This is a genomic window from Rhodococcus sp. HM1 (genome assembly GCF_023218075.1).
Classification (GTDB): domain Bacteria; phylum Actinomycetota; class Actinomycetes; order Mycobacteriales; family Mycobacteriaceae; genus Rhodococcus.
Genome location: NZ_JALPTB010000004.1, coordinates 57,289 through 114,260, shown reverse-complemented (window position 1 = coordinate 114,260; position 56,972 = coordinate 57,289). Strand labels below are relative to the sequence as shown.

At 69.1% G+C, this 56,972-nt stretch carries 54 protein-coding genes and 3 tRNA genes (2 of these 57 only partly in view); 43 read left to right on the top strand and 14 right to left on the bottom strand.

The window, feature by feature from the left end:
• Positions 1-195: the 3' end of a GNAT family N-acetyltransferase gene (locus M1M07_RS03835; protein WP_197257373.1), read on the top strand. The gene continues 294 nt to the left of window position 1, outside the view; the window shows 195 of its 489 coding nt (coding positions 295-489); its start codon lies beyond the left edge, outside the window; the stop codon is at positions 193-195.
• A gap of 16 nt (positions 196-211) precedes the next feature.
• On the opposite strand, the gene M1M07_RS03830 is transcribed toward M1M07_RS03835, so the two are convergent.
• Positions 212-862, bottom strand: a complete 651-nt coding sequence (locus M1M07_RS03830; protein WP_248673340.1) for an amino acid-binding protein — start codon at positions 860-862, stop codon at positions 212-214.
• Positions 863-1,175: 313 nt separating this feature from the next.
• On the opposite strand from M1M07_RS03830, the gene gatC reads away from it, so the two are divergent.
• From gatC to M1M07_RS03815, 3 genes are all read left to right on the top strand, one after another.
• On the top strand, positions 1,176-1,475 hold the full coding sequence (gene gatC, locus M1M07_RS03825; RefSeq protein WP_197257371.1) for an Asp-tRNA(Asn)/Glu-tRNA(Gln) amidotransferase subunit GatC: 300 nt from the start codon (positions 1,176-1,178) through the stop codon (positions 1,473-1,475).
• Complete coding sequence (gatA, locus tag M1M07_RS03820) at positions 1,472-2,947, top strand: Asp-tRNA(Asn)/Glu-tRNA(Gln) amidotransferase subunit GatA (protein ID WP_197257368.1); 1,476 nt, start codon at positions 1,472-1,474, stop codon at positions 2,945-2,947. Before gatC ends, gatA begins: the two co-directional genes overlap by 4 nt.
• A gap of 114 nt (positions 2,948-3,061) precedes the next feature.
• Positions 3,062-3,901, top strand: coding sequence for an alpha/beta hydrolase (locus M1M07_RS03815; RefSeq protein WP_248673339.1), 840 nt, complete (start codon positions 3,062-3,064; stop codon positions 3,899-3,901).
• On the opposite strand, the gene M1M07_RS03810 is transcribed toward M1M07_RS03815, so the two are convergent.
• Both M1M07_RS03810 and M1M07_RS03805 read right to left on the bottom strand, forming a co-directional pair.
• Positions 3,898-5,238: an alpha/beta-hydrolase family protein gene (locus M1M07_RS03810; protein ID WP_248673338.1), complete on the bottom strand. Its 1,341-nt coding sequence runs from the start codon at positions 5,236-5,238 to the stop codon at positions 3,898-3,900. The genes M1M07_RS03815 and M1M07_RS03810 overlap by 4 nt on opposite strands.
• Positions 5,235-5,852 (bottom strand): hypothetical protein, encoded by a 618-nt coding sequence (locus M1M07_RS03805; RefSeq protein ID WP_197257364.1) that lies wholly within the window; start codon positions 5,850-5,852, stop codon positions 5,235-5,237. The genes M1M07_RS03810 and M1M07_RS03805 overlap by 4 nt, the downstream gene beginning before the upstream one ends.
• A gap of 153 nt (positions 5,853-6,005) precedes the next feature.
• Between M1M07_RS03805 and M1M07_RS03800 the strand changes: the two genes are divergently transcribed.
• Together M1M07_RS03800 and M1M07_RS03795 are read left to right on the top strand one after the other, a co-directional pair.
• On the top strand, positions 6,006-7,199 hold the full coding sequence (locus M1M07_RS03800; protein ID WP_248673374.1) for a sensor histidine kinase: 1,194 nt from the start codon (positions 6,006-6,008) through the stop codon (positions 7,197-7,199).
• Positions 7,200-7,209: 10 nt separating this feature from the next.
• Positions 7,210-7,881, top strand: coding sequence for a response regulator transcription factor (locus M1M07_RS03795; protein WP_248673337.1), 672 nt, complete (start codon positions 7,210-7,212; stop codon positions 7,879-7,881).
• Positions 7,882-7,959: 78 nt separating this feature from the next.
• Here the strand turns inward: M1M07_RS03795 and M1M07_RS03790 are convergent, their stop codons facing one another.
• On the bottom strand, positions 7,960-8,811 hold the full coding sequence (locus tag M1M07_RS03790; RefSeq protein ID WP_197257360.1) for a formate/nitrite transporter family protein: 852 nt from the start codon (positions 8,809-8,811) through the stop codon (positions 7,960-7,962).
• Positions 8,812-9,022: 211 nt separating this feature from the next.
• Between M1M07_RS03790 and M1M07_RS03785 the strand changes: the two genes are divergently transcribed.
• From M1M07_RS03785 to M1M07_RS03775, 3 genes are read left to right on the top strand one after another with little or no spacing between them, the layout of a single operon-like run.
• Positions 9,023-10,054, top strand: a complete 1,032-nt coding sequence (locus M1M07_RS03785; RefSeq protein ID WP_197257358.1) for a 6-phosphofructokinase — start codon at positions 9,023-9,025, stop codon at positions 10,052-10,054.
• A 43-nt stretch (positions 10,055-10,097) separates the two neighbouring features.
• Positions 10,098-11,606, top strand: coding sequence for an Asp-tRNA(Asn)/Glu-tRNA(Gln) amidotransferase subunit GatB (gene gatB, locus M1M07_RS03780; protein WP_197257356.1), 1,509 nt, complete (start codon positions 10,098-10,100; stop codon positions 11,604-11,606).
• A gap of 25 nt (positions 11,607-11,631) precedes the next feature.
• The gene (locus M1M07_RS03775) at positions 11,632-12,837 is read left to right on the top strand and encodes a cation:proton antiporter (protein ID WP_248673336.1); all 1,206 of its coding nucleotides are present in this window, start codon (positions 11,632-11,634) and stop codon (positions 12,835-12,837) included.
• Positions 12,838-12,979: 142 nt separating this feature from the next.
• On the opposite strand, the gene M1M07_RS03770 is transcribed toward M1M07_RS03775, so the two are convergent.
• Positions 12,980-14,131, bottom strand: a complete 1,152-nt coding sequence (locus M1M07_RS03770; RefSeq protein ID WP_197257352.1) for a sorbosone dehydrogenase family protein — start codon at positions 14,129-14,131, stop codon at positions 12,980-12,982.
• Between the two features lie 77 nt (positions 14,132-14,208).
• Here M1M07_RS03770 and M1M07_RS03765 point away from each other — a divergent pair, with 77 nt between their 5' ends.
• Positions 14,209-14,961, top strand: a complete 753-nt coding sequence (locus tag M1M07_RS03765) for a DoxX family protein (protein ID WP_248673335.1) — start codon at positions 14,209-14,211, stop codon at positions 14,959-14,961.
• 56 nt (positions 14,962-15,017) lie between these two features.
• On the opposite strand, the gene ilvD is transcribed toward M1M07_RS03765, so the two are convergent.
• Together ilvD and M1M07_RS03755 are read right to left on the bottom strand one after the other, a co-directional pair.
• A complete protein-coding gene (ilvD, locus tag M1M07_RS03760) occupies positions 15,018-16,859 on the bottom strand; it encodes a dihydroxy-acid dehydratase (protein WP_248673334.1) in 1,842 nt (613 codons plus the stop codon).
• A 105-nt stretch (positions 16,860-16,964) separates the two neighbouring features.
• Complete coding sequence (locus tag M1M07_RS03755) at positions 16,965-17,456, bottom strand: PH domain-containing protein (RefSeq protein WP_197257375.1); 492 nt, start codon at positions 17,454-17,456, stop codon at positions 16,965-16,967.
• Between the two features lie 264 nt (positions 17,457-17,720).
• Between M1M07_RS03755 and M1M07_RS03750 the strand changes: the two genes are divergently transcribed.
• The 6 genes from M1M07_RS03750 to M1M07_RS03725 all read left to right on the top strand — a co-directional run bounded on the left by M1M07_RS03750 (position 17,721) and on the right by M1M07_RS03725 (position 26,043).
• Positions 17,721-19,658: an acetolactate synthase large subunit gene (locus M1M07_RS03750; protein ID WP_248673333.1), complete on the top strand. Its 1,938-nt coding sequence runs from the start codon at positions 17,721-17,723 to the stop codon at positions 19,656-19,658.
• The gene (ilvN, locus tag M1M07_RS03745; protein ID WP_197257348.1) at positions 19,655-20,158 is read left to right on the top strand and encodes an acetolactate synthase small subunit; all 504 of its coding nucleotides are present in this window, start codon (positions 19,655-19,657) and stop codon (positions 20,156-20,158) included. The genes M1M07_RS03750 and ilvN overlap by 4 nt, the downstream gene beginning before the upstream one ends.
• Positions 20,159-20,195: 37 nt before the next feature.
• A complete protein-coding gene (gene ilvC / locus M1M07_RS03740; protein WP_197257346.1) occupies positions 20,196-21,209 on the top strand; it encodes a ketol-acid reductoisomerase in 1,014 nt (337 codons plus the stop codon).
• Positions 21,210-21,306: 97 nt separating this feature from the next.
• A complete protein-coding gene (locus M1M07_RS03735) occupies positions 21,307-23,031 on the top strand; it encodes a SulP family inorganic anion transporter (RefSeq protein WP_248673332.1) in 1,725 nt (574 codons plus the stop codon).
• 326 nt (positions 23,032-23,357) lie between these two features.
• Positions 23,358-24,950, top strand: a complete 1,593-nt coding sequence (gene serA / locus M1M07_RS03730; RefSeq protein WP_197257345.1) for a phosphoglycerate dehydrogenase — start codon at positions 23,358-23,360, stop codon at positions 24,948-24,950.
• Positions 24,951-25,032: 82 nt separating this feature from the next.
• Positions 25,033-26,043 carry a 3-isopropylmalate dehydrogenase gene (locus M1M07_RS03725; protein WP_197257344.1) on the top strand — a complete coding sequence of 337 codons (1,011 nt, stop codon included), beginning with the start codon at positions 25,033-25,035 and terminating at the stop codon, positions 26,041-26,043.
• Positions 26,044-26,131: 88 nt separating this feature from the next.
• On the opposite strand, the gene M1M07_RS03720 is transcribed toward M1M07_RS03725, so the two are convergent.
• Complete coding sequence (locus M1M07_RS03720) at positions 26,132-27,310, bottom strand: MFS transporter (protein WP_197257343.1); 1,179 nt, start codon at positions 27,308-27,310, stop codon at positions 26,132-26,134.
• A gap of 111 nt (positions 27,311-27,421) precedes the next feature.
• Between M1M07_RS03720 and M1M07_RS03715 the strand changes: the two genes are divergently transcribed.
• The 5 genes from M1M07_RS03715 (at position 27,422) to M1M07_RS03695 (ending at position 30,333) form a co-directional block, all read left to right on the top strand.
• The gene (locus tag M1M07_RS03715; RefSeq protein ID WP_197257342.1) at positions 27,422-28,198 is read left to right on the top strand and encodes a fumarylacetoacetate hydrolase family protein; all 777 of its coding nucleotides are present in this window, start codon (positions 27,422-27,424) and stop codon (positions 28,196-28,198) included.
• 79 nt (positions 28,199-28,277) lie between these two features.
• Positions 28,278-29,750, top strand: a complete 1,473-nt coding sequence (gene gltX, locus M1M07_RS03710; protein WP_197257341.1) for a glutamate--tRNA ligase — start codon at positions 28,278-28,280, stop codon at positions 29,748-29,750.
• A gap of 212 nt (positions 29,751-29,962) precedes the next feature.
• Positions 29,963-30,034: transfer RNA gene (locus tag M1M07_RS03705), tRNA-Gln, on the top strand.
• 87 nt (positions 30,035-30,121) lie between these two features.
• Positions 30,122-30,197 (top strand) — tRNA-Glu (locus tag M1M07_RS03700).
• A gap of 63 nt (positions 30,198-30,260) precedes the next feature.
• Positions 30,261-30,333: transfer RNA gene (locus tag M1M07_RS03695), tRNA-Glu, on the top strand.
• A 54-nt stretch (positions 30,334-30,387) separates the two neighbouring features.
• Here the strand turns inward: M1M07_RS03695 and M1M07_RS03690 are convergent.
• The 3 genes from M1M07_RS03690 to M1M07_RS03680 form a co-directional block, all read right to left on the bottom strand.
• Positions 30,388-30,555 carry a DUF5302 domain-containing protein gene (locus M1M07_RS03690; protein WP_197257340.1) on the bottom strand — a complete coding sequence of 56 codons (168 nt, stop codon included), beginning with the start codon at positions 30,553-30,555 and terminating at the stop codon, positions 30,388-30,390.
• An 81-nt stretch (positions 30,556-30,636) separates the two neighbouring features.
• The gene (locus tag M1M07_RS03685; protein ID WP_197257339.1) at positions 30,637-31,134 is read right to left on the bottom strand and encodes a pyridoxamine 5'-phosphate oxidase family protein; all 498 of its coding nucleotides are present in this window, start codon (positions 31,132-31,134) and stop codon (positions 30,637-30,639) included.
• 61 nt (positions 31,135-31,195) lie between these two features.
• A complete protein-coding gene (locus M1M07_RS03680) occupies positions 31,196-31,897 on the bottom strand; it encodes an IclR family transcriptional regulator (RefSeq protein ID WP_197257338.1) in 702 nt (233 codons plus the stop codon).
• Positions 31,898-32,029: 132 nt separating this feature from the next.
• Here M1M07_RS03680 and leuC point away from each other — a divergent pair, with 132 nt between their 5' ends.
• The 3 genes from leuC (at position 32,030) to M1M07_RS03665 (ending at position 34,945) form a co-directional block, all read left to right on the top strand.
• Positions 32,030-33,448 carry a 3-isopropylmalate dehydratase large subunit gene (gene leuC / locus M1M07_RS03675; RefSeq protein ID WP_197257337.1) on the top strand — a complete coding sequence of 473 codons (1,419 nt, stop codon included), beginning with the start codon at positions 32,030-32,032 and terminating at the stop codon, positions 33,446-33,448.
• A 26-nt stretch (positions 33,449-33,474) separates the two neighbouring features.
• Positions 33,475-34,071, top strand: coding sequence for a 3-isopropylmalate dehydratase small subunit (gene leuD / locus M1M07_RS03670; RefSeq protein ID WP_248673331.1), 597 nt, complete (start codon positions 33,475-33,477; stop codon positions 34,069-34,071).
• 172 nt (positions 34,072-34,243) lie between these two features.
• Positions 34,244-34,945, top strand: a complete 702-nt coding sequence (locus tag M1M07_RS03665; RefSeq protein WP_248673330.1) for an HU family DNA-binding protein — start codon at positions 34,244-34,246, stop codon at positions 34,943-34,945.
• A gap of 117 nt (positions 34,946-35,062) precedes the next feature.
• Here the strand turns inward: M1M07_RS03665 and M1M07_RS03660 are convergent, their stop codons facing one another.
• From M1M07_RS03660 to cofC, 3 genes are read right to left on the bottom strand one after another with little or no spacing between them, the layout of a single operon-like run.
• A complete protein-coding gene (locus tag M1M07_RS03660) occupies positions 35,063-36,010 on the bottom strand; it encodes a bifunctional NUDIX hydrolase/histidine phosphatase family protein (protein WP_248673329.1) in 948 nt (315 codons plus the stop codon).
• Positions 36,011-36,027: 17 nt separating this feature from the next.
• Positions 36,028-38,253 (bottom strand): RNA degradosome polyphosphate kinase, encoded by a 2,226-nt coding sequence (locus tag M1M07_RS03655; RefSeq protein WP_248673328.1) that lies wholly within the window; start codon positions 38,251-38,253, stop codon positions 36,028-36,030.
• A gap of 23 nt (positions 38,254-38,276) precedes the next feature.
• Positions 38,277-38,933, bottom strand: a complete 657-nt coding sequence (gene cofC / locus M1M07_RS03650; RefSeq protein WP_197252214.1) for a 2-phospho-L-lactate guanylyltransferase — start codon at positions 38,931-38,933, stop codon at positions 38,277-38,279.
• A 164-nt stretch (positions 38,934-39,097) separates the two neighbouring features.
• Here cofC and M1M07_RS03645 point away from each other — a divergent pair, with 164 nt between their 5' ends.
• From M1M07_RS03645 to M1M07_RS03555, 19 genes are all read left to right on the top strand, one after another.
• Positions 39,098-40,096: an NAD(P)H-dependent glycerol-3-phosphate dehydrogenase gene (locus M1M07_RS03645; RefSeq protein ID WP_197252213.1), complete on the top strand. Its 999-nt coding sequence runs from the start codon at positions 39,098-39,100 to the stop codon at positions 40,094-40,096.
• 7 nt (positions 40,097-40,103) lie between these two features.
• Positions 40,104-41,246: a cystathionine gamma-lyase gene (locus M1M07_RS03640; RefSeq protein ID WP_197252212.1), complete on the top strand. Its 1,143-nt coding sequence runs from the start codon at positions 40,104-40,106 to the stop codon at positions 41,244-41,246.
• 73 nt (positions 41,247-41,319) lie between these two features.
• A complete protein-coding gene (locus M1M07_RS03635; protein ID WP_248673326.1) occupies positions 41,320-42,426 on the top strand; it encodes a D-alanine--D-alanine ligase family protein in 1,107 nt (368 codons plus the stop codon).
• A 35-nt stretch (positions 42,427-42,461) separates the two neighbouring features.
• Positions 42,462-43,757 carry a glutamate-5-semialdehyde dehydrogenase gene (locus tag M1M07_RS03630; protein ID WP_248673325.1) on the top strand — a complete coding sequence of 432 codons (1,296 nt, stop codon included), beginning with the start codon at positions 42,462-42,464 and terminating at the stop codon, positions 43,755-43,757.
• 15 nt (positions 43,758-43,772) lie between these two features.
• Positions 43,773-44,675 (top strand): MoxR family ATPase, encoded by a 903-nt coding sequence (locus tag M1M07_RS03625; protein ID WP_248673324.1) that lies wholly within the window; start codon positions 43,773-43,775, stop codon positions 44,673-44,675.
• A gap of 1 nt (position 44,676) precedes the next feature.
• Complete coding sequence (locus M1M07_RS03620; RefSeq protein WP_248673323.1) at positions 44,677-46,128, top strand: VWA domain-containing protein; 1,452 nt, start codon at positions 44,677-44,679, stop codon at positions 46,126-46,128.
• A gap of 77 nt (positions 46,129-46,205) precedes the next feature.
• On the top strand, positions 46,206-46,934 hold the full coding sequence (nadD, locus tag M1M07_RS03615) for a nicotinate-nucleotide adenylyltransferase (RefSeq protein ID WP_269437605.1): 729 nt from the start codon (positions 46,206-46,208) through the stop codon (positions 46,932-46,934).
• Positions 46,931-47,356, top strand: a complete 426-nt coding sequence (rsfS, locus tag M1M07_RS03610) for a ribosome silencing factor (RefSeq protein ID WP_197252208.1) — start codon at positions 46,931-46,933, stop codon at positions 47,354-47,356. The genes nadD and rsfS overlap by 4 nt, the downstream gene beginning before the upstream one ends.
• The gene (locus tag M1M07_RS03605; protein ID WP_308200764.1) at positions 47,353-48,000 is read left to right on the top strand and encodes a histidine phosphatase family protein; all 648 of its coding nucleotides are present in this window, start codon (positions 47,353-47,355) and stop codon (positions 47,998-48,000) included. The genes rsfS and M1M07_RS03605 overlap by 4 nt, the downstream gene beginning before the upstream one ends.
• Complete coding sequence (octT, locus tag M1M07_RS03600; protein ID WP_197252206.1) at positions 47,987-48,772, top strand: diglucosylglycerate octanoyltransferase; 786 nt, start codon at positions 47,987-47,989, stop codon at positions 48,770-48,772. The genes M1M07_RS03605 and octT overlap by 14 nt, the downstream gene beginning before the upstream one ends.
• Before the next feature lie 5 nt (positions 48,773-48,777).
• On the top strand, positions 48,778-49,647 hold the full coding sequence (locus M1M07_RS03595; RefSeq protein WP_197252205.1) for a DegV family protein: 870 nt from the start codon (positions 48,778-48,780) through the stop codon (positions 49,645-49,647).
• Between the two features lie 66 nt (positions 49,648-49,713).
• On the top strand, positions 49,714-50,118 hold the full coding sequence (locus M1M07_RS03590) for a hypothetical protein (RefSeq protein WP_197252204.1): 405 nt from the start codon (positions 49,714-49,716) through the stop codon (positions 50,116-50,118).
• 260 nt (positions 50,119-50,378) lie between these two features.
• A complete protein-coding gene (locus M1M07_RS03585; protein WP_248673322.1) occupies positions 50,379-50,738 on the top strand; it encodes an NADH-quinone oxidoreductase subunit A in 360 nt (119 codons plus the stop codon).
• 81 nt (positions 50,739-50,819) lie between these two features.
• Entirely contained in the window at positions 50,820-51,374 is a 555-nt protein-coding gene (locus M1M07_RS03580; protein ID WP_197252203.1) for an NADH-quinone oxidoreductase subunit B family protein, read from the top strand.
• Positions 51,371-52,069 carry an NADH-quinone oxidoreductase subunit C gene (locus M1M07_RS03575; RefSeq protein ID WP_197252202.1) on the top strand — a complete coding sequence of 233 codons (699 nt, stop codon included), beginning with the start codon at positions 51,371-51,373 and terminating at the stop codon, positions 52,067-52,069. The genes M1M07_RS03580 and M1M07_RS03575 overlap by 4 nt, the downstream gene beginning before the upstream one ends.
• The gene (gene nuoD, locus M1M07_RS03570; protein WP_197252201.1) at positions 52,069-53,409 is read left to right on the top strand and encodes an NADH dehydrogenase (quinone) subunit D; all 1,341 of its coding nucleotides are present in this window, start codon (positions 52,069-52,071) and stop codon (positions 53,407-53,409) included. The genes M1M07_RS03575 and nuoD overlap by 1 nt, the downstream gene beginning before the upstream one ends.
• Positions 53,406-54,212 (top strand): NADH-quinone oxidoreductase subunit NuoE, encoded by an 807-nt coding sequence (gene nuoE, locus M1M07_RS03565; RefSeq protein ID WP_248673321.1) that lies wholly within the window; start codon positions 53,406-53,408, stop codon positions 54,210-54,212. The genes nuoD and nuoE overlap by 4 nt, the downstream gene beginning before the upstream one ends.
• A gap of 1 nt (position 54,213) precedes the next feature.
• Entirely contained in the window at positions 54,214-55,527 is a 1,314-nt protein-coding gene (gene nuoF, locus M1M07_RS03560) for an NADH-quinone oxidoreductase subunit NuoF (protein ID WP_197252199.1), read from the top strand.
• On the top strand, positions 55,524-56,972 hold the 5' portion of the coding sequence (locus tag M1M07_RS03555; protein WP_248673320.1) for an NADH-quinone oxidoreductase subunit G. The gene runs 966 nt beyond the window's last position; 1,449 of the gene's 2,415 nt are visible here — the first part of the coding sequence; its start codon is at positions 55,524-55,526; its stop codon lies off the right edge, out of view. Before nuoF ends, M1M07_RS03555 begins: the two co-directional genes overlap by 4 nt.

The following is a 56,972-nucleotide window of genomic DNA, read 5'->3' as shown; positions in this document are numbered from 1 at the left end:
GGATCGGCCCTCGTCCGGCACGCCCTCGACACCGCGTACGAGCGCGGGGACCGCGCCGTGGTGATCTCGACCGAACCGGCCATGGTCGACGCCCGCCGCATCTACGACCGCAACGGATTCGTCCCGGTCGCCGAGCGCAACTGGGTGCCGGTGCCCGGCGTCGAACTGACCGCGATGGTGCGCGAACTGGTCTGACCCGGTTCGCCCGGCGTCACCCCAGAACGGTGCCGATGATGCCGGCGAGGTAGCCGAGCCGGGCCACCTCGGAGGGCCGGAACTCCGGTCCACCCGGCCGTCCGAGCATGAGCACCCGGGTGGGGGAGCCGAGCGGTGCGGCGGCGAGTGTCGTGTCCATCTGCCGCCACACCGCGGGAACCCACGCGGCTTCGTGGTCGAGCAGCTGCGGCTTCTCGAGCGGCATCCAGGGCAGGCCCAGTGCGTGGGTCTCCGGGGCGCCGGGACTGCCCGCGACCCGGTAGGGGCCCTTCGGGCCGACGGCGATCACCGTGGCCCAGCCGACGCGCAGCACGCGCGGGGCACCGTCGGCGAGGATCTGGAGCCGGCCGTCGCGCGCGGTGGCGACCTGGTCGATCAGCTCGAGTTCGCGGTGGGTGTCGAGCATGCCCGCGTATGGACGGATGGAGTCGACGGTGACGCCGTCGAGCGCTTCGGCGGCGGTGATCAGCGTGTCGGGAAGTTTGCCGGGCTCGACGTCGACGACGAGATCGTCGATGGCGAAGTCGGCGCCGCGTTCGACGACATCGAGCGACAGGATGTCCGCGCCGACCGATCCGAGGGCTACGGCGAGCGCGCCGAGGCTACCGGGTCGATCGGGTAGCTGGACACGCAGCAGGTACGACACGTGCGTCCTTTCACCTATGGGCCGATTCGAGGGCACGCCGATGGCCGGCGCGCTGCATGGTGAGGCCGCACAGGCGACCCCCGACTGCGACCATCCTGTCACCTTCGAGGCCTGTTCGGTGCACAGATTCCGGGCGAAACGGGCGGCGTCATTGCAAATCCGCCGGTCGCGGGCGGGCGTGAAACACGATTGATACGCGCGTTTCGCGTCCCCGAAACGAATCGGCCGCGTCCCGGGGTCGCACAGGAGGCCGAACCGGGCACGCACTACGCTGGATGCGACGTTCGTTCTCCCATGAAAGGGGTCACCGAAGGTGCCTGCCATCTCCCGTGACGAGGTCGCACACCTCGCCCGGTTGTCCCGGCTCGCGCTGTCCGACGCCGAACTCGACGAGTTCGCCGGCCAGCTGGATTCGATCCTCAGCCACGTCAAGGCGGTGTCGGAAGTGGCCGCGGACGACGTGGCGCCGATGGCCAACCCGAACGCGGTGACCAACGTGACCCGACCCGACGTCGTGGTGCCGGGCCTCACCCCGGAGGAAGCGCTCTCGGGTGCACCGGTCGTCGAGGAGGGCCGTTTCTCGGTTCCCCAGATCCTGGGAGAGGGCGAATGAGCAGCGAACTGACCCGCCTGTCCGCCGCCGACCTGGCGTCGCGGATCCACGCCGGCAAGGTGTCCTCCGTCGAGGTCACCCAGGCCCACCTCGACCGCATCGGTGAGGTCGACGGCGAGTACCACGCGTTCCTGCACGTCGCCGGTGAGCAGGCGCTCGCCGCGGCCGCCGAGGTCGACCGCGCGGTCGCCGCCGGCGAGGCTCCGGCCTCCCCGCTCGCGGGTGTGCCGCTCGCCCTCAAGGACGTGTTCACCACCACCGACATGCCCACGACGTGCGCGTCGAAGATCCTCGAGGGCTGGGTCGCGCCCTACGACGCGACGCTGACCACCAAGCTGCGGCAGGCCGGGATCCCGATCCTCGGCAAGACCAACATGGACGAGTTCGCGATGGGCTCGTCCACCGAGAACTCCGCGTACGGCCCGACCCGCAATCCGTGGGACACCAACCGCATCCCGGGCGGATCCGGCGGTGGCTCGGCCGCGGCGCTCGCGTCGTACCAGGCCCCGCTCGCGATCGGCACCGACACCGGCGGCTCGATCCGTCAGCCTGCCGCCGTCACCGCGACCGTCGGCACCAAGCCCACCTACGGCACCGTGTCCCGCTACGGGCTGGTCGCGTGCGCGTCGTCGCTGGACCAGGGCGGCCCGTGCGGCCGTACCGTCCTCGACACCGCGCTGCTGCACGAGGTCATCGCCGGGCACGATCCGCGCGACTCCACCTCCGTCGACGCACCGGTCCGCCCGGTCGTGGAGGCCGCCCGCCAGGGCGCTGCCGGCGACCTGAAGGGCCTGCGCGTCGGTGTGGTCAAGGAACTGCACTCGGAAAGCTACCAGCCCGGCGTCATCGCCTCGTTCGACGCTGCGGTCGAGACCCTGACCAAGCTCGGCGCCGAGGTCGTGGAGGTGTCCTGCCCGCACTTCGAGTACGCGCTGGCGTCCTACTACCTGATCCTGCCCTCCGAGGTCTCCTCGAACCTCGCGCGTTTCGACGCGATGCGGTACGGCCTGCGTGTCGACGACGGCACCATGAGCGCCGAGCAGGTCATGGCCGCTACCCGCGCCGCCGGTTTCGGCAAGGAAGTCAAGCGGCGCATCATGATCGGCACCTACGCGCTGTCGTCGGGCTACTACGACGCCTACTACGGCCAGGCCCTCAAGGTCCGCACGCTCATCGCACAGGACTTCGACAAGGCCTACGAGCAGGTCGACGTCCTGGTGTCGCCGACGAGCCCGTTCACCCCGTGGAAGATCGGGGAGAAGGTCGACGATCCGCTGGCGATGTACCTGTCCGACCTGTGCACGCTGCCGACCAACCTGGCCGGCCACTGCGCGATGTCGGTGCCGTCCGGCCTGTCCGCCGACGACGGTCTGCCCGTCGGCCTGCAGATCATGGCCCCGGCACTCGCCGACGAGCGTCTCTACCGCGTCGGCGCGGCCTTCGAGGCTGCGCGCGGCCCGGTCCTCGTCTGACCCGATCGCACCGACGGGCCCGGAATCGTAAGGTTCCGGGCCCGTCGTGTATCCGCCTGCGTGACAACGTCATCTCTGCCACTATGGGACGCATTGTCCGCGAAGGGGGATCGCGTGAACCAGGTGGAACTTTCGGCGGGGACCATCGAATACGAGGACACCGGTGGCGACGGCCCGGTGCTGGTGTTCATCCACGGGCTGCTCATGGACGGGTCCGGATGGCGGCACGTCGTCGAGGAATTGCGGGGAAGATACCGGTGCATCGTGCCGACCTGGCCGCTCGGTTCGCACCGGACACCGATGCACCCGGACGCGGACCTGACGCTCATCGGAATGGGCCACCTGATCGGGGAATTCCTCGACGCCCTAGACCTGCGCGAGGTCACTTTGGTCCAGAACGACTGGGGCGGCGCCCAGATCTTCCTCGCCGTCGCGAATCCCGAGCGCGTGTCCCGGCTCGTGCTCACCGCCTGCGAGGCGTTCGACAACTATCCACCCGGACCCGTCAAGCTGCTGCTCCCGCTGGTTCGTCTGCCCGGCGGATTCCGCGTGCTGATGACGGTGCTGGGCACCAAGCTGGGACGGCGCGGTCCCGGCACGTGGGGATGGATGAGCAAACGACCTGTGCCCGACGAGATCTACGACGCCTGGTTCGGGCCGGCCGCGGTCGATCGCGACGTGCGGCGCGATCTCGCGAAATACGCGTTGTCCGCGCCGCCGAAGCAAGAACTGCTCGACCTCGCCGCGAAGTCCGCGGAGTTCACCGGGCCGGTGCTGATCGTGTGGGCGACCGAGGACCGGATGATGCCCCGCGACCACGGACGCCGTCTCGCCGAGCTCTTCCCGGACTCCCGCCTCGTCGAGATCGACGACAGTTACACATTGCTGGCCGAGGACCAGCCGGAGAAGCTCACCGAGGCGATCGGGGACTTCCTGGCGGCGACCGGCACCTAGGGAGCGCATCGGGCTTGGTCCGGCCCGTAGCGGTGCCCGTGACCCGGTGCCGCATCCAGCGCGAACAGCAGATCCACCGTCGTCTGCAGGAAGCCGATCACCGGCAGCCAGGCGGGCAGCGGGGCGTCGACGCGGGCGCGGGACAGGTCCGGCGGGGACCACAGCAGCGACGGCCGCCACCGGATCACCGGGTCCGAGGAGTTCGCCAGCACGGTCCCGCCGTCCGGCCGCACCGAGCCCGCAGGCGGTCCGGTCCACAAGGCCTCGCAGGCTCCCGGCGCGGCGGGTCCGTCGAACGCGGCACCGGCACCGACCGCTCCGAGGCTCTGCCCGTACACGTGCAGCTGCGGCCGATCCGCCGGATCGAGTGTGTCCAGGCGCGAACGGACCGCATCCACCAGCGCCGTGGCCGCGTCGATCGCGGCGTCGCGTTCGAGCACGAACGTCACCCAGCTCGGTGCCGACGAGTACTGCACCGCGACGAACGCCACGTCGTCGCCGTAGGCGGATTCGAAGCCGGCCACCGCGTTCGCGTCGATCCACCCGGAACCGGTCGGCACCGCAACCACCAGGTGCCCGCGATCGAATCCGCCGGCCCGGTCGAGTTCCCGCACCGCGAGCGCGGCCCGTGCCGGCGGATCCGGGGCCGAATCCACACCGACGTAGGTGCGAATCGCCTGGCCGGCGTTGTCGAGAGCGACGAAGCGGCGGCCCTGCTCGCCGAGGGTGTCCCACGGCACCAGCGACTGCGGTGCGCCCGACACTCCGGCCGGGAGCCGCGACGGCGGGAGGGAGGCTGCGGCCGTCGGTGCGAATCCGGTTGCGGCGGTGTATCCGGCGAGGGCGATGATGCCGACCGCCGCCAGTGCCCGCGCCGGCACGATGCGACGAATCCGTGCGGTGACACCGAGAGTGAGAGCCACGATCAGCACGGCGGTGGTCACGACGACCACCCAGTGTGAGGCGCCGACGGGAGGGACGCCCATCGCGTCCCGCAGCCCGTTCTGCCAGCGGTCCGCGGCGAGGGTCGCCGCGCCGCACAGTCCGGTCGCCGCACCGACCGCACCCCACCGGACCGGGACCGACGCGACGGCCGGGGCAGGCCGGAATCTCGTCCGTAGCGCCCGGGCCACCGCGAGCAGCCCGAGGCCGCACAGCACGGACACGGCGGTGACGGCGGCCTGGACGACCGCGGGCCTCGGCAGCAGCGACGGGGCCAGCGAGATGCAGACTGCGACGGTCGTCGCCGTCGTCGTCGCGACGCGCGGGCAGATCGCTATCGATGCGTACGTCGAAAGATGATGGGGCCGTTGGATTTCGAGAACCGCTGCGCTCATGACCGCACCCGCAATCCTGCGGCTCCGGCCGTAGCGGCCGTGCCCAGCCCGAGCAGGATCGGCAGCGGCGATTCCGGACTCGGTGCCCGATACTGCTGCCGCCACGAATTGATCCGCACCGCAACGGATGCGACCTCCGCGGCGATCACGCAGCCCGGTGCGGCGTCCGGCTCCGTCGCGCAGGCCTCGCGCAGGTCCCGCGTCAGGTTACGGTCCAGCGCGCGGCGCGCATCCGGCCCGAGTTCGCCGCCGGAGTCGCGGGCGAACCGCAGCAGGTCGTATCCGAGATCGTGGGTACGGCAGGCCGGTTCGAACAGCGCCGGCAGCGGCACCGGCGACGAGCACGAACCCTGTGGATCGCTGAGTCGCTCGCCCGAGACTCCGGGTTCGCGAATCGGGCTGTACCGCATCGCCGTCTCGAAGTCGGGCGGGAACGCGGCGCTCGCGGTGTCGGTGTCACCCGATCCGAGCGCGAGCACGGTGGCCGCAGCGGCGGGATGCTCGGCGGTGGACCGGTCCTGCGCTCCCGGCGACCCGGCGGCACCCACCCAGACGTATGCGGCGAGAACACCGACGGTCGTGGCGGCTCGGGCTCTCGCGGATCCGATGATCATGAACGCCGACGCTAGGAACGCGGTACCGATGTCCGGATCACACGACGGACCGGTTCGCCGCGGACCACCCGATACCGGGGTAGCAGCGAGATCTCACTCCACGGTATGAGGACAGAGGAGGCTGCGGTACCTAGCGTGGGAACCGTGAATTCGTTGGTGCGTGAAGGTGTACATCACGGCGTGGACCTGTCGGTCCGGTACGGTCGCGGACGCTGGTGGAACATCGCGATCGTCGTGACCACCCTGATCCTCTACGCGATCGCGTGGCCGACGCTCCAGCTCACGCACGACGTTCCGGCGCCGCTCATGCCGATCATCTCCGGGCTGGCGGTGTTCCCGTTCCTGCTGATCCGGGCGCAGCCGGCGCTCGGGTGGGCGATCTCCGCGGTCGCGGCGATGATCGTTCCGTGGGCGTTCGACCGGGTCCCGAACTACGGCTATCCCTGGCAGGTCGTCCACATCCTGGTGCTCCTCGCCCTGCTCGTCGCGGTCTGTCTGCGCGAGGAGATCCGGATCGTGCTCGTCGTCTGGCTCGCGACCGTCGTGTTGTTCTTCGTCTACCTGCCGGGCAACGACGGGTGGGGCTGGGCGATCGGGCTCGCCGCGATCGCGGCGTTCGCGCTGCTCGTGCGCTGGCTGGTGCTGTCCCGGCGGCAACTGGCCCGTGAGGAGGAGATCAGCGAACTCGAACGTGCCCGTCGCGCGGCGCTCGAGGAGAAGGCGCGCATCGCCCGCGACCTGCACGACATCGTCGCCCACCACATGTCTCTCGTCGTGGTGCAGGCGCAGAGCGCCCCGTACCGGCTGCCGGACGTCTCCGACGAGGTGCGCGCCGAATTCGAATCGATCGGCGTTCACGCGCGGGAGGCGCTCAACGAGGTCCGCGGCATGCTCGGTGTGTTGCGAAGCGACGGCATGCTGCCCGAGAACGCTCCGCAGCCCGGGCTGAGCCGGATCGACGAACTGTTCGACGCGTCCCGCCGCGCCGGGGTGCACCTCACCGCACGGATCGACGGGGACACCGGGTCGGTGTCCGACAGCGCGGGACTCGCGGTGTACCGGATCCTGCAGGAGTCGCTCGCCAACGCGGCCCGGCACGCGCCGGGCTCGGAGGTGTCCGTGCAGGTGGTGTGCGGTCCGGATCGGGTGGACCTGACGGTGCGCAACGGCGCCTCGGAGGCCGGTCGCGGGGACCGTCCCGTGGACCGGCCGGACCTCGGCGGCGGCAACGGTATCCGCGGCATGGCCGATCGGGCGGCGTCGGTCGGGGGACGGTTGTACGCGCACCCGCGACCCGACGGAGGATTCGAGGTGTCGGCGGTGCTGCCCCGCGTCCCCGCCGCCTAGGGTGGGGGTGATGACCGAGCCGCACGCACCCATCACCGTGTTCATCGCCGACGACCAGGCCATGGTCCGCCAGGGCTTCGGCGCGCTGCTCGCCGCGCAACCCGACATCAGTGTCGTCGGGGACGCCCCGGACGGGAAGGTCGCGGTGAGCGAGGTCGCGAGGTTGCGGCCCGACGTCGTGCTCATGGACGTGCGCATGCCGGAGATGAACGGACTCGATGCCGCTCGGCACATCCTCGCCGACCGACGCGAGCCGCGCTCGAAAGTGTTGATGCTCACCACATTCGACCTCGACGACTATGTGTACGAGGCGCTGGGGATGGGTGCGAGCGGGTTTCTGCTCAAGGACGCGCCGGCGGACGAACTCGTCCGGGCCGTACGGGTCGTCGCCGACGGGCAGGCGTTGCTGGCGCCGACGGTCACCCGCCGGCTCATCGCCGACGTGACCCGCCGGCGCGCGCCCCGTCGCAGCACCGCGCTCGACGTGCTGACCCCGCGCGAGACGGAAGTGCTCGAGCTGATCGCGCACGGCCTGTCGAACCAGGAGATCGCGCAACGGTTGTTCGTCGCCGAACAGACGGTCAAGACGCACGTCGGCAAGGTGCTCGGCAAGTTGCATCTGCGGGACCGCGCGCAGGCGGTCGTGGTGGCCTACGAGTCGGGGCTGGTCGTGCCCGGGTGACGGTCGGATCGGAACCGCGAAGGGGCCGGGCGTCCCGACCACGCCCGGCCCCTTCGTTATCCGCGGAAGTGTTCGCGATCAGACCGTTTCGGTCTCCCGCTCCGGTGCGGGCGCGATCTCGACGGTGGCCCGCTTCGGCTGGGTGCGGACGTGGGTCGTGTAGATGGCCAGGCCGACGAAGACCAGTCCGCCCACGAGATTGCCGAGCACCGTCGGGATCTCGTTCCACACGAGGTAGTCGACGAGGGTGAAGTCGGCGCCGAGGAGCAGGCCGGACGGGAACAGGAACATGTTGACCACGGAGTGCTCGAATCCCATGTAGAAGAACAGCATGATCGGCAGCCACATGCCGAGAACCTTGCCGGTCACGTTCTTCGACATCATCGCGGCGACCACACCGGTCGAGACCATCCAGTTGCACAGCACGCCGCGCAGGAACAGCGTCGCCATGCCCGCGGCGCCGTGTTCGGCATAGCCGACGGTGCGTGACTCGCCGATGGTCATCAGCTTCTCGGCCACCTCGTTCGGCGGAATCGAATATCCGTAGGTGAGCACGAACGTGATGATCACAGCGACCATGAACGCCCCGGCGAAGTTGCCGACGAACACCAGTCCCCAGTTGCGCAGGACGCCGCCGATCGTCACGCCCGGACGGCGGTCCAGGTACGCGACCGGCGCGAGCGTGAACACCCCGGTGAGCAGGTCGAAACCGAGCAGGTAGAGCAGGCAGAAACCGACCGGGAACAGGGCCGCTCCGAGCAGGGCGTTACCGGTCTGGACGGTCACGGTGACCGCGAAGGCCGCGGCGAGGGTGAGCAGCGCACCGCCCATGAACGCGCGGATCAGCGTGTCGCGGGTGGACGTGAGGACTTTGCTATGGCCGGCGTCGACCATTGCACGGGCCAGCTCGGCCGGTGGGACATAGGACACGGCAAACCTCCTGTGGGATCGGAGAAAGTGTCGAGGGCCGCGGTGACCGGTGTGTTGCCTCGCCGTAAGTGCGCGTTGCGTTCCGCTCAGCGTGATCGCGGGCTCTCTGTGAGACTTTGCAGCGGGGCAACGTGGCCGATCGAGATGACGCTCACGCCGCTTGCGGGCAGGATGACAGGAGCGACACGGATCCTCTGCAACGGAGGCGTACATGACGAAGGTCGGGATTCTCACCAGCGGCGGCGACTGCCCCGGACTCAACGCGGTGATCCGCGGCGCGGTTCTGAAGGGGGAGACCGTGTACGGCCAGGAGTTCGTCGGATTCCTGGACGGATGGCGCGGACTCGTCGAGGGCGATGCGATGCCGCTCGACCGCAGTTCGGTGCGGGGCCTGTCGAACCAGGGCGGCACGATCCTCGGCACCAGCCGATTCGGGCCGTATCAGGGACCGCAGGGCGGCGCGCAGAACATCGCCCGCACCCTCGAGAAACTCGGTGTCGACGCGGTGGTGGCGATCGGCGGAGAAGGCACCGCGGCGGCGTCGAAACGACTGTTCGAGGAAGGAATCCCGATCGTCGGGGTTCCCAAGACGATCGACAACGACCTCGGCCGCACCGACTACACGTTCGGATTCGACACGGCCGTCGAGATCGCCACCGTCGCCATCGACCGCTTGCGCACCACCGGTAACTCGCACAAACGCTGCATGGTGCTCGAAGTGATGGGGCGGCACGCCGGGTGGATCGCCCTGCACTCGGGTACCGCGGGCGGCGCGCACGCGATCCTCATTCCCGAGCACCCGGAGAGCATCGACCAGATCTGCGCGTGGACGACGAGTGTGCGCGACCGCGGTCGTGCCCCGATGGTCGTCGTCGCCGAGGGCTTCACGCTGCCGGACATGACCGAGGCCCACTCGCACAAGGGTCTCGACGGATTCGATCGTCCGCGCCTCGGTGGTATCGCCGAGATCCTGGCCCCGATGATCGAGGAACGCACCGGCATCGAGACCCGTGCGACGGTGCTCGGCCACATCCAGCGCGGGGGAGTGCCCACCGCGTTCGACCGGGTCCTGGCGACACGGCTCGGTATGGCCGTCACCGATCTCGTCGCCGACGAGGACTGGGGTCACATGGTGGCGCTGCACGGCACCCGCATCGTCCGCGTCGGGTTCGACGAGGCGCTCGCGCACCACAAGTTGGTGCCGGAAGAGCGATACCAGGAGATGCGGGTTCTGTTCGGCTGAGTGGTGGTGAGTGGGTCGGGTGGCGGCGTCTAAAATCGACCGCATGACTGCCGCCATGTCCGATGATCTGCTCGCCTACGACGACGTGCTCGCGAAGTTCGAGCCCGTGATGGGCATGGAGGTGCATGTCGAACTGCACACCGCCACCAAGATGTTCTGCGGCTGCCCGACCACGTTCGGTGCCGAGCCCAACACGCAGGTGTGCCCGGTGTGCCTGGGCCTGCCCGGATCGCTGCCCGTCGTCAACCAGGCTGCCGTCGAATCCGCCATCCGCATCGGCCTGGCGCTGAACTGCGAGATCACCCCGTGGGGCCGGTTCGCGCGCAAGAACTACTTCTACCCGGATCAGCCGAAGAACTACCAGATCTCGCAGTACGACGAGCCGATCGCGACGAACGGCTACCTCGACGTCGTGCTCGACGACGGCACCACGTGGCGGGTCGAGATCGAACGCGCCCACATGGAGGAGGACACCGGCAAGTCGCTGCACGTCGGCGGCGCGACCGGACGCATCCACGGTGCGAGCCACTCGCTGCTGGACTACAACCGGGCCGGCGTGCCGCTCGTCGAGATCGTCACCAAGCCGATCGTCGGCGCCGGTGAGCGTGCCCCCGAGGTTGCCCGCGCCTACGTCACCGCGCTGCGCGATCTGCTGAAGGCCCTCGACGTGTCGGACGTGCGCATGGACCAGGGCTCGATGCGCTGCGACGCCAACGTCTCGCTCAACCCGATCGGCGCGGACGAGTTCGGTACCCGCACCGAGACCAAGAACGTGAACTCGCTCAAGTCCGTCGAGGTCGCGGTCCGCTACGAAATGCGCCGCCAGGCGGCGGTGCTCGTGGCCGGTGGCACGGTGGTCCAGGAGACCCGCCACTTCCAGGAGGCCGACGGCACGACCTCGCCCGGTCGCCGCAAGGAAACCGCAGAGGACTACCGCTACTTCCCGGAGCCGGATCTCGAGCCGGTCGCTCCGAGCGCCGAGTGGATCGAGGAACTGCGCGGCACCCTGCCGGAGCTGCCGTGGCTGCGCCGCGCCCGCATCCAGAAGGAATGGGGTGTCTCCGACGAGGAGATGCGCGACCTGGTGAACGCCGGTGCTCTCGACCTGGTGATCGCGACGACCGAGGCCGGGGCGCCCGCGTCCGAGGCCCGGTCCTGGTGGGTCGCCTACCTGACGCAGCAGGCCAACGCCCGCGAGGTCGAACTCGCGGATCTGCCGATCACCCCGAAGCAGGTCGCGAAGGTCATCGCGCTGGTCGCCGACGGCAAGCTCACCAACAAGCTCGCGCGGCAGGTCGTCGACGGTGTCCTCGCCGGCGAGGGCGAACCCGAGGAGGTCGTGGCCGCTCGCGGACTCGAGGTCGTGCGCGACGACTCGGCACTGCAGGCCGCGGTCGACGAGGCGCTCGCCGCGAACCCCGACATCGCCGACAAGATCCGCTCCGGCAAGGTCCAGGCGGCCGGCAAGATCGTCGGCGACGTCATGAAGGCCACCCGCGGCCAGGCCGACCCGGCGCGCGTCAAGGAACTCGTCATCGCCGCGTGCAGTTGATCTTGAGCCGCTAACGTAGCGGTTCATGGATGCCGCAGTCGCCACTTCACTGTTCTGGATCGTCGTGGCGGCCGTGGTCGCGCCGCTCGTCGCGGGAGCCGTGCCTCGCCGGCTCGTGCCGGAAGTGGTGCTGCTGCTCGTCGCGGGGGTCGTCATCGGCCCCAACGCGCTCGGCTTCGCCGAGGTCGACGGCGGGATCGAGATGCTCCGCGAACTCGGTCTGGGGCTGCTGTTCCTGCTCGCCGGCTACGAGATCGATCCCGCCGAGCTGCGCGGTCGCGGTGGTCGCCGCGCGCTGATCACGTGGTGCGTGTGCATGACACTGGCCCTGGCGACCGTCGCAGTGCTCGGCGCGGCCGGTCTCGTGAATGCCGAGGTCGCCGTCGCGATCGCGTTGACGTCGACCGCGCTGGGCACTCTGCTGCCGATCCTCGCGGACCGCGGGCTCGTCGACACCCCGCTCGGGCGGTCGGTGCTCAACCACGGAGCGGTCGGCGAGCTGTTGCCGGTGATCGCGATGGCGACGCTGCTGGGCGCGCGCGGTGCGCTCGGATCCCTGCTGGTCCTCGCGGCGTTCGCGGTGGTCGCCGTGATCGTGGCACTGCTGCCGCCGCGGATCCTGCGGGAAGGATCGCAGTTCCTGGCATTCGTGCGACGCACCTCGATGACCACCGCCCAGACGTCGGTCCGGTTGACGATGCTGCTGCTCGTCGGGCTCATCACCCTCGCGGTCGTGTTCGACCTGGACGTGATCCTCGGCGCGTTCGCCGCGGGATTCATCCTGCGCCGGGCGATTCCGACCGGCGACGTGCTGCTCGAGACGAAACTCGACGGACTTGCCTACGGGTTCCTCATCCCGATCTTCTTCGTCACCTCCGGGATGGCGATCGACGTGGGTGCCGTCGTCGAGAAACCCGGTGTGCTGATTGCGTTCCTGCTGTTGCTGATTCTGGTCCGGGGTGTGCCGGTGTTCGTGTCCGCACGCCTCGACCGCGAGTCCCGCTTCGACACCGCGGAGCAACTGCAGATCGCGCTGTACTCGACGACCGGGCTCCCGCTCATCGTCGCCGTCACCGGGGTCGCGGTCTCGGCGGGGGAGATGACGAACGGCAGTGCGTCGATTCTCGTTGCGGCCGGGGCGATCACAGTGCTGATACTTCCGATGGTCGCGGGGCTGCTCCAGCGATCCGATCGGCCGCAGTCGGTGAGTCCGTCCGACGCGGGATGCTGAGGCTGCGAATAATCCCGAATTCACGACGTGTTTCGGAATTCGCCCACGCTGTAGCGTGAGCGAATTCGCATCCACCGCGTCGATTGTCGCCCAGGGTGATTCTCCGGGACGCGCGACGGCGACGTCCGACGGTCTTTCCGACTCAGTCGAATCCGCCGCCACCGGCCGGGAACTGGATGCGCACGACGCGATCGTCGTTCGGCCCCGGCTGGCCACCGTCCTTGTTGACGGTCGAGACCCACAGCAACCCGTCGACACCGGCCGACGCGCCACCCAGCCGCCCGTACCTGTCCTGCGCCGCGAGCACCGGGGCTGCGGTGACGGCGCCGGTACCCGGGTCGGTGGCGACCACCGACACCGCCTTGCCGTCGGTCAGCGAGATCGCCACCGCATCGGGGCCGGCCGCGCATCCGGCGAGGCCGGGACGGTCCGGCCACGTCCACACCGGCGCGCCCGCGACGGAACCGTCCGACCCCACCCGCTGCAACCGGTCCTCGAGCGGCGTGCGGTCGGTGACCCACAGATTGCCGATCGGGTCACGGCACACGTCGCCGGCCGTTCCGATGCCGGACAGCACCACCGTCGGTGCGGGGGCAGGACCGCCAGGGGCGGGCAGCGGCACGCGCAGCAGCTTCCCGGCCAGTGACGCGGGATCTGTTGCGGCAGCAGGGTTTCCGACGTCTCCGGTGAGGACGGCCAGCTCGGTGGGGGTGACGAACTCGATGGCGCCGGCGTTACCGTTCGCGCCGCGTGGGATGCCGGTGAACACGTCCTTGGGAACGTCGCCCGCGGCGATGCGCACCACCCGGTTGTCGGACGGTGTGGTGATGTACGCGTAGAGCAGCCGGTCCTCGCCGTAGGTGGGAGACAGCGTCAGATCGAGGAGGCCTCCGTCGCCCGAGCCGTCCACCGGGATCGTCGCGATCTCGACGGGTTCGGTGCCGGGGGCGACCTGCAGGATCCGCCCGGTGCGCCGCTCGGCCACGAACGCGGAACTGCCGTCCGGCACGGTGACGAGCCCCCCGGTGGTGTCGAGGCACGTGGCGACGACCGCGGGGTCCGGATCCACACACGGGCCGGGAGGCACCGGAGGGACGGACGGTGTCGTCGACGTGGTCGGTGACTGCTCGAGCGGGCCGATGTCGGCGCCGCCGTCGAACGACGGTTCCGGTGTGAACGGGGTCGTGGCCGCATCGTCGAACCGGGCGCACGACGTGACCGTGGCGAACAGGCCGAGTGCCAGTACCAATGTCGGCAGTCGCCGCGAACCCCTCAACCGCGCACCCCTCGTCATGCCGCAAACGTTACCGGCACGCCGAGCGTCTCCTCGGTTCCCGGGTGCTCCCCGCCGCGCGACCTACGCTGGACCACGTGAGCGACAAGGCGAAAGACCCCGTCCCGGAACCGGCGCCGTACGAGAATCCGACGCTCGAGCTGAACCGTCCACGTTCGTCGATGCTCGAATCCGACGACGACCTCGACCTGGACCAAAGGTCGTTCGAATCCCGCTCCGCCGGGGCGTACGACGGCCCCACCGACCCGATCCATCGGCCGGAGATGCCGGTCGCGCCGGGATCGTACGAGGAGCCGGAACCGGTTGCCGCTGTGCCCCCGAAGGTGCGGCGCGGCACCCTCGACCTCGGTTTGCTGATCCTGAGGCTGGCCGTCGGCGGCATCATGATCGTGCACGGGCTGCAGAAACTCACCGGATGGTGGGATGGACCCGGACTCGACGGATTCGAAGCGCTCGTCGAGGGCGCCGGCTACCGGTACTCGGAGATCCTCGCGATCGTCGGTGCGATCGGGGAGATCGCGGCGGGTGCCTTGCTGGTCCTGGGCCTGATGACGCCGCTCGCGGCGGCCGCGGTGGTCGCGATCATGATCAACGCCGTGCTGTTCAAACACCACCTCGAACCGGGGCTGCAGTACTTCGCGGCTGAGCAGTCCGGTGTGGAGTTCGAGGTGCTGCTCGGCGCGGCGGCGGTGGCGATCGTGCTGACCGGTCCCGGCCGGATCGCCGTCGACGGAGCACGTGGCTGGGCGACGCGCCCGTTCATCGGATCGTTCGTGGCACTGCTGCTCGGCGTCGCCGGCGGCGTGTGCCTCTGGCTTTTCGTGCGCTGACGCGCTCGTGCGCGGTTTCGGTAGCCGGAGCTACCGAAACCGCGCACGAGTACGAGCTACGGGAGCTGGCGGACGGCACCCTTGTCGGCGGAGGTCGCGAGCGCCGCGTAGGCGCGCAGGGCCTTCGACACGACACGGTCACGGGCGACCGGCTGCCACGGGTTCTCCCGGGCTTCCATCTTCGCGCGGCGCTCGGCGAGCACCTCGTCGTCGACGAGCACCTCGAGGGTGCGGGAGGCGACGTCGATGCGGATGCGGTCACCGTTCTCGACGAGACCGATCACACCACCGGACGCGGCCTCGGGGGAGACGTGCCCGATGGACAGGCCCGACGTGCCACCGGAGAAGCGGCCGTCGGTGATCAGCGCGCACACCTTGCCGAGGCCGACGCCCTTGAGGAAGGACGTCGGGTGCAGCATTTCCTGCATGCCGGGACCACCCGCGGGGCCCTCGTAGCGCACGACCACGACATCGCCCGGCTGCACCTTCTTGCCGAGGATGACCGAGACGGCCTCCTCCTGCGACTCGACCACCAGGGCCGGTCCCTCGAAGCTGAACAGGTCCTCGTCGATACCGGCGGTCTTGAGGATCGCGCCGTCGACGGCGAGGTTGCCGCGCAGCACGCACAGGCCACCCTCGACGGTGTAGGCGTGCTCGATGTCACGGATGCAGCCACCGACGGCGTCGGTGTCCAGCGAGGCCCAGCGGTTGTCGGTCGAGAACGGCTCGGTGGTGCGAACCCCGCCGGGGGCGGCGTGGAACAGTTCGAGCGCCTCCTCGGTGGCCTTGCCGGACCGGATGTCCCAGTCGTCGAGCCACTGGTCGAAGCTCGCCGTGTGCACGGTGTGGACGTCCGTCTCGAGCAGGCCGCCGCGGCGGAGTTCACCGAGCAGCGCGGGGATTCCGCCCGCGCGGTGCACGTCCTCCATGTGGTAGTCGGAGTTCGGGGACACCTTCGACAGGCACGGAACCTTGCGGCTGATCGCGTCGATGGTCTCGAGGTCGAAGTCGACCTCGCCTTCCTGCGCGGCGGCCAGCGTGTGCAGCACGGTGTTCGTCGAACCGCCCATCGCGACGTCGAGTGCCATCGCGTTGCGGAACGCCGCCGGGGTGGCGATGTTGCGGGGCAGCACCGACTCGTCCTCGTCGCGGTAGTAACGCAGCGCCGCCTCGACGATCGTGGTGCCGGCCTTCTCGAACAGCGCGCGGCGGGCGGCGTGGGTGGCGAGGGTCGAACCGTTGCCCGGCAGCGCCAGGCCCAGCGCCTCGGTGAGGCAGTTCATCGAGTTCGCGGTGAACATGCCCGAGCACGAACCGCACGTCGGGCAGGCGCTGCGCTCGACCTCGTCGAGGCCCGCGTCGCTCACCGACTCGCTCGCGGACGCGGAGATCGCGGTGATCAGGTCGGTGGGGGCGTGCGCGACACCGTCGACGACGACCGCCTTGCCCGCTTCCATCGGACCACCGGAGACGAAGATCGTCGGAATGTTCAGGCGCATGGCCGCATTGAGCATGCCCGGGGTGATCTTGTCGCAGTTGGAGATACACACCAGCGCATCGGCGGTGTGGGCGTTCACCATGTATTCGACCGAGTCGGCGATGATTTCGCGGCTCGGGAGCGAGTACAGCATGCCGCCGTGGCCCATCGCGATGCCGTCGTCGACGGCGATGGTGTGGAACTCGCGGGCGACGCCACCGGCGGCCCGGACCGCGTCGGCGACGATCTCGCCGACGTCCTTGAGGTGGACATGTCCGGGCACGAACTGCGTGTAGGAGTTGGCGATCGCGACGATCGGCTTGCCGAAATCGGAGTCGGTCAGACCGGTGGCGCGCCACAGGGAGCGGGCACCGGCGGCGTTGCGTCCGACGGTGGTGGTGCGTGACCTCAACGGGGGCATGTGCAGGTTTCCTTCACAGGGCGGGTGGCTGCGCCTTCGGCTGTCGGGCCGGCTGCCGGGCTGCGGCAGGGGCCGGGGTGCAGCGGTTTCGAATTTACCGTTGTGCTATTTCGATGCGTCATCCGACTCGGCCGCGGAGTCTTCCGCTGTCGCCTCGGTACTGCGGTCCTCGGCGCTGCGGGCCGCGTCGGCCGCGGCATACGGATCGGTGATGCGCCCGCCGCTGGCCTCGGCGAGCTCGGGGAGCCGGCCGAACGTGACGACGGGAAGCGGAACCTCGGATCCGTCGGTGAGGGTCGCGCGCGCCCAGCCGCGCTTGGGGAAGCGGATTCCCGCGAGTGCGCCCCACCCGATGCGGGTCGTCGAGAACGTGGCGCGGGCAGTGATGCCGTCGGGTCCGACGACGGTGCGCACGCGCAGGATCCACGCGAGCACGAGAAACGGGATCACCAGCATCCAGGAGAATGCCGCGGGCCAGGCCATCGCGGGCGAGGCCACCGCAAGGAGCAGGATGCCGCACGCGAGCAGCGACAATCGGGAAATCCGAATGACGCGCGTCGCCGATTCCGGCGTGTGGGATGATGAACGCGGTGGCACGGGCTGCTGGGAGGATGACACCTCACCATCTTCGCATTGCAGCCGAGGCATCTCACATTCTGGGACAGACGACCGAACCAAGTTGACTGTCTGCTTCGCGCGCGCCTACCGTCTAGCGCGTGAATAAGAATGGGTTGCTCGTAATCGGCCGGCGCGTCGTCGCCTGAGCCGCATACCGCAACTCGCCCACGACGCGCCACCCTCGTACAGCAGATGCTGACGAGGGTTTTTTGTTGCCCGGAGCCAGAATCAGAGGAATTCGCAGTGAGCGCACCAACCGCACGGCCTCAACCCTCGCCGCGAAAGCCGGGGTCCACCCCGACTACCGCAGCCGCCGCAGCGCAGCCCGGAACTCGCCGCCAGGTCGCGCCCGAGCGGGTCACCGGAGCCCAGTCGGTCGTCCGAGCCCTCGAGGAGCTCGAGGTCGACACGGTCTTCGGCATCCCCGGTGGTGCGATCCTTCCCGTCTACGATCCGCTGTTCGATTCCAAGCGGGTCCGTCACGTCCTCGTTCGTCATGAGCAGGGCGGCGGTCACGCCGCGACCGGATATGCGCAAGCCACCGGCAAGGTCGGTGTGTGCATGGCCACTTCCGGCCCCGGCGCCACCAACCTCGTGACCCCGCTCGCCGACGCCCAGATGGACTCCGTCCCGATCGTCGCGATCACAGGCCAGGTCGGCCGCGGTCTCATCGGCACCGACGCCTTCCAGGAAGCGGACATCTCCGGCATCACCATGCCGGTGACCAAGCACAACTTCCTCGTCACCGACGGCGCCGACATCCCGCGCATCCTCGCCGAGGCCTTCTACATCGCCGCGTCCGGCCGCCCCGGCGCCGTGCTCGTCGACATCCCCAAGGACATCCTGCAGGCGCAGACCACCTTCAGCTGGCCGCCGGAGATGCACCTGCCCGGCTACCGTCCCGTGACCAAGCCGCACGGCAAGCAGGTCCGCGAGGCCGCGCGCCTGATCGCCGAGGCCAAGAACCCGGTGCTGTATGTCGGTGGCGGCGTCATCAAGGCCGACGCGTCCGCCGAGCTGCTCGAGCTCGCCGAACTGACCGGCATTCCTGTCGTCACCACCCTGATGGCGCGCGGCGCGTTCCCCGACACCCACCGCCTCAACTGCGGCATGCCGGGTATGCACGGCACCGTGGCAGCGGTCGCGGCGCTGCAGAAGAGCGACCTGCTCGTCACGCTCGGCGCCCGCTTCGACGACCGCGTGACCGGTCAGCTCGACTCGTTCGCACCGGACGCGAAGGTCATCCACGCCGACATCGACCCCGCGGAGATCGGCAAGAACCGGCACGCGGACGTCCCGATCGTCGGCGACTGCCGCGAGGTCCTCGTCGAACTCGTCGAGGCGATCCGTGCGGATCTGGCCACCGGCACCAAGCTCGACTACGCGCAGTGGTGGGAATACCTCGACGACATCCGTCGCACCTACCCGCTGAGCTACGACCGTCCCGCCGACGGTTCCCTGTCGCCGCAGTACGTCATCCAGGCCGTCGGTAAGCTCGCCGGTCCGGACGCCATCTACTGCGCCGGCGTCGGCCAGCACCAGATGTGGGCTGCGCAGTTCGTCGACTACGAGAAGCCGCGTACGTGGCTGAACTCCGGTGGTCTCGGCACCATGGGCTACGCCGTGCCGGCCGCCCTCGGCGCCAAGATGGGCAAGCCCGAGGCCGAGGTGTGGGCGATCGACGGTGACGGCTGCTTCCAGATGACCAACCAGGAACTCGCGACCTGCGCCGTCGAGGGTGTGCCGATCAAGGTCGCGCTCATCAACAACGGCAATCTCGGCATGGTCCGTCAGTGGCAGACGCTGTTCTACGACCAGCGCTACTCGAACACCGAGCTCGGTACCCACGGTGAGGTCCGGATCCCGGACTTCGTCAAGCTCGCCGAGGCCCTCGGCTGCGTCGGCATCCGGGTCGAGCACGAAGAGGACGTCGAGCCCGCCATCCGCCAGGCCCAGGCCATCAACGACCGCCCGGTCGTCATCGACTTCATCGTCGGTAAGGACGCCCAGGTGTGGCCGATGGTCGCCGCCGGCACCAGCAACGACGAAATCATGGCGGCGCGGGGCATCCGCCCGCTGTTCGACGACGACGAGGCCGCCGCCGAGCCCGCCGTCATCCACGAGGCCATGAACCGCGAGCAGGCCGCCACCGATTCCGCAGCAGGAGAGGATCGTCAGTGAGCACGAGTCACACCCTCAGCGTTCTCGTCGAGGACAAGCCGGGCGTGCTGGCCCGTGTCGCGGCCCTGTTCTCGCGGCGAGGATTCAACATCGAATCCCTCGCCGTCGGGGGAACCGAGGTGCCCGACATCTCCCGCATGACGATCGTCGTGACCGTCGACGAGTTCCCGCTCGAACAGGTCACCAAGCAGCTCAACAAGCTGGTCAACGTCATCAAGATCGTCGAGCAGGAGGGCGAGGCGTCGGTGGCGCGCGAGCTCGTGCTCATCAAGGTCCGTGCAGACGCCAGCGTCCGCACCCAGGTCATCGAGACGGTGAACCTGTTCCGCGCCAAGGTGATCGACGTCTCTCCGGAGTCGCTGACCATCGAGGCCACCGGCACCCGCTCGAAGCTCGACGCGCTTCTGCGGATGCTCGAGCCGTACGGCATCCGCGAGATCGTGCAGTCCGGTGTCGTCGCCGTCGGACGTGGTCCCAAGTCGATCACGGCCACCCGTTAGCCTGAACACACCCCAATTGCTGAAAGAGGTAGGAACTGTGGCAGTCGAGCTTTTCTACGACGACAACGCCGATCTGTCGATCATCCAGGGCCGCAAGGTCGCGGTGATCGGCTACGGCAGCCAGGGGCACGCGCATTCGCTGAGCCTGCGTGACTCGGGCGTCGAGGTGCGCATCGGTCTCAAGGAAGGCTCGAAGTCGCGGGCCAAGGCCGAAGAAGCCGGCCTCACCGTCGGAACCCCCGCCGAGGTTTCGGAGTGGGCCGACGTGATCATGCTGCTCGCCCCCGACACGGCGCAGGCGTCGATTTTCAAGAACGACATCGAGCCGAACCTGAAGGACGGCGACGCGCTGTTCTTCGGCCACGGCCTGAACATCCACTTCGGGCTGATCAAGGCTCCGGAGTTCGTCACCGTCGGCATGGTCGCCCCCAAGGGCCCCGGCCACCTGGTGCGTCGTCAGTTCGTCGACGGCAAGGGCGTGCCCGCGCTCATCGCCATCCACCAGGACCCGAAGGGCGAGGGCGAGGCTCTGGCCCTGTCCTACGCGAAGGGCATCGGCGGCACCCGCGCCGGCGTCATCAAGACCACCTTCAAGGAAGAGACCGAGACCGACCTGTTCGGTGAGCAGGCCGTCCTCTGCGGTGGCACCGAGGAGCTCGTCAAGACCGGCTTCGACGTCCTCGTCGAGGCGGGCTACGCCCCGGAGATGGCGTACTTCGAGTGCCTGCACGAGCTCAAGCTCATCGTCGACCTCATGTACGAGGGCGGCATCGCGCGCATGAACTACTCGGTGTCCGACACCGCCGAGTTCGGTGGCTACCTCTCCGGCCCGCGCGTCATCGACGCCGGCACCAAGGAGCGCATGAAGGACATCCTCAAGGACATCCAGGACGGCACCTTCGTCAAGCGTCTCGTCGCCAACGTCGAGAACGGCAACAAGGAGCTCGAGGGCCTGCGCAAGCAGAACGCCGAGCACGGCATCGAGGTCGTCGGCAAGCAGCTGCGCGACCTGATGAGCTGGGTCGATCGCCCGATCACCGAGACCGCGTAAGCAGTTTCGTTCTCCGCCGGCCCGGCACCCGACTTCGGGTGCCGGGCCGGCGGCGTTCGTGGCGGATACGCCGGTGTGTTCGGTGGATAATGTGCCGATGTCCTGGAGCCTGGGCCTCGATCGACTGCCGGGGGTCGTCACGGTCCGCACCTACCGTCGCGAGTGGTTGCGCCCGGACGTCACCGCCGGCCTCGCGCTGATCGGGCTGCTGATCCCGGCGGGCATGGGGTACGCGACCGCGGCGGGGCTGCCCGCGTACACGGGGCTCTACGCGACGATCGTGCCGCTGCTCGCGTACGCGATCGTCGGGCCGTCCCGGGTGCTCGTGCTCGGCCCCGACTCGGCTCTGGCCCCGTTGATCGCGGCGGCCGTGCTCCCGCTCGCCGCTGCCTCCGGTGATCCGCAGCGGGCAGTCGCACTGGCCGGTGTGCTCGCCGTGCTCGTGGGGACCGTCCTGCTCGTCGCGGGGTTCCTGCGTCTGGGTTTCGTCACCGATCTGCTGTCCAAGCCGATCCGGATCGGATACCTCAACGGCATCGCGCTCGTCGTCGTGATCGGACAGTTGCCCACGCTGCTCGGCATCGACGTCGATGCGGACGACGTACTCGGCCGGATCGGCACCGTCGCCGGGGAAGCGGTCACCGGAGGCATCGACCTGCTCGCCACCGCCGTGGGCGTCGGCTCGCTGGCCGTCATGGTGACGTGCCGGATGCTGCGGATCCGGATACCCGGGGTGCTCGTTGCGGTTGTCGGCGCGATCGCGCTGTCCGCCTTGCTCGGTCTCGGCGACGACATCGCAATGGTCGGTGCGCTGCCCCGCGGCCTGCCCGCCCCGTCCTTCGGCGGGGTGGGGTGGAACGACGTGGTCACCATGCTCGGTCCCGCCGTCGCGATCGCCCTCATCGCCTTCGCCGACACCGCGGTGCTGTCCCGGACGTTCGCCGCCCGGCGCGGCGCCGACGTGGACGGCAGCGCGGAGATGCGGGCGATGGGCGTGGCCAACATCGCCGGCGGATTGTTCGGCGGATTCCCGATCTCCGCAAGTTCTTCCCGGACACCGGTGGCGGAGCAGAACGGTGCGCGGACCCAGCTCGTGGGCGTCGTCGGCGCCCTCGGTGTGCTCGCGTTCGTGCTGCTCGTGCCCGGTCTGACGGCGTACCTGCCGCAGGCCGCGCTCGCCGCGGTCGTGCTGGTCGCGGCGGCGGCGCTCATCGACGTGCGGGGTCTGGTCACGATGTGGCGGATGAGCCGCGTCGAGGCCGGTCTCGCCGTCGCGGCGTTCCTCGGAGTCGCGCTCGTCGGGGTGCTCGAAGGCATCCTGGTCGCTATCGGGCTGTCCCTGCTGACGGTCGTGGTCCGAGCGTGGCAGCCCTATCGCACGGAACTGGTGGAACTGGACGGGGTTCCGGGCCTCCACGACATCACCCGGCATCCCGAGGGGCATCGGATTCCGGGACTGGTGATCGCGCGGTTCGACGCCCCGCTGTTCTTCGCCAACGGTGATCTCCTCGACCGCCACGTGCGGGAACTGGTGGCGCACGCGCCGACGCCCGTCGAGTGGGTGGTGATCGCCGCCGAACCGATCACCGGCCTCGACACCACCGCCGTCGACGAACTCGTCGACCTGGACCGCTATCTGGCGAGCAAGGGAATCCGGTTGGCGTTCGCGGCGATGAAAGGCCCCATCAAGGACAAACTGGTGCAGTTCGGGGTGGGGGATCGGTTCGACGCGACACACTTTCACCCGACCGTGCGCGCGGCGGTCACCGCGTTCCGGGAACAGCGACGCGCGGCCGGCGAACCGGACAGTACTGATCGGTGAAACATCCAGCGCGAGAACAACACTCGACCGAGATTTCGCGAATCATGCACCGGGCGAGCGATTTCTCGTGAAATCGGATTCGGGCATACGAGACGAACTCGAGGGCTCCCGCCGGCCCGGCGTAATCGAAATCACCTCCGACGTGCGCCGGGAGTCGCATCACACCGATCGAGGCGTTTCGTACCACCTGGTAGGACAACCCCGGGTCGCGCACCCACGCGGAGGTAGGGGGTTCTAAACTCGACGCTGTCACGGCTGTGCCGCGTGCCGAGAAGGGTGTGCGCGCCGTCGACGCCCGCAGACAATCAACCACAGGGAGTTCGCACGTGAGCCAGAATGGCCGTCCCGTTGTCCTGATCGCCGACAAGCTCGCGCAATCGACCGTCGATGCGCTCGGCGACGGTGTCGAGGTGCGCTGGGTCGACGGCCCGGACCGCCCCGCGCTTCTCGCGGCTGTGCCCGACGCCGACGCCCTGCTCGTCCGTTCCGCCACCACCGTCGACGCCGAGGTGCTCGCCGCCGCGACGAAGCTCAAGATCGTCGGCCGCGCCGGTGTCGGCCTGGACAATGTGGACATCCCCGCCGCCACCGAGCGTGGCGTCATGGTCGTGAACGCGCCGACCTCGAACATCCACTCGGCCGCCGAGCACGCCGTCTCGCTGCTGCTGTCGACCGCGCGTCAGATCCCGGCCGCCGACCGCACCCTGCGTGAGAAGACCTGGAAGCGCTCGAGCTTCAACGGCACCGAGATCCTCGGCAAGACCGTCGGTGTCGTCGGCCTGGGCCGCATCGGCCAGCTCTTCGCGCAGCGCCTCGCCGCCTTCGAGACCACGGTCATCGCGTACGACCCCTACCTGCCCGCCGCGCGCGCCGCGCAGCTCGGCATCGAGCTGGTCGACATCGACGAGCTCGTCGAGCGCGCCGACTTCATCTCGGTGCACCTGCCCAAGACGAAGGAAACCGCCGGCCTGATCAACGCCGAGCGTCTGGCCCGGGCCAAGGACGGCGTCATCATCGTCAACGCCGCCCGCGGTGGCCTGATCGACGAGGCCGCGCTCCACGACGCGCTCGTCTCCGGCAAGGTTCGCGGCGCCGGCCTCGACGTGTTCAGCACCGAGCCGTGCACCGACTCGCCGCTGTTCGAGCTGGACAACGTCGTGGTGACCCCGCACCTGGGTGCCTCCACCGCCGAGGCGCAGGACCGCGCCGGCACCGACGTCGCCAAGAGCGTGCTGCTGGCCCTGGCCGGCGAGTTCGTGCCGGACGCCGTCAACGTCTCCGGCGGCCCGGTCGGCGAAGAGGTCGCACCGTGGCTCGAGCTCGTCCGCAAGCTCGGCCTGCTCGCCGGCACGCTCTCGCCGGAGGCCGTGCAGAACGTGCAGGTCGTCGTCAGCGGTGAGCTCTCCGCCGAGAACGTCGACATCCTCGGGCTCGCGGCTCTGCGCGGCCTGTTCTCCGCCAGCAGCGACGAGGCCGTGACCTTCGTCAACGCTCCGCAGCTCGCCGAGCAGCGCGGCGTGAGCGTCGAGGTCGACAAGCACAGCGAGGCGCAGACGCACCGCAGCGCCGTCGAGGTGCGTGCCGTGGCCGCCGACGGCTCCGTCACCGCGGTCGCGGGTGCGCTGACCGGCCTGCAGCAGGTCGAGAAGATCGTCAACATCAACGGCCGCAGCTTCGACCTGCGCGCCGAGGGCCACAACATCATCGTGCACTACGAGGACCGTCCGGGCGTGCTCGGCATCCTCGGCACGATCCTCGGCAACGCGTCCATCGACATCCAGGCCGCTGCGCTGAGCCAGGACGTCGAGGGGTCGGGTGCCACCGTCATCCTGCGCGTGGACCGCGTGGTCGGCGACGCCGAGGTCGCCCAGATCGTCGAGAAGCTCGACGCCCGCGTCGCGCAGGTCGATCTGTCCTGATCCATCCCGTGCTTCACCCCCCGGTGGCCGCGACCGTCTGCACGGTCGCGGCCACCGTCGCACAAGGAAGTGAGTAGAGCCCATGAAGCTTGCGGTCATCCCCGGTGACGGCATCGGTATCGAGGTCACGGCCGAAGCACTGAAGGTGCTGCGGAAGCTCGTGCCCGACCTCGAGACCACCGAATACGACCTCGGTGCTCGCCGGTACAACGCCACCGGTGAACTCCTGCCGGAGGCGGACCTCGCCGCCATCCGCGAACACGACGCGATCCTGCTCGGCGCGATCGGCGACCCGTCGGTCACCCCCGGCATCCTGGAGCGTGGACTGCTGCTGAACATGCGGTTCGCTCTCGACCACCACGTGAACCTGCGTCCGTCGCGGCTGTACCCGGGAACGGCGTCGCCGCTCGCCGGTAACCCGGAGATGGATTTCGTCGTGGTTCGCGAAGGCACCGAAGGCCCGTACACCGGCAACGGTGGCGCTATCCGCGTCGGCACCCCGCACGAGATCGCCACCGAGGTGTCGATCAACACGTGGTTCGGCGCCGAGCGCGTCGTGCGCTACGCGTTCGAGCTGGCGCAGAGCCGCCGCAAGCACCTGACGCTCATCCACAAGACGAACGTGCTCTCCAACGCCGGGGCCATCTGGACCCGCGCGGTCGAGACGGTCGGCGCCGAGTACCCGGAGGTCGAGACGGCGTACTGCCACATCGACGCCGCGACGATCTACATGGTCACCGATCCCGGCCGGTTCGACGTCATCGTCACCGACAACCTGTTCGGCGACATCATCACCGACCTGGCCGGTGCGGTCACCGGTGGCATCGGCCTGGCCGCCAGCGGCAACATCGACGCCTCCGGCACCAACCCGTCGATGTTCGAACCGGTGCACGGCAGCGCCCCGGACATCGCCGGCAAGGGAATCGCAGACCCGACCGCGGCGATCCTGTCGGCGGCCCTGCTGCTGCGTCACCTCGGTCGTGAGGACGACGCGGCCCGCATCGAAGCGGCCGTCGAGGCGGATCTCGCCGCACGCGGCACCGGCCCCATCGTGACCGGCGAGGTCGGCGATCGGATCGCGGCAGCGCTCTGAGACAGCGTTTTCCGGCAGTGCTCGGAGAAAGGGTCCCTCCGGCGGGCGGCCGGCGGAGGGACCCTTGTTCGTTCCGTGGGAACGGCGGCTATTCGTCCCGCGGGACGAGGGGCACGGCCGCGAGCGGTGCGATCGCTGCGATCGCGAAGGCGATCGGGAATCCCACGGCGCCGATCAACGCTCCGAAGGCGGGACCGACAGCCGCGCCGGTGACGAACTGCCCGGTGTTCTGGATGCCCAGTGCACGACCACCCCAGAACGGCCCGCCCAGCTCGGCGACCGCGGTGAACGCCAGTCCGTTCGGTGCAACGGTCGTCACCGACGCCACCAGCAGCATCACGACCGCGGTGGGGGAGGCGAACCAGGCGGTGGCGGCCAGCGCCGCCATCGATACGACGACGGAGATCGAAACGATCCGCAGCGGTCCCATCCGGCTGCCGGTCCGGTCCGACCACACGCCCACGATCACACGACCGATCGCGCCGAGGAATTGGGACGCGGTGATAACCAGTCCGGCGCTCGTCTCGGTCCAGTCCAGGTCGGTGACCAGCCACACGAGTGCAAAGGTCCACACCATCTGCTGGGGGACCACCAGCAGGATCGACGTGCCGTGGATGCGCGCCAGTGTCCGCGAGCCGCGATATGGATTGTCCAGCAAGCCGTTGTCGGCTGCGGTGTCCCGATCCGGCCGCGGCGGGTCGATGATTCCGACCGCGCACGCGATCGCTCCCACGCCGCACATGATCGCGGGAAATGCCAGCGCCCAACCGATTCCGTGATCGCGGGCGAGTGGGGGCATCATCATGGCGGCCAACGCGATTCCGAGCGGAACGGACATCTGCCGGATGCCCATCGCCAGACCCCGCTGTGCCTGCGGGAACCAGCCGACGACGACGCGCCCGCTGGCGGCGTTGGCGCTGGCCGCGCCCGCTCCCGCGGCCGCGAGCAGAACCGCCAGTGCGCCAGGGGCTGTGGTCGTCGCGGCGGCAGCCGTCGCCGCGGAGGCGATGCCGAGACCCGCGGCGAGGGCGTTCCGCTCACCGAAGCGATCGGCGATCGCCCCCCATGCGACGAGTGTGAGTACCCCTCCGAGAATCGGTGCGCCGGCCAGGGTTCCGGCCTGCGCGAGGTCCAGGCCGTGCTCGGTGTGGAGGGTGGGGATGAGGAAGGCCGTGCCGTTGACGACGGTGGCCTGCACGGTCTGTGCCAGCACTCCCAGGGCCAGGATCAGCCACCGTTTCCGGCCGATGTCGGCGACAACTTCCATCGTGTCTCACTATCTGGGAACATATCTCGAAGTATGAAACAATGAACAAACGGTACACCCGGATCGACGGGGGCGCCGGGTGAGCGTGGGCGCACCGATAGACTGCGCGTCATGCGCCTTGGTCGAATTGCCAGCCCCGACGGTGTCGCCTTCGTCAGCATCGAAGGCGAATCCGATTCCGCGATCGCGAAAGAGATTGCCGAGCACCCTTTCGGGACGCCCACGTTCACCGGCCGTAGCTGGCCGCTCGCCGACGTCCGCCTGCTCGCGCCGATCCTCGCGAGCAAGGTCGTCGCCGTCGGACGCAACTATGCCGCGCACGCCGCGGAATTCGGCAACGAGGTGCCCGAGGAGCCGGTGATCTTCCTCAAGCCGAACACCTCGATCATCGGCCCCGGCGCCCCGATCGTCATCCCACGCAACACCTCGCTCGTGCACCACGAGGCGGAACTCGCCGTCGTCATCGGCCGGCCGTGCAAGGACGTGCCCGCCGCGAAGGCGCTCGACGTCGTGCTCGGATACACCATCGCCAACGACGTGTCCGCCCGCGACCACCAGAAGCAGGACGGCCAGTGGGCACGCGCCAAGGGGCACGACACGTTCTGCCCGCTCGGTCCGTGGATCGAGACGAACCTCGACGCCTCCGACCTCGAGATCTCCGCCGAGGTCGACGGGCGGGAGCGTCAGCGCAGCCGAACCTCGTTGCTGATCCACGACATTCCGAAGCTCATCGAGTGGGTTTCCGCCGTGATGACGCTGCTCCCGGGTGACGTCATCCTCACCGGAACCCCCGAGGGTGTCGGCCCCATCGAGCCGGGCAACACCGTGTCGGTGACGATCGAGAAGATCGGTACCCTCACCAATCCGGTCGTCGCGAAGGGCGAGTGACCACCGCACTTCGCTTCTGCCGCCGCGGCGGGGAGGACTAGCCTGGTAGGGACTTCTCATCCCTCTACCAGAGTGAGCCATGACCAGCAGCGAAGTACGCGTTCGATTCTGCCCGTCCCCGACCGGAACCCCGCACGTGGGCCTGGTGCGCACCGCCCTGTTCAACTGGGCGTTCGCGCGCCACCACGGCGGCACCTTCGTGTTCCGCATCGAAGACACCGACGCAGCCCGCGACACCGAGGAGTCGTACCAGGCGATCCTCGACGCCCTGCGCTGGCTCGGCCTCCAGTGGGACGAGGGACCGGAGGTCGGCGGGCCGTACGAGCCGTACCGGCAGTCCCAGCGACGGGATCTGCACCTCGACATCGTCGCCAAGCTCGTCGAGGCCGGTGAGGCCTACGAGTCGTTCTCGACTCCCGAGGAGGTCGAGGAGCGGCACAAGGCTGCCGGCCGCGACCCCAAGCTCGGCTACGACAACTTCGATCGCGACCTGACGCCCGAGCAGCGGCAGGCCTACCTCGACGAGGGACGCAAGCCGGTGGTGCGGTTGCGCATGCCGGACCACGACCTCACGTGGAACGACCTCGTGCGCGGTGAAACCACGTTCAAGGCGGGTGTGGTCCCGGACTTCGCGCTGACCCGCGGCAACGGCATCCCGCTGTACACGCTCGTCAACCCCGTCGACGACGCGCTGATGCGCATCACCCACGTGCTGCGCGGCGAGGACCTGCTCTCGTCGACGCCGCGGCAGCTCGCTCTGTACGAGGCGCTGCAGCGGATCGGTGTGGCCGATTTCACGCCGGAGTTCGGGCATCTGCCGTTCGTGATGGGACAGGGCAACAAGAAGCTGTCCAAGCGTGACCCCGAGTCGAACCTGTTCCTGCACCGCGACCGCGGGTTCATCCCCGAGGGTCTGCTGAACTACCTCGCCCTGCTCGGCTGGGGCCTGGCCGAGGACCGCGACGTGTTCTCGCTCGACGAGATGGTCGCCGCGTTCGACATCTCGAAGGTCAACTCGAACCCCGCTCGCTTCGACCAGAAGAAGGCCGACGCGATCAACGCCGAGCACATCCGCCTGCTCGAGCCCGCGGACTTCGCGGCGCGGTTGAAGGCATTCCTGATCGAGCACGGCCACATCACGGCCGACGTCGACGACGCGCGGTTCTCCGCGGCCGCCGAACTCGTCCAGACCCGCATCGTCGTGTTGTCCGACGCCTGGAACCTGCTGAAGTTCCTGTTCGTCCCGGAGTCGGGGTTCACGGTGGACGAGGCGTCCGCCGCCAAGAATCTCGGTGCGGACGCCGCGCCCGTACTCGACGCGACCATCGCCGCGCTCGACGGTGTGGGGGAGTGGACGACCGCCAACCTCGAGGAAGCGCTCAAGGCCGCTCTCATCGAGGAGCTGGGCCTCAAGCCGCGTAAGGCGTTCGCTCCGGTGCGTGTCGCCGTCTCCGGATCGCACATCAGCCCGCCGCTGTACGAGTCGATGGAACTGCTCGGCCGGGACGTGACCCTGGCGCGCCTGCGCTCCGCCCGCGCGGGCATCGCCTGACCATCTCGCCGGTCCCGGCTCGGCCCGCCACCCTCCACCCGGAAGGTGGCGGGCCGAGTCGTCTGCGGGGGATCGTTCCGCACGGCTCCGAGGGGCAATTCATGCTCTTGACCAGGCGATTTGTAGTTCGTGGTGGGGTTGGTGCTAATCTTTCTCTCGGTTCGGAACGGAGGCCACAGACGCCCGCAGGGCAGGCCGAAGGAACAAACCAATGGGGTATGGTGTAATTGGCAACACAGCTGATTCTGGTTCAGCCATTCTAGGTTCGAGTCCTGGTACCCCAGCTGAGATGCGGTGGTTTGCCCACAGCGTCTCGGCCAGCTAAGCTGGCTGAGCTTCCTCCGGGAAGCAACCAGAGAAGAAGTTCTCAGGCCCCCGTCGTCTAGCGGCCTAGGACGCCGCCCTCTCACGGCGGTAGCGTGGGTTCGAATCCCATCGGGGGTACCATGAACTGCCCATCGATCCCCGGATCGATGGGTGTTCTTCTCTGAAGAAATGAAGATGGTCCAGGCCCCCGTCGTCTAGCGGCCTAGGACGCCGCCCTCTCACGGCGGTAGCGTGGGTTCGAATCCCATCGGGGGTACAGCGAAGGCCCTCCGAGCATTGCTCGGAGGGCCTTCCTCGTTGTCGGTACCGGCTATCCGCTCTTGCGCCGGAACTCGCGGTGATGATCGGCGGTCGCATGCGGACCGTGCGCCTTCGAATCCGCGTCGAGATGGGCGGTGCCCCGGCCCGCGCGGCTGTTCTTGCGCTCGAGCGCCGCCCGGAATTGCTCCTTGATCCGGTCCTTGGACGTGTCGCTCATGACATCTCCCTCCGGTCGGCCGGTCTGGACGCGAACGAATCTATCGCGGCGCGGGAGCCCTGTCGCCCGATTTTCGAGTGCCTACAGGTACCGGGCCGTCGTGCCACCGATGGGCATCGCCGGCATGCCGAGCTTGCGGTGATCCCACGAGCGGACACGGTCCGGCACCACACGCACCGCGACGCGCTTGTGCATCATCCGCTCGACGGCGGGCAGCATCTCGTCGGTGTACGGACCGGTGTAGCGCTCCCAGACGTTGCGGCACACCGCGAAGAGGGTGTCGTGGTCGTCGGTGATCTCGGCGCGGCCTTCGATCGACACGCCCCGCAACTGGTCGTAGGTGTCGCCCGCCTCGACGAGCACGGTGATGCGGTTGTCGCGCCGCAGGTTCACCGTCTTCTGGGACTTGGCCTTGGTTTCGAACCAGATCTCACCGTCGATCAGCGCGTACCACATCGCGATGAGATGCGGTGTGCCCGACGGCCCGAGCGTCGCCATGTTGGCGACACGGCTGCGGTCGAGGAAGTCCTGGACTTCGTCGTCCGTCATGGTGATCTGTGCGCGTTGTTTTATGCCCATGGGACAGCACTGTGTCATGCGTCATGCCCGGCTGTCACCACCGGTGCGGCGGGGGAATCCTTCAGAGCCGCTTGTGGAGTGCTTCCGCGGCGGCGAGGAGATCGGACGCCCAGCGGGCGCCGGGCTTGCGGCCCATGCGGTCGATGGGGCCGGACACGGAGACCGCCGCGACGACCGTCCCGGACGTGTCGCGCACGGGTGCAGCCACCGAGGCGACGCCCGGTTCGCGTTCGGCGGCGCTCTGCGCCCACCCGCGGCGACGTACCTCCGCGAGGACGCGTTCACCGAACGCCGCGTCCGGCAGGATCGCCCTCTGGGTGGCGGCATCCGCCCATGCGAGCAGAACTTTCGCGCCCGACCCGGCGGTCATCGGCAGCCGAGCGCCGACGAGGACGGTGTCGCGCAGGCCCGTCGGGGGCTCGAGGGCGGCGACGCACACGCGCTGGGTGCCCTCCCTCCGGTACAGCTGCACGCTCTCCCCGGTGATCTCGCGGAGCCGGGGCAGGATGAGGGAGGCGGCCTCCACGAGCGGATCGCCGGCCCCGGCGGACAGTTCGGCCAGGCCCGGTCCGGGACGCCACTGGCCGTCGCTGTCCCGGGTGAGCAACCGGTGGATCTCGAGGCCCACGGCCAGCCGGTGCGCGGTCGCGCGCGGCAGGCCCGTGCGGGAGCACAGTTCGTTGAGGTTGCACGGCTGCTCGGCCACCGCGTGCAGCACGGACATCGCTTTGTCCAACACTCCGATGCCGCTATGCTGTCTCATAGGTCGATACCTCCGTCTCGCATACTGGGAAGCATAACCCATGTACCGACGGGCGGGGACGGCACCATACGCGGCCCGGTCACAGCCCCGAGAACCGGCAACCGCGTTCGTCACGTACGACAGGTGGAGAAGATGGCTGGAAAAACTCTGGCGGAGAAGGTGTGGGATCAGCACGTTGTCGTGCGCGGTGAGGGAGAGGGCTCGGCGCGGCAGCCGGATCTGATCTACATCGACCTGCATCTCGTGCACGAGGTCACGAGTCCTCAGGCGTTCGACGGCCTGCGGCTCGCCGGACGCCGGCTGCGGCGTCCCGATCTCACGATCGCGACCGAGGACCACAACGTCCCGACCGTCGACATCGACAAGCCCATCGCCGATCCGGTCTCGCGCACCCAGGTCGAGACGCTGCGCCGCAACTGTGAGGAATTCGGCGTCCGGCTGTACCCGATGGGCGACATCGATCAGGGCATCGTGCACGTCGTCGGCCCGCAGCTCGGTCTGACCCAGCCGGGCATGACGGTGGTGTGCGGCGACAGCCACACCTCCACCCACGGCGCATTCGGTGCCCTGGCAATGGGTATCGGCACGAGCGAGGTCGAGCACGTGATGGCGACGCAGACGCTGTCGCTGCGCCCGTTCAAGACGATGGCGATCACCGTCGACGGCGAACTGCCCGAGGGCGTCACGGGCAAGGACCTGATCCTCGCCGTCATCGCGAAGATCGGCACCGGCGGCGGTCAGGGCTATGTCCTCGAATACCGCGGCGAGGCGATCCGCAAGCTGTCCATGGAAGCGCGGATGACGATCTGCAACATGTCGATCGAGGCGGGCGCCCGCGCCGGAATGATCGCGCCCGACGAGGTCACCTACGAGTACCTGAAGGGCCGTCCGCACGCCCCGCAGGGCACGGACTGGGACGCGGCGGTCGCCGCGTGGGATGCGTTGCGTACCGACGAGGACGCCGTTTTCGACGCCGAGGTCCACATCGACGGTGCGTCGCTGACCCCGTTCGTCACGTGGGGGACCAACCCGGGCCAGGGTGCCCCGCTCGGTGCGAACGTGCCGGTGCCCGAGGAGATCGCCGACGAGACCGAGCGCCTGGCCGCCGAGAAGGCGCTGCGCTACATGGATCTCGAACCCGGCATGCCGCTGCGTGAGATCGCCGTCGACACCGTCTTCGTCGGTTCGTGCACCAACGGCCGCATCGAGGACCTGCGCGCCGTCGCCGATGTTCTCAAGGGACGCAAGGTCGCCGACCGGGTGCGGATGCTCGTCGTGCCCGGTTCGATGCGGGTGCGCGCCCAGGCCGAGGCCGAGGGCCTCGGCGAGATCTTCACTGCGGCGGGCGCCGAATGGCGTCAGGCCGGGTGCTCGATGTGCCTGGGTATGAACCCGGATCAGCTCGCGCCGGGCGAACGTTCGGCGTCGACGTCGAACCGCAACTTCGAAGGACGCCAGGGCAAGGGCGGCCGCACCCACCTCGTGTCGCCGGCGGTCGCGGCGGCGACCGCGGTGCGCGGCAAGCTCTCCGCCCCGGCGGATCTGGACTAGGTCAAGGGACCGAAGGAGAATTCTCGATGGAAGCCTTTACTACTCACAAGGGCATCGGTGTTCCGCTGCGCCGCTCGAACGTCGACACCGACCAGATCATCCCGGCGGTGTACCTGAAGCGCGTCACCCGTAGCGGATTCGAGGACGGCCTGTTCGCCGGCTGGCGCACCGATCCGTCGTTCGTGCTCAACACCCCGCCGTTCGACCGCGGCTCGGTTCTCGTGGCGGGCCCCGACTTCGGCACCGGGTCGTCGCGCGAGCACGCCGTGTGGGCTTTGTCCGATTACGGATTCCGCGTCGTGATCTCGTCGCGCTTCGCCGACATCTTCCGCGGCAACGCCGGAAAGGCGGGCCTGCTCGCCGCTCAGGTCGAGCAGGCCGACGTCGAACTGCTGTGGAAGCTCATCGAACAGCAGCCCGGCCTCGAGCTCGAAGTCGATCTCGAGAAGCGGACCGTGACGGCCGGAACCACTGTGGTGCAGTTCGCTATTGACGACTACACGCGGTGGCGTCTGCTCGAGGGTCTCGACGACATCGGACTGACATTGCGGCAGGTAGACGCGATTTCCGAGTACGAAAACGCAAGGCCGTCTTGGAAACCGACGACCCTCCCGACCCCCTGATCGAGGGTCCTTGCAGCACTGCCCCGGCGGGCCCGGCCGATGTGATCTTCGGCCGGGCCCGCCGTTCTAGTTGCATGAGAATTGGCGTGGCACATAGACTCTTGCCCGTTTGCGGGTCTACCGTGGACTACAAGTCGGTCTGACGGTGGACCGTAATGTGCGGAGGAAATCAATGAACAAGGCAGAGCTGATCGACGTTCTGACCGAGAAGCTCGGTTCGGACAGGCGTACGGCAACGGCAGCCGTCGAGCACATCGTCGATGCGATCGTGCGCGCCGTGCATGCCGGGAACAGCGTCACCATCACCGGTTTCGGTGTCTTCGAGCAGCGTCGCCGCGCCGCTCGTGTCGCTCGTAACCCGCGCACCGGTGAGACCGTCAAGGTCAAGCCGACGTCCGTGCCGGCGTTCCGGCCGGGCGCGCAGTTCAAGGCAGTCATCGCCGGTACCCAGAAGCTTCCCGCGTCCGGTCCCGCCGTCAAGCGCGGTGTGGCTGCTCCGGTGAAGAAGGCTGCCGCGAAGAAGACCGCCGCGAAGAAGACCACCGCCGCCAAGAAGACCACGGCGGCAGCGGCCAAGAAGACCACCGCCGCCAAGAAGACCACGGCGGCAGCGGCGAAGAAGACCACCGCGGCGAAGAAGGCTCCGGCCAAGACCACGGCGGCCAAGAAGACCACCGCGGCAGCGAAGAAGACCACCGCGGCGAAGAAGGCTCCGGCCAAGACCACGGCGGCCAAGAAGACCACCGCGGCCAAGAAGGCTCCGGCCAAGACCACGGCGGCCAAGAAGACCACCGCGGCCAAGAAGACCACGGCGGCCAAGAAGACCACCGCTGCGAAGAAGGCTCCGGCCCGCCGGGGCGCAGCCAAGAAGTAATCGGCACAGCCGAGAACCGATCTGCGGGCGGCCCGATAGGGCCGCATCGCTGAGCACAACCGTTTCGGCGGTCACCGGATCCGTTCCGGTGACCGCCGAAATGCATTCCCGAGACTTCTATCGGGGCAGGGCGGGCAGAGCGCTCTCGATGTGGTCGACCGCGACGACCCGGTCCTCGTGCAGCGACAGCACCCACGTGCTGCCCTTGCGGTTACGGGTCGCGGGCACGGTGACACCGTCCCGTTCCGCCCACCACCGGACGAGGTCCGGAATCACCTTGCCCTGACTGCAGATCACCGGTGAACCGCCGCGCCGGGCGATCTCCAGGGTGCGTTTGCGGCCCAGCTGCGGATCGGCTGCGTAGTCTTCCTCGTTGAGCGACGGTTCGATCGCGATGTCGACGCCCAGCTGTTCGGCGAGGGGCTCCACTGTCTGGATACAGCGGACACGGTCTGCGGCCGTGATGCTGTCCGCCCCGAATGCGCGCAGCTGTGCGACAAGAGCCTCGGCCTGGGCCTTGCCCGTCGAATCGAGCGGCCGCAGCCGGTCGTCACCGCGATGCTGTTTGCGGCTCCCGGCCTTGGCGTGCCGCACGATCAGAACGGTCTTCGTATCCGCCGGCAGGGCCCGGAATCGGCGCAGCACCGTGCGATCCATCGGGTACGAAAGCTGATCGAACGCGGTGTCCGGGTCCTCCCAGCGCAACTCGTCGACCTCGTGGTTCGGGACGAACTCGCCGCCGACCGCACGCGCCGCCCAATAGTCGACCCGTTTGAGTTTGCGGTGTCCCGGAACGGGATACGTGATCTTGCCGAGATGCCGGCCGAGCTGCGCCCGGAATCCGGTCTCCTCCTCGATCTCGCGGACCGCCGCGACGACCGCCGTCTCACCGGGATCGAGCTTGCCCTTCGGGAAGCTCCAGTCGTCGTAGCGGGGACGGTGGACGAGCGCGACCTCGACCCGTACCGGATCGGCCGGGTTCGGTCGCCAGAGCACGGCACCCGCGGCGAAGATGTTCGCCTTCACGGGCTTGTCGGAATTCACCGGTTTCCGGGGGGAAGTCACAGAAGTCCTTCCGACACTCACGCCCGGCTGCGCATGAGCTCGACCTGGTGGTCACGAGCGGCAGTGCCCGGGGCCGGCGATGCCGACCAGGTGCCGTCGCTTTCCAGGGTCCAGCATCGGGTCGCAGGGTCCAGGGCGGAATCGAAGATCGAACCCAGCTGCTTGGTCAGCCGCGAATCCTTCACCTGCACCATCACTTCGACGCGGCGATCGAGATTGCGGTGCATCATGTCCGCGCTGCCGATCCAGAATTCGTCGGCTCCGCGGAAGTGCAGCACCCGCGAATGCTCGAGGAAACGACCCAGAATGGACCGCACGGTGATGTTCTCGCTCAGACCCGGGACGCCCGGTTTGAGCGCGCAGATGCCGCGCACCACGATCTCGACCGGAACCCCGGCGCGGGACGCCCGATACAGCGCGTCGATGACCTGCTCGTCGACCAGAGCATTCGCCTTCAAGCGGATTCCCGTGGCGTTTCCGGCTGCATCTCCCGTCGCTGCGCTCGCCCTGGCGGCGAGCTCGATCTCGCGGTCGATGCGTTCGATGATGCCTGCCCGCACCCCGTGCGGAGCGACCAGCAGATTGCGGTACTTCGCCTTCCGGGAGTATCCCGTGAGTGTGTTGAACAGATCGGTGAGGTCCGAGCCGATCTCGGGATCGGAGGTCAGTAGACCCACGTCCTCGTACAGGCGTGCGGTCTTCGGATTGTAGTTGCCCGTTCCGATGTGGCAGTAGCGGCGGATCGCCGAACCTTCGCGCCGCACCACCAGACACGTCTTGCAGTGCGTCTTGAGACCGACGAGGCCGTACACCACGTGCACCCCGGCCTGTTCGAGCTTGCGTGCCCACTTGATGTTCGCCTGCTCGTCGAACCGCGCCTTGATCTCGACGAGCGCCACCACCTGCTTGCCGGCCTCGGCGGCCGCGATGAGCGCATTGACGATGGGGGAGTCGCCGGAGGTGCGGTAGAGGGTCTGCTTGATGGCGAGAACCTGGCTGTCCGCGGCCGCCTGCTCGATGAAACGCTGCACACTGGTGGAGAACGAATCGTACGGATGGTGCACGAGTACATCGCCTTCCCGGAGCGTGGAGAACACGCTCTTGGGCGTCTCGCGCTCACCGAACGCCGGGTGCGTCGCCGGGACGAAGGGTGCATCCTTCAGGTCCGGCCGGTCGACGGAGTAGACCTGCCACAGGCTCGACAGATCGAGCAGACCCGGCAATTGCACGACGTCGGCAGGGTCGACATCGAGTTCGCGCAACAGCAGGTCGAGCATGTGCTCGGTCATGTCGTCGGAGACCTCGAGCCGCACCGGCGAACCGAAACGGCGTCGTGCCAGTTCGCGTTCGAGGGCCTGCAACAGATCCTCGTCGCGGTCCTCCTCGACCTCGAAATCGGCGTTGCGGGTGACGCGGAACGCGTGGTGCTCGACGATCTCCATACCGGGGAACAACACGTGCAGGTGCGCGGCGATCAGTTCCTCGAGCGGCAGGAAAGCGGGAATGCCGTCGGAGATTCCGGGGCGGTCGACCCGGACGAACCGGTCGACATTGTCCGGAACCTTCACGCGCGCGAAGTGCTCACCCGCGGACTTCAGATCCTTCACCGTCACGGCGAGATTGAGGCTCAGCCCGCTGATGTAGGGGAACGGGTGCGCGGGATCGACGGCGAGCGGGGTCAGAACCGGGAACACCTGCTCGGCGAAATAGTCGGTCAGACGCACCTTCTCGTCGTCCGACAACTCGGACCACCGGATGATCGAGATGCCTTCGTTTGCGAGATCGGGCTGAACCATGTCGAGGAACACCCGGGAGTGCCGGGCGGCGAGTTCGCGCGTGGACGAGGCGATCAGCGCGAGCTGGGCGCGCGGAGACAGTCCGTCCGCGGACCGTACCGCGAGGCCGGTTTCCGCGCGACGCTTCAGGCCTGCGACACGCACCATGTAGAACTCGTCGAGATTCGACGCGAAGATCGCGAGGAACTTGGCGCGCTCGAGCAGCGGCAGCGACGTGTCCTCGGCGAGGGCGAGAACTCGCGCATTGAAATCGAGCCAGCTCAGTTCGCGGTTGAGATACCGGCCTTCGGGAAGGCCGTCGGCGAGCGCCGGCAGCGCAGCGGCAGCGGGCGGCGCTGCCGGGGCGGAACCGATCCGCGAGGTCGTCGCGGTCGCGACGCTGTTCGACACGGAGCGCTCGGGAGATTCGGGGTCGGGCCGTCGATCTGTGCTGTCACCGTTGTTCACGGATTCATTGTGGCAGGAACCGGTTAACGCAGGGAGCCGAGCGGAAGCCCGATCCGGTCGAGCGTCGCGGTGGTCGCGGGGCCGACACCCAGCGCCACGGCCGCCTCGAGATCGGCTCCGGTGTCGACATCGAGCCGCAGTCCGGGCCAATCGCCCTCGAGCGCGCGGGCGCCGGATGCGATGTGGCGGGCGGCGGAATCCGATCCGAACCGCGGCTCGAACGGCCGATCGGGGAAACAGTGGACGAGCGCAGAGGTGCCGGCCCCGGTGTGGTCCACGACCACCGCCCGGCCGACCCGCCGCGCGTGCGCGAGCGCCTCGGCGAGTTCGCTCGGGTGCACGGCCGGGAGATCGGCCTGCAGCGCGACGAGCGTCGCCTCCGGTGCCGACGTCCGGACCTGCCCCGCGGCATACGACAGTGCCGCATTGAGCGGTTCCGTTCCGCTGTCGGGAGGATCCGCCAGGACGTGGGCGCCGCGCGCTCGCGCTGCCCGGGCGACGTCCGGATCGCCGGTGACGACGGTGACCGTGACGTCCTCGAGGTGCAGCGCCGCGTCCAGGGTGTCCTCGAACATCGCCAGCGCCAGGTCGGCGCGCTCGCCGGGGGTGTAGACCCGCGCCAGCCGCGTCTTCGCCAGGCCGAGGGCCTTGACGGGGATCAGCACGTGCGGGGCGGTCATGGCTGCCGATTCTGCCAGCCGGGGGAAACCGGCGCGGTCCGGTGTCCGGTCGTGCGTTCCCGGGCGCGGGTGTTCGCGCAGCTCGCGACGATCGTCTGGGCAATACTGTGACGACGAGCGGTCGGCGATCGGCCGGTGGTGGTGATACGAGCAAAGGGGACTGCGTGAGCAAGGCGACGGTGTTGGGGGCGGGCTCGTGGGGGACGGCGTTCGCGAAGGTGCTGGCCGAGGCCGGAACCGATGTGACGATCTGGTCGCGCCGTGCGGAGGTCGCCGAGTCGATCGAGACGCGGCACGAGAACCCCGGATACCTGCCGGGTGTCACACTGCCCGAATCGCTGCACGCGACATCGGATCACCGGCTCGCCCTCGCGGGTGCGGATTTCGTGGTCCTCGCGGTGCCGTCGCAGTCGTTGCGCGAGAACCTGGAGCACTGGCGGGACGACATCGGCCCGAACGTCACGCTCGTCAGTCTCGCCAAGGGGATCGAGCAGGGCACGCTGCTGCGGATGAGTCAGGTGATCGCTCAGGTGACCGGCGCCGAGGAGAGCCGCATCGCGGTGCTGTCCGGGCCGAATCTCGCCCGCGAGATCGCCGAGGGCCAGCCCGCCGCGACCGTGATCGCCTGCACCGATTCGGGACGCGCCATGCAGATCCAGAAGTCCTGTGCCACAGGGTATTTCCGCCCATACACGAACTCCGACGTGATCGGCTGCGAGGTCGGCGGGGCCTGCAAGAACGTCATTGCGCTGGCGTGCGGGATGGCCGTCGGTGTGGGTCTGGGCGACAACACGATTGCGACGATCATCACCCGCGGCCTCGCCGAGGTCACCCGACTCGGCACGGCAGTCGGCGCCAAGCCGGCGACGCTCGCCGGTCTCGCGGGCGTCGGGGATCTCGTCGCCACGTGCACCTCGCCGCTGTCGCGGAACCGGTCGTTCGGTGAACGTCTCGGCCAGGGGGGTTCGCTCGAGAGTGCCCAGGAGGCCACGCACGGTCAGGTCGCCGAGGGCGTCAAGTCGTGCACGTCGGTGCGCGCGCTCGCGGCCAACTACGACGTCGAGATGCCGCTGACCGACGCGGTGCACCAGGTTTGCTACGAGGGACTGTCGGTGCCCGAGGCGATCGGCCGGTTGCTCGGCCGTCGCACCAAGCCGGAGTGAGCCGGCCGTGGCGCGTGATCCGCGAACGCCGGGGAATTCGACACGCTGCGTGAAAGCTGTTGCGGCAGAACATGAACCGGGTGCGCCGATGCAGCCGGGACCGGTGTTCGCGGCGCCCTATCAACTCGGCCCCGACGAGGATCCGGCGCTCGACAGCTACGCGCGCGCATCGAATCCCGGTTGGCGGGCACTCGAATCGGCGCTCGCGGAGCTGGAAGGCGCGGCCGCGGCGCGCGTCGTCGGGTCCGGAATGTCCGCTGTCACCGTCGCGTTGCGGTCGCTGGCGCAACCAGGCGGCACCGTCGTCGTTCCGTCCGACGGCTACTACCAGGTGCGCGCGTACGCCCAGGAGTTCCTGGCGCCGCACGGGGTGACCGTCGTCGAACTGTCCTGCGCGGAGTTCGGCGACGGCACCCTGACCGACGTTCTGGTGACCGCTCCCGACAATTCCGTCGTGCTGGTCGAGACACCGTCGAATCCCGGTCTCGACACCGTGGACCTGCGCGCGATTGCGACCGTGTGCCACATGTGCGACGCACTGCTGCTCGTCGACAACACCACGGCCACCCCGCTCGGTCAGCAGCCGCTGGCGCTCGGCGTGGACGCCGTCGTCGCGAGCGGCACCAAATCGCTCAGCGGCCACAGCGACCTGTTGTTCGGATACCTCGCCGTCGCCGACTCCGCGTTGCTGCCGCGTATCGACCGGGAGCGGTTGTTCTCCGGCACCGTCCTCGGACCGTTCGAGACGTGGCTGGCGCACCGCAGCCTCGGGACCGCGGGCCTGCGGTTCGAGCGGCAGTGCGCCAACGCCCTCGCGGTCGCGCGGATGCTGCGATCGCATCCCGCCGTCGAGGGGGTGCGCTATCCGGGGCTGCCGGACGATCCCGCCCATCCGATCGCCGCCGCGCAGATGAGCAGGTTCGGTCCGCTGGTGACGTTCCGGCTCGCCGACGAGCACGCCTTCCACCGGTTCGTCGCGGCCTCCGAGCTGGTCGGAGCGGCGACGAGTTTCGGCGGGATCCACACCACGGCCGACCGGCGCGCCCGCTGGGGCGACCGCGTGCCCGCCGGATTCGTCCGGCTCTCGTGCGGCATCGAGGATGCCGAGGATCTCCTCGCGGACATCGACGCGGCTCTCCGGGCGGTGTGACCGGCACGGCATCGTGAACGAACCGGCCCTACTCGGGTATGGCAGCCGGTACCCGTGCCGGTACGGTTTGTACGTGAGCAATCCCCGCACCCGGGTGGCCGTCGTGTTCGGCGGCCGCAGCAACGAACATTCCGTTTCCTGCGTTTCCGCAGGCAGCATCCTGACCAATCTCGATCCCGAACTGTACGAGGTCGTGCCGATCGGGATCACCACCGACGGCGCGTGGGTGCTCGGCGACTCCGATCCCGCCCGGCTGGCGAAGGCCGGGCGCGAACTGCCGACGGTCGCGGCGGACGGGTCGGCCCTCGTGCTCACCGCCGACCCGACCCGCAGCGGCGACATCGTCGCACTCGACGAAGGGGAGTTCGGCAAGGTCCTCGCGTCGGTCGACGTGGTGTTCCCGGTGCTGCACGGCGCCTACGGGGAGGACGGCACGATCCAGGGGCTGCTCGAGCTCGCGGGCATCCCGTACGTCGGTCCGGGTGTGCTCGCCAGTGCCGCGGGCATGGACAAGGAATTCACCAAGAAGCTGCTGGCCGCCGAGGGGCTGCCGGTCGGATTCCAGATCGTGCTGCGCCCGGGAGTCGATTCGCTCACCGAGGAGCAGAAGGAACAGCTGGGTCTGCCCGTGTTCGTCAAGCCCGCCCGCGGCGGCTCGTCCATCGGCATCAGCCGGGTCGCCGACTGGGAGTCGTTCGACGCGGCACTCGAGAAGGCGCGCCTGCACGATCCGAAGGTCATCGTCGAATCCGCGATCGTCGGGCGCGAGGTCGAGTGCGGCGTGCTCGAATTCCCGGACGGCGACGTGCGGGCCAGCGTCGTCGCCGAGATCCGCATGCCGGACAGCTCCGGCAACCACGAGGCGTTCTACGACTTCGACACCAAGTACCTCGACGACGTGTGCGAGTTCGACGTGCCCGCAAAGCTCGACGACGACGTCAGCGAGGAACTGCGGGCGCTCGCGATCCGCGCGTTCCGGGCACTCGATTGCCAGGGGCTGTCGCGCGTCGACTTCTTCGTGACCGACAACGGACCGGTGATCAACGAGATCAATACGATGCCCGGCTTCACGTCGATCTCGATGTACCCGCGGATGTGGGAGGCGGCGGGCATCGGTTACAGCGAGCTCGTCTCGATCCTCGTGCAGACCGCTCTCGCCCGGGGCACCGGGCTGCGCTGAGCGGCTGTTCCGGCGCGGCGACTACTCTGTCAACCATGACTGCCGTGACTCCCGACACCGCCGCATCGGACGCTGCTGCAAAGGGCACCGGGGACATTCGCGAGGCCGTGCACGCCGCGGCGCGTCGTGCCCGGGTCGCGTCCCGTCGTCTCGCCCTGCTGACCACCGTCGAAAAGGACGCCGCGCTGCACGCCGCGGCGGACGCGGTTCTCGCCGCGGCCGATGCGGTTCTCGCCGCGAACACCGCGGACGTCGACGCTGCACGCGAAGCCGGGACCGAGGAATCGATCCTGGACCGCCTGCGGCTGACCCAGGCCCGGATCGAGGGCATCGCGTCCGGGCTGCGTCAGGTCGCCGGTCTGCCGGACCCGGTCGGTGAAGTGGTGCGCGGCTCGACGCTGCCGAACGGCCTCGAGATCCGGCAGCTGCGGGTGCCCCTCGGTGTCGTCGGCATGGTGTACGAGGCCCGGCCCAACGTCACCGTCGACGCCTTCGGTCTCGCCCTCAAGTCCGGCAACGCCGCGCTGCTGCGTGGTTCGTCGTCGGCGAAGCGGTCCAACGCGGCACTGGTCGAGGCGCTGCGCGGCGCGCTCGAAGCGCAGGGGCTTCCCGCGGACGCGGTGCAGCTGCTGCCGAGCGAGGACCGCTCCTCGGTCACCCACCTGATCCAGGCCCGCGGCCTGGTCGACGTCGTCGTCCCGCGCGGTGGCGCGGGCCTGATCTCCGCGGTCGTGCGCGACGCGACGGTGCCGACCATCGAGACCGGGGTCGGCAACTGCCACGTGTACGTGCACTCGGCCGCGGACCTCGAGATGGCCGAGAAGATCGTCGTCAACGCCAAGACGCGCCGGCCGAGCGTGTGCAACACCGTCGAGACCATCCTGGTGGACAAGGCGATCGCCGACACCGCGGTGCCGCAGCTGATGCAGGTGATGCAGGCCCACAGCGTCGTCGTGCACGGCGACCTGCCCGGCATGGTCCCGGCGACGGACGCGGACTGGTCCGAGGAGTACCTGACACTCGACGTGGCGATGACCGTCGTCGACGATCTGGATGCCGCGGTCGAGCACATCGACCGCTACGGCACCGGCCACACCGAGGCGATCGTCACCTCGGATCTGGCTGCGGCCCGGGAGTTCACCGCGCGGGTCGATGCCGCAGCGGTTATGGTCAACGCTTCGACCGCATTCACCGACGGCGAGCAGTTCGGGTTCGGTGCCGAGATCGGCATCTCCACCCAGAAGCTGCACGCCCGCGGCCCGATGGGGTTGCCGGAGCTGACCTCCACCAAGTGGGTGGTGTGGGGCGACGGCCACACCCGCCCGGCCTGATCGAAAGGATCCAGCGTGGATCGTGCGCTGCCGACCACTCCGCCGATCTTCGCCGACGTCGACGATGTGATCACACGTCTCGCGGAGACGGGTTACCTCGCCGACAAGGCAACCGCCACCGCCGTGTTCCTTGCGGACCGGCTGGGCAAGCCGCTGCTCATCGAGGGGCCGGCCGGTGTCGGGAAGACCGAACTCGCGCGTGCCGTCGCGCAGACCTCCGGCGCCGAACTGGTGCGCCTGCAGTGCTACGAGGGCGTCGACGAGTCCCGCGCGCTGTACGAGTGGAATCACGCCAAGCAGATCCTGCGGATCCAGGCGGCGGGTGCGAACGCCGCGAGCGGAACCGGCGAGTCGTGGGATTCGACGAAGCAGGACGTGTTCTCCGAGGAGTTCCTGCTCTCGCGGCCGCTGCTGACGGCGATCCGCCGGGAGGATCCGACGGTGCTGCTCGTCGACGAGGTCGACAAGGCGGACGTGGAGATCGAGGGCCTGCTGCTCGAGGTGCTCAGCGATTTCGCCGTCACCGTCCCCGAACTCGGGACGATCCGCGCCGTGCGCAAACCGTTCGCGGTGCTCACCTCGAACGCGGCGCGGGAGCTGTCCGAGGCGCTCAAGCGCCGCTGCCTGTTCCTGCACCTGGACTTCCCGGACGCGGAACTCGAGCGCCGGATCCTGGCGAGCCGGGTCCCGGAGCTGCCCGAGGCCGTCGCCGAACAGCTCGTGCGCACCGTGCGGGTGCTGCGCGGCATACAGCTCAAGAAGCTGCCGTCGGTCGCCGAGACGATCGACTGGGGCCGCACGCTGCTGGCGCTCGGACTCGACACCCTCGACGACGCGGCGGTTCGCACCACGCTCGGGGTCGTGCTCAAACACCAGTCCGATCAGCAGCGTGCTGCTGCCGAGCTGCGGCTGAACTGAGATGGCCGGCGCACGCCCGCCCGGGCAGAACCGAGGGCCCGCCGCTCCGCACGGGTTGCCGGGCCACCTCGTCGGCTTCGTCGAGGCGCTGCGCCGGCGCGGCATCGCGGTCGGGCCGTCGGAGACCGTCGACGCCGGTCAGGTGATGACGGTGCTGGACCTGCTCGACCGCGAGGCGCTGCGGGAGGGGCTCGCGTGCACGCTGCTGCGCCGGCCCACCCACCGCGCCACCTTCGACGCGCTGTTCGACCTGTGGTTCCCCGCCGCGGTCGGGAACCGCGAAGCCGGGGGAATCGACCCGTCGCTGCCGCGCACACCGGATGGGGACATCGACTTCGAGGCGCTGCGCGACCTGATCGCCGAGCTGCTGTCCGACGATTCGCCCGAAGCGCTGGAGCTGACCGAGCTGCTCACCGCCCAGCTCGTCGAGGAACTCGGCCAGTACCAGTCCGGGAACGGTCCCTCGTTCTCCGCCTATCAGGCGCTGCGGGACGTCAAACCGGAAACGCTCGTCACTCGCATCCTCGAGGGGCTGCTGGGCAACGGGTCGTCGGAGGAGCACGAACCGGCCGGCGACTACGAGACCGAGGTCGCGCGCCGCACCGCCGCGCGTCGCGTCGCCGATTTCCGGGCGATGGTCGAGCGCGAGACGCGCCGGCGCACCGCCGAGCAGGTCGGTCGCGACCGCGTCGAGAAGTACGGTGTGCCGAAGCTGGCCGAGGAGGTCGACTTCCTGCGCGCCTCGGACGCGGAGCTGACGGCGTTGCGCCGCAGCGTCACCCCGCTGGCCCGGTTGCTGGCGAGCCGGCTCGCGGCACGCCGGCGCCGGGCCCGCGCCGGGGCCATCGACCTGCGCCGCACCCTGCGCAAGTCGATGTCGACCGGCGGTGTGCCGATCGACCTGGTCAACCGCAAGCCGCGCCCGGCCCGCCCGGAACTGGTGGTGCTCTGCGATGTCTCCGGGTCCGTCGCCGGGTTCTCGCACTTCACGTTGCTGCTGGTGCACGCGCTGCGCGAGCAGTTCACCCGGGTGCGGGTGTTCGCGTTCATCGACACCACCGACGAGGTCACCGACTACTTCTCCGCGGGTTCCGACCTGGGGACGTCGATGGCGCGGATGCTGCGCGAGGCCGATCTCATCGCGTACGACGGGCACTCGGACTACGGCAACGCGATCGGGGTGTTCGCCGAGCAGTATGCGCACAGCCTCACCAGCCGCAGTTCGCTGCTGATCCTCGGCGACGGGCGTACCAACTACCGCAATCCGAACCGTGAGGCGCTCGAGCATCTGGTGACGGTCGCGCGGCACGCGCACTGGCTCAACCCCGAACCGCGGGGGCAGTGGGGTTCCGGCGACTCGGCGGCGAAGGTGTACAGCGAGGTCGTCACCATGCACGAGTGCCGGACCGCGCAGCAGCTCGCGGCGGTCGTGTCGACGCTCCTGCCGGTCTGACGCCCCTGCCGACCCTGCGAAGGCAGGGCCGCGCCGGTGAACCCGTAAGCTGGTCAACCGTGCAACAGCCATCCGACCTGCAACCCGCGCCGCCCCGGCGCGTGGGTGTAATGGGCGGCACGTTCGATCCCATCCACCACGGACACCTCGTGGCGGCCAGCGAAGTCGCCGACCGCTTCGGTCTCGACGAGGTCATCTTCGTGCCGACCGGGCAGCCGTGGCAGAAATCCGACCGCCACGTCAGCTCCGCCGAGGACCGCTACCTGATGACGGTCATCGCGACCGCGTCGAACCCCCGGTTCTCCGTCAGCCGTGTCGACATCGACCGCGGCAAGCCGACGTACACCGTCGATACCCTGCGGGACCTGCACGAACGGCTGCCCGATGCCGAGCTGTACTTCATCACCGGCGCGGACGCGCTCGCGTCGATCCTGTCCTGGCAGGAATGGCAGGTGCTGTTCGACCGTGCGCGCTTCGTCGGCGTCTCCCGGCCCGGCTACGACCTCAACGTCGAGCACCTCGCGCCGCACCTCGAAGGCCTGCCCGCCGACGCTGTGAGCCTCGTCGAGATCCCCGCCCTGGCGATATCGTCGACGGACTGCCGCACGCGGGTCAGCGCGAACCGCCCGGTGTGGTACCTCGTCCCGGACGGGGTGGTGCAGTACATCAGCAAACGCAATCTGTATCGTCCGCAGGATTCACGGCGGCCCGACGGGGCCGCCGCGGTGACCGACCCGCAGACGGTCCGCCGCGGGGCCGCACCGGAACCGCCCCGCACCGCAACCGAGAGAAAGAGCACGCAGTGAGCGCATCGGCAGAAGCCATCGAGATGGCACGTATCGCGGCCCTGGCGGCCGACGAGAAACTGGCATCCGACGTCGTGGTGCTCGACGTCTCCGAGCAGCTCGTGATCACCGACTGCTTCGTGATCGCCTCCGCGGCGAACGAGCGGCAGGTCAACGCGATCGTCGACAACGTCGAGGAGAAGCTGCGCGAGGCCGGCCACAAGCCGGTGCGCCGCGAGGGCACCCGCGAAGGGCGCTGGACGCTGCTCGACTACATCGATGTCGTCGTGCACATCCAGCACGACGAGGAACGCAACTTCTACGCCCTCGAGCGGCTGTGGAAGGACTGCCCGACCGTGCCGGTCGAGGGCATCGAACCGTCGACACGGAACCTCACCGCGCCCGCCCACGACGCGCTGCCGGAAACCCCGGACCACCTGTGACGGAGATCGTCCGCCGGCTGATCCTGCTGCGTCACGGACAGACCGAGTACAACGCGACCAGCCGCATGCAGGGCCAGCTCGACACCGAGCTGTCCGAGCTGGGCCGGCGCCAGGCGGTCGCCGCGGCACGGGAGATCGCGGCGTTCGAGCCGCTCGCGGTCGTCTCGTCCGACCTGCGGCGCGCCTACGACACCGCGGTCGTGCTCGGCGACAGCGCGGGTGTTCCCGTCGAGATCGACCCGCGCCTGCGGGAAACGCACCTCGGGAAGTGGCAGGGGCTCACGCACCACGACGTCGACTCGGTCGCGCCCGGTGCCCGGGCCGCGTGGCGCGCCGATGCGACTTGGGCACCGCCGGAGGGGGAGAGCAGGGTCGACGTGGCGCGGCGTGCCGTCCCGGTCGTGCGGGAACTGCTCGACAAGTACGAACACTGGGGGGAACGGCCGATCGTCCTGGTCGCGCACGGCGGGCTGATCGCCGCGCTCACCGCCGCCCTCCTGGATCTGCCCGTGGATCGCTGGCCGATCCTCGGCGGTCTCGGCAACACCGGTTGGGTACGGCTCAGCGGCTACGGAGAGGAACCCGCATGGCGGCTCGATGTGTGGAACGCGACGGCGAACGTGGTGGCCGATGACGTCCTCTGACGCACCGGAGGTTCCGGACGCCACCGGCGGATCGACGCGACCGACCCTGCTGGTCATCGGCGACTCGCTCAGCTACTACGGCCCGAAGGGCGGCCTGCCCGCGGACGATCCGCGGATCTGGCCGAACCTCGCTGCGGCCGAACTCGGCTGGGATGTCGAGCTGATCGCCCGGATCGGCTGGACGACGCGCGACGCGTGGTGGGCGATGACGCAGGATCCCCGTGTATGGGCGTCGATCCCGCGCGCGGGTGCCGTCGTGCTCGCCGTCGGTGGCATGGACACGCTGCCGTCGCCCCTGCCGACCGCGCTGCGCGAACAGCTCCGCTACGTGCGGCCGGCGTCGCTGCGCCGCGTCGTGCGCAACGCGTACGGCTGGCTCCAGCCACGGCTGTCGCCGCTCGGCTGGCCGGTCGCGCTTCCGGCGCGGGTGAGCGTCGAATACCTCGAGACCATCCGCGACTCGCTCGCCTACATGCGTCCCGACCTGCCGGTGATCGCCACCCTGCCGTCGGTGCACCGCAGCGAGCAGTACGCGTCGGTCCACAAGGGCCGTCCCGCGGCGGCCCGCGCGATCACCGCGTGGGCGGCCGAAAAGTCCGTTCCCCTGGTCGATCTGGCGGCGGCGGTCCGCGAGAACATCCAATCGGACGACGCGAACCCGGACGGTATCCACTGGGGCTGGGACGGGCACCGCAAGGTCGCCGCCGCGATGGTCGAAGCGGTGCGGATGGTGCACCGAGATGCGGATTCGGTGGCAGACGGCATACGGTAGTCGACGTGTCTGTTGTGGTGGTGACCGATTCGTCGTGCTGTCTGGATCGGGAAGCGGTGGAGCGGTACGACATCCGTGTCGTGCCGCTGCACGTGATCTCCGAGGGCCGTGAGCTCCGCGAGGGCGTCGACGAACTGCCCGAGGACCTGTCGAAGGTGACCACCTCGGGGCCGGCGCCCGCCGAGCTCACCGATGTCTACGCTCGGGCGCTCGCCGACAGCGACGGTGACGGCGTGGTCGCCGTGCACATCTCGCGGCAGCTGTCCGGCACCTGGGAGGCCGCCAAGTACGCGGCCGACGCATTCGGGGGACGCGTGCGTCTCGTCGATTCCCGCAACACGGCAATGGGATTGGGCTTCTCGGCACTCGCCGCGGCGCGGCTCGCCGAGACCGGCGCGTCGCTCGACGAGGTGTTTGCGCGCGCCGTCGACGTCGCCGAGGCCGGCCGCGCGCTGCTCGTCGTCGACCGGCTCGACCATCTGCGGCGCGGCGGCCGGATCGGCACCGCGACCGCGTTGCTCGGTACGGCCCTGTCGATGAAGCCGGTCCTGCATCTCGTCGACGGCAAGCTCGTCCTGCGGGAGAAGACCCGGACCATGTCCAAGGCGCTCGCCAAGCTCGTCGAGGCCGTCGTCGACCAGTGCGCCGAGGTCGCGAAGATCGCCGAGCCGAAGGTCGCGGTGCACCACCGGGACGCCCCCGAGCGCGCGAAGTCCCTCCTCGACGAACTGACCGGGCGGCTGCCGGAGGGCACGGAACTGCGGATGACCGAACTCGACGCCGTGCTGGGCGCACACGTCGGTCCCGGGGCGATCGGGATCGTCGTCTCGCGGGACGGGCAGGATCCGGATCGGAACGTCCACGCGGAACCGTGATTTCGCCGCGCGCCGAATTCGGTCGGATCCGGGCGGTGGTGCGGTCGGTGCCCTAGCATCGGGTCCGTGACCGACTCGTCCGGCGGGGCAGCCCCGTTGCGTGTGCTCGTATACAGCCACGACGCGAACACCCGCGCGCAGGTCGTGCGTGCGCTGGGGACGCGCCCACACCCGGATCTCCCGGAACTCGAGTACGTCGAGGTGGCCACCGCGCCGGTCGTCATCCGGCGCGTGGAGGAGGGCGACATCGCCCTCGCCGTCCTCGACGGGGAAGCGACCCCGGTCGGCGGCATCGGCCTGGCGAAGCAACTGCGCGACGAGATCGATCCGTGCCCGCCCCTGCTGCTGTTGCTGGGCCGCCGAGACGACGCGTGGCTGGCCTCCTGGTCGAGGGCCGACGCGGCGGTTCTGCACCCGGTCGATCCGTTCCGGCTCGCCGAGGCGGCGCTGCCCCTCCTGCGCCGCGTGTGACCTGTCCGTGACGGGTTTGTGACAGCGACGACTCGCGTGGTCGCTTGTCACGGATCCGTTTCGATCCCACCGAATTTCGGCACCGTGAAAGCACCGTGAAAATCGGGACAAGGCTGGGGACAACCCTTGTAGGGTGAGTCGCACATATCACACCCAGGCCGAAGGAGTGATTCCGGTTACGCATCGAGCCGAGGCGATCGGTGAGACCGGTCGGTTTCGTGCCGAGCACACCGGGGTCACGAGAAGGGGGATCAGCGGACATGAACCTCTATGTGCCGATCCTCGTGCTCGGGGCGATCGCGGTCGTCTTCGCGCTGTTCTCCGTGGGGGTGGCCGGACTGGTCGGTCCCCGGCGATACAACCGGGCGAAACTCGAGGCCTACGAATGCGGGATCGACCCGACGCCGCCGCCCACGGGTGGCGGGCGGTTCCCGGTCAAGTACTACCTGACGGCGATGCTGTTCATCATCTTCGACATCGAGATCGTCTTCCTCTACCCGTGGGCGGTGCACTTCGACAGCCTCGGCCTGTTCGGTCTCGCCGCCATGGCGTTGTTCCTGTTCAACGTGTCCGTGGCCTACGTCTACGAGTGGCGGCGCGGTGGTCTCGGATGGGACTGAACCGGCGCGGGACCACAGCGCCACCCCAGACCACACCGCCACGCGGGACGACAGCGACACCGGAAGCGAGATGAGTCGGAGATGGGAATCGAGGAGAAGGTACCGAGCGGTTTCCTGCTGAGCACGGTCGAGGCCGCGGCCGGGTACGCCCGCAAGGGCTCGTTGTGGCCCGCGACCTTCGGCCTGGCGTGTTGCGCGATCGAGATGATGACCACCGTGTCGGGGCGTTTCGACATCGCTCGCTTCGGGATGGAGGCGTTCCGCGCCTCGCCCCGGCAGGCCGACCTGATGATCGTCGCCGGCCGGGTGAGCCAGAAGATGGCGCCGGTGCTGCGGCAGGTCTACGACCAGATGGTCGAACCGAAATGGGTGCTCGCGATGGGGGTGTGCGCCTCGTCCGGCGGCATGTTCAACAACTACGCGATCGTGCAGGGCGTCGACCACGTGGTGCCCGTCGACATCTACCTGCCCGGCTGCCCGCCCCGGCCGGAGATGCTGCTCCACGCGATCCTGAAGCTGCACGAGAAGATCCAGCAGATGCCGTTGGGCGTCAACCGCGAAGAGGTGATCCGCGAAGCCGAGAAGGCGGCGCTCGCGTCCCCGACCACCCTCGAACTGAAAGGCCTGCTGCGATGACCGGGCGGGAGCCGGTCGGGCGGGAACCGGGCGAACCCGAGGTCATCGACGTGCGCCGCGGAATGTTCGGTCCGCCCGACACCGGTGACACGTCCGGATACGGCGGGCTCGTCCGGCCGATCGCGTTGCCCGGTGCCACACCCCGTCCGTACGGCGGGTGGTTCGACGAGGTCGCCGACGGTCTCGAAGCGGCGCTGACGCAGGCGTCGGTGAACCCGGGGGAGGCGATCGAACGTGTCGTCGTCGACCGCGACGAGATGACCGTCCACGTCCGCGCCGAGCACCTGCCCCGGGTCGCGCGGTGCCTGCGGGACGAACCCGGCCTGCGGTTCGAACTGTGCCTCGGCGTCAGCGGGGTGCACTTCCCGCACGAGAACGGGCGCGAGCTGCACGCGGTCTACCACCTGATGTCGATCACCCACAACAGACGGATCCGGCTCGAGGTGTCGGTTCCCGATGCCCACCCGCACATTCCGTCGCTGTACGCGGTGTACCCGACCGTCGACTGGCACGAGCGGGAAACCTACGACTTCTTCGGGATCGTGTTCGACGGGCATCCGGCGCTCACCCGCATCGAGATGCCCGACGACTGGGTGGGACATCCGCAGCGCAAGGACTACCCCCTCGGAGGAATCCCCGTCGAATACAAGGGTGCGCGGACACCGCCACCCGACGAACGGAGGGCGTACCACTGATGAGCGATCCGTATTCGACCGGCGGGAACGCCGAGGGCACCGTCTACACCGTCGCCGGCCAGGACTGGGACGAGATCGTCGACGCGGTCCGCGCCTCGGGCGGACCGGACGCCGAACTGGCCGAGGAACGCATCGTCGTCAACATGGGTCCGCAGCACCCGTCCACGCACGGCGTGCTGCGGCTCATCCTCGAGATGGACGGCGAAACCGTCACCGAGGCCCGTTGCGGTATCGGCTACCTGCACACCGGAATCGAGAAGAACCTCGAATTCCGCACGTGGACACAGGGCGTCACGTTCGTCACCCGGATGGACTACCTGTCCTCGTTCTTCAACGAGACCGCCTACTGCCTGGGCGTCGAGAAACTGCTCGGCATCACCGATCTCGTGCCCGAACGCGCCACCGTCGTGCGGGTGATGCTCATGGAACTCAACCGCGTCTCCTCGCACCTGGTGGCACTGGCCACCGGCGGGATGGAACTCGGGGCCATGACGTCGATGTTCCTCGGGTTCCGCGAACGCGAACTGATCCTCGACGTGTTCGAGGCCGTCACCGGGCTGCGCATGAACCACGGCTACATCCGGCCCGGTGGGCTGGCGCAGGACCTGCCGGACGGTTCGCTCGACAAGATCCGCGAGGTCCTCGACGTCGTCCCGCGCCGCCTGCGCGATCTCGAGGACCTCCTCGACGAGAACGCCATCTGGAAGGCCCGCACGAAGGACGTCGGCTACCTGGACCTGATGGGCTGCATGGCGCTCGGCGTCACCGGCCCGGTCCTGCGATCGACGGGACTGCCGCACGATCTGCGCAAGTCGCAACCCTATTGCGGTTACGACACGTACGAATTCGACGTCGTCACCGACACCGGCTGCGACTGCTACGGCCGCTACCTCATCCGGGTCGGGGAGATGAAGGAATCGCTGAAGATCGTCGAGCAGTGCCTCGATCGGCTGCGGCCCGGACCGGTGATGGTCGAGGACCCGAAGGTCGGGTGGCCGGCCGACCTGGCGGTGCGCGAGGACGGACTCGGCAACTCGCCGGAGTACATCGGCAAGATCATGGGCACTTCCATGGAAGCGCTCATCCACCATTTCAAGCTGGTCACCGAGGGATTCCGGGTCCCGGCCGGACAGGTGTACGTGGCCGTCGAATCGCCCCGCGGCGAACTCGGAGTGCACATGGTCAGCGACGGCGGCACCCGCCCGTACCGGGTGCACTACCGGGACCCGTCGTTCACGAACCTGCAGGCGGTCGCGGCGATGTGCGAGGGCGGCATGGTCGCCGACGTCATCGCCGCGGTCGCCAGCATCGATCCGGTGATGGGAGGTGTGGACCGATGACCCGGGCACACACGACCGGCGAATCCGCGGTCCCGGCGAACCGGCCGGAGCCGGTCTTCGTCGAATTGGGCCGCACGGCAGCCGAAACCGAGCGCATCGAACACCCCGGCGCACCCCGGACGTACCCGCCGGACGTGCGGGAGCGTCTCGAGGCCGACGCCGCCGCGATCATCGCCCGCTACCCGGTGACGCGGTCCGCCCTGATCCCGCTGCTGCACCTCGTCCAGGCCGAGGACGGCTACATCACCCCCGCCGGAATCGAGTTCTGCGCAGCGCAACTCGCGCTCACCGGTGCCGAGGTCGCGGCCGTGGCCACCTTCTACTCGATGTACCGCCGCCGCCCGACCGGCGACTACCACGTCGGGGTCTGCACCAACACCCTGTGCGCGATCATGGGAGGGGACGCGATCCTCGAGGCCCTCGCAGAGCATCTCGGTGTCGACCCCGGCTCGGCGGACGACACCACCCCGGACGGGAAGATCACCCTCGATCACATCGAATGCAACGCGGCCTGCGACTTCGCGCCCGTGGTGATGGTCAACTGGGAATTCTTCGACAACCAGACCCCGGACTCGGCGACCGCGCTCGTCGACGCCCTGTGGGCCGGCAAACGCATCACGCCGACCCGCGGCGCGTCGCTGTGCACATTCCGCGAAACCGCCCGCATCCTGGCCGGATTCCCCGACGAACGTCCCGGCGCGAACGACAGCGCGGCGTCGGGCGACGCGACCCTCGCCGGGCTGCGGGTCGCCCGCGAACGGAACATGCGGGCACCCGAGGCGACCGGAACGGAAGGGAAGTGACATGCCGCTGAGTCCGGTCCTGAGCCGGTACTGGGACGAACCCCGGTCGTGGACGCTCGACACCTACCGGAGCCACGACGGCTACAAGGCGCTCGAACGCGCCCTGCGCACCGACCCGGACGAGGTCATCGCCACCGTCAAGGACTCCGGTCTGCGCGGCCGCGGCGGCGCAGGATTCCCGACCGGCACGAAATGGTCGTTCATCCCGCAGGATCCGACCACGCCCGCCGGTGCCAAGCCGCACTATCTCGTCGTCAACGCCGACGAATCCGAACCCGGCACCTGCAAGGACATGCCGCTGATGCTGGCATCGCCGCACACGCTCGTCGAAGGTGTCGTCATCGCGGCCTACGCCATCCGGGCCTCGCACGCGTTCATCTACGTGCGCGGCGAGGTCGTCCCCGTGCTGCGCCGGCTGCAGCACGCGGTCGCCGAGGCGTACGACGCCGGATACCTCGGCCGCGACATCCTCGGCTCCGGCTTCGACCTGGACGTCGTCGTCCACGCCGGTGCCGGCGCCTACATCTGCGGCGAGGAGACCGCGCTGCTCGACTCGCTCGAAGGGCGACGCGGACAGCCGCGGCTGCGGCCGCCGTTCCCGGCGGTCGCCGGGCTCTACGCGTGCCCGACCGTCGTCAACAACGTCGAATCCATCGCGAGCGTGCCGTCGATCCTGCTCAACGGCGTCGACTGGTTCCACTCGATGGGCACCGAGAAATCCCCGGGTTTCACGCTGTACTCGCTGTCCGGGCACGTCACCCGGCCGGGCCAGTACGAGGCACCGCTCGGCATCACCCTGCGCGAACTCCTCGACTACGCCGGCGGCATCCGCGCCGGGCACCGGCTCAAGTTCTGGACACCCGGCGGGTCGTCGACGCCGCTGTTCACCGCCGCACACCTCGACGTGCCCCTCGACTACGAAGGGGTCGGGGCCGCCGGGTCGATGCTCGGCACCAAGGCGCTGCAGATCTTCGACGAGACGACCTGCGTGGTGCGCGCGGTGCTGCGCTGGTCGCAGTTCTACAAGCACGAATCGTGCGGGAAGTGCACCCCCTGCCGCGAAGGCACCTGGTGGCTCGTGCAGATCCTCGAACGTCTAGAAGCCGGCACCGGCACCGAGGCCGACCTCGAGAAGCTGCTCGACATCTCCGACAACATCCTCGGGCGCGCGTTCTGTGCGCTCGGCGACGCCGCGACCAGCCCCATCACGTCGTCGATCGCACTGTTCCGCGACGAGTACATCGCGCATCTCACCCACGGCGGATGCCCGTTCGATCCGCGCCTGTCCACCCTCACGGCAGGGGGAGTGTCATGACCGCAGACCGGCCCGCGACGGCCAAGGACCCGGTCGTCACCATCGACGGCATCGAGATCAGCGTTCCCCCGGGAACTCTCGTCATCCGCGCCGCCGAGCAACTCGGCATCCGCATCCCGCGGTTCTGCGATCACCCGCTGCTCGACCCGGTCGGGGCATGCCGCCAGTGCCTCGTCGAGGTCGAAGGCCAGCGCAAACCTCTCGCCTCGTGCACCACCACGGTCACCGACGGCATGGTCGTCCGCACCCAGTTCACGTCCCCGGTGGCGGACAAGGCGCAGCAGGGTGTGATGGAGCTGCTGCTCATCAATCACCCCCTGGACTGCCCGGTGTGCGACAAGGGCGGGGAATGCCCGCTGCAGAACCAGGCGATGTCCAACGGCCGTGGCGATTCTCGCTTCGAGGGCGTCAAACGGACCTTCCCGAAGCCGATCGCGATCTCCTCGCAGGTGCTGCTGGACCGGGAGCGGTGCGTGAACTGCGCCCGCTGCACCCGCTTCTCGCAGCAGATCGCCGGTGACCCGTTCATCGATCTGCTCGAACGCGGGGCCGGCCAGCAGGTCGGCATCTACGCCGAGGAACCGTTCGATTCCTATTTCTCCGGCAACACCGTGCAGATCTGCCCGGTCGGTGCGCTGACCGGAACGGCCTACCGCTTCCGGGCGCGCCCGTTCGATCTGGTGTCCAGCTCGAGCGTCTGCGAACACTGCGCCAGCGGCTGCGCGCAACGCACCGACCACCGGCGCGGCGTCGTGTTGCGACGCCTCGCGGGCAACGCCCCGCAGGTCAACGCCGAATGGAACTGCGACAAGGGCAGATGGGCGTTCACCTACGCCACCGAACCCGACCGGATCACCACCCCGCTGGTCCGCGACGACGACGGCACACTCGTCCCGAGATCCTGGCCCGCCGCCCTCGCGATCGCCGCCCGGGGACTGGCCGCGGCGCGCGGCGCGGGCGTGCTCGTCGGCGGACGCGTCACCGTCGAGGACGCCTACGCCTACGCGAAGTTCGCGCGGATCGTGCTGGGCACCAACGACATCGACTTCCGTGCGCGGGAGCACTCCGGTGAGGAGGCGCAGTTCCTCGCGGCCCGCATCGCCGGCCGGCTGCTCTCCGTGACGTATGCGGATCTGGATCGTGCGCCGGCGGTGCTGCTCGTCGGATTCGAACCCGAGGAGGAATCGCCGATCGTCTTCCTGCGGCTGCGTCTGGCGGCGCGCGGCGGCGCCGCGATCCGGTCGATCGCGGCGTTCGCGAGCCGGGGCCTGACGAAGATGTCGGGCCGGGTGGTGCAGGCCGTGCCGGGTTCCGAAGCCGCGGTGCTGGACGGGATCCGGTCGGGGGAGCAGGGCGGCGACGTCTCCGACCTGCTGCGCCGTCCCGGCGCGGTGATCATCGTCGGGGAACGGTGCGCGACGATGCCCGGCGCGCTGTCGGCGGCG

What these genes read in the sequence shown, in the direction of transcription:
- M1M07_RS03715 (WP_197257342.1), top strand. Translation starts at nt 27,422, where the DNA reads ATGCGCCTTGGTCGAATTGCCAGCCCCGACGGTGTCGCCTTCGTCAGC.
- ilvD (WP_248673334.1), bottom strand. Translation starts at nt 16,859, where the DNA reads ATGCCCCCGTTGAGGTCACGCACCACCACCGTCGGACGCAACGCCGCC.
- M1M07_RS03665 (WP_248673330.1), top strand. Translation starts at nt 34,244, where the DNA reads ATGAACAAGGCAGAGCTGATCGACGTTCTGACCGAGAAGCTCGGTTCG.
- M1M07_RS03575 (WP_197252202.1), top strand. Translation starts at nt 51,371, where the DNA reads ATGACCGGGCGGGAGCCGGTCGGGCGGGAACCGGGCGAACCCGAGGTC.
- M1M07_RS03810 (WP_248673338.1), bottom strand. Translation starts at nt 5,238, where the DNA reads ATGAGCGCAGCGGTTCTCGAAATCCAACGGCCCCATCATCTTTCGACG.
- nuoF (WP_197252199.1), top strand. Translation starts at nt 54,214, where the DNA reads ATGCCGCTGAGTCCGGTCCTGAGCCGGTACTGGGACGAACCCCGGTCG.
- M1M07_RS03775 (WP_248673336.1), top strand. Translation starts at nt 11,632, where the DNA reads ATGGATGCCGCAGTCGCCACTTCACTGTTCTGGATCGTCGTGGCGGCC.
- leuD (WP_248673331.1), top strand. Translation starts at nt 33,475, where the DNA reads ATGGAAGCCTTTACTACTCACAAGGGCATCGGTGTTCCGCTGCGCCGC.
- M1M07_RS03620 (WP_248673323.1), top strand. Translation starts at nt 44,677, where the DNA reads ATGGCCGGCGCACGCCCGCCCGGGCAGAACCGAGGGCCCGCCGCTCCG.
- M1M07_RS03805 (WP_197257364.1), bottom strand. Translation starts at nt 5,852, where the DNA reads ATGATCATCGGATCCGCGAGAGCCCGAGCCGCCACGACCGTCGGTGTT.
- nuoD (WP_197252201.1), top strand. Translation starts at nt 52,069, where the DNA reads ATGAGCGATCCGTATTCGACCGGCGGGAACGCCGAGGGCACCGTCTAC.
- M1M07_RS03795 (WP_248673337.1), top strand. Translation starts at nt 7,210, where the DNA reads ATGACCGAGCCGCACGCACCCATCACCGTGTTCATCGCCGACGACCAG.
- M1M07_RS03585 (WP_248673322.1), top strand. Translation starts at nt 50,379, where the DNA reads ATGAACCTCTATGTGCCGATCCTCGTGCTCGGGGCGATCGCGGTCGTC.
- cofC (WP_197252214.1), bottom strand. Translation starts at nt 38,933, where the DNA reads ATGACCGCCCCGCACGTGCTGATCCCCGTCAAGGCCCTCGGCCTGGCG.
- M1M07_RS03685 (WP_197257339.1), bottom strand. Translation starts at nt 31,134, where the DNA reads ATGGGCATAAAACAACGCGCACAGATCACCATGACGGACGACGAAGTC.
- nuoE (WP_248673321.1), top strand. Translation starts at nt 53,406, where the DNA reads ATGACCCGGGCACACACGACCGGCGAATCCGCGGTCCCGGCGAACCGG.
- octT (WP_197252206.1), top strand. Translation starts at nt 47,987, where the DNA reads ATGACGTCCTCTGACGCACCGGAGGTTCCGGACGCCACCGGCGGATCG.
- M1M07_RS03735 (WP_248673332.1), top strand. Translation starts at nt 21,307, where the DNA reads ATGTCCTGGAGCCTGGGCCTCGATCGACTGCCGGGGGTCGTCACGGTC.
- M1M07_RS03680 (WP_197257338.1), bottom strand. Translation starts at nt 31,897, where the DNA reads ATGAGACAGCATAGCGGCATCGGAGTGTTGGACAAAGCGATGTCCGTG.
- leuC (WP_197257337.1), top strand. Translation starts at nt 32,030, where the DNA reads ATGGCTGGAAAAACTCTGGCGGAGAAGGTGTGGGATCAGCACGTTGTC.
- M1M07_RS03720 (WP_197257343.1), bottom strand. Translation starts at nt 27,310, where the DNA reads ATGGAAGTTGTCGCCGACATCGGCCGGAAACGGTGGCTGATCCTGGCC.
- M1M07_RS03770 (WP_197257352.1), bottom strand. Translation starts at nt 14,131, where the DNA reads ATGACGAGGGGTGCGCGGTTGAGGGGTTCGCGGCGACTGCCGACATTG.
- M1M07_RS03630 (WP_248673325.1), top strand. Translation starts at nt 42,462, where the DNA reads ATGACTGCCGTGACTCCCGACACCGCCGCATCGGACGCTGCTGCAAAG.
- M1M07_RS03785 (WP_197257358.1), top strand. Translation starts at nt 9,023, where the DNA reads ATGACGAAGGTCGGGATTCTCACCAGCGGCGGCGACTGCCCCGGACTC.
- gltX (WP_197257341.1), top strand. Translation starts at nt 28,278, where the DNA reads ATGACCAGCAGCGAAGTACGCGTTCGATTCTGCCCGTCCCCGACCGGA.
- M1M07_RS03580 (WP_197252203.1), top strand. Translation starts at nt 50,820, where the DNA reads ATGGGAATCGAGGAGAAGGTACCGAGCGGTTTCCTGCTGAGCACGGTC.
- M1M07_RS03725 (WP_197257344.1), top strand. Translation starts at nt 25,033, where the DNA reads ATGAAGCTTGCGGTCATCCCCGGTGACGGCATCGGTATCGAGGTCACG.
- gatA (WP_197257368.1), top strand. Translation starts at nt 1,472, where the DNA reads ATGAGCAGCGAACTGACCCGCCTGTCCGCCGCCGACCTGGCGTCGCGG.
- gatB (WP_197257356.1), top strand. Translation starts at nt 10,098, where the DNA reads ATGACTGCCGCCATGTCCGATGATCTGCTCGCCTACGACGACGTGCTC.
- M1M07_RS03690 (WP_197257340.1), bottom strand. Translation starts at nt 30,555, where the DNA reads ATGAGCGACACGTCCAAGGACCGGATCAAGGAGCAATTCCGGGCGGCG.